Consider the following 57,671-nt stretch of genomic DNA (forward strand, 5'->3'; position numbering starts at 1 on the left):
CTGTCCTCCGGCGGACGGCAGAAAGGCACCTTCGGGATGTCCTCGTCGGAGACCGGGATGTTGAAGCGGTCGCGGAATTCCTTCAGCGCCTCGTCATCCAGCTTTTTCTGCTGGTGTGCCGGGTTCGCGCTCTCGCCGCCGGACTCGCCCATGCCGTAGCCCTTCACGGTCTTGGCCAGAATGACCGTGGGACGTCCCTTACTGCGCACGGCCTTGTCGTAGGCTGCGTAGACCTTGATGGGATCGTGGCCGCCGCGGTTGAGACGCCAGACCTCCTCGTCGGACATGTTGGCCACCATCTCCTTCAGCTCGGGGTACTTGCCGAAGAAGTGCTCGCGGGTATAGGCGCCGCCCTTGTTCTTGTAGGCCTGGTATTCGCCGTCGACCGTCTCGTCCATGACCCGGCGGAGCAGACCGTCGGTATCCTTTGCCAGCAGAGGATCCCAGCGCGAACCCCAGATCACCTTGATGACGTCCCAGCCGGCGCCGCCGAACGCCGCCTCCAGTTCCTGGATGATCTTGCCGTTGCCGCGCACCGGACCGTCGAGGCGCTGCAGGTTGCAGTTGATGACGAATATGAGGTTGTCCAGCCCCTCGCGCACGGCCATCGTGATGGCACCCATGGCCTCCGGCTCGTCCATCTCGCCGTCGCCGAGGAAGCACCACACCTTGCGGTCGCTCTCCGGGATCAGGCCGCGGTGCTCGAGATAACGCATGAAGCGGGCCTGATACAGCGCCATCATCGGGCCGAGGCCCATGGACACCGTGGGGAACTGCCAGAACTCCGGCATGAGCCAGGGGTGCGGATACGACGACAGGCCGCCGCCGCCCACCTCCATGCGGAAGCGCTGCAGCTGCGCACCGGTGAGACGCCCCTCGAGATAGGCACGCGAGTAGATGCCCGGCGCCGAATGGCCCTGGATGAACACCAGGTCGCCGCCGTTCTGCTCGGAGGGCGCACGCCAGAAGTGATTGAAGCCCACCTCGTAGAGCGTGGCGGAGGACGCGTAGGAGGCAATGTGCCCGCCGTATTCGCTGCTGGCCCGGTTCGCGAGCACGACCATCGCCATCGCGTTCCAGCGGATGTACGCCTCGATGCGCCGCTCGAGGGAGCGGTCGCCGGGGTACTCCGGCTGCTGACCCGGCGAGATGGAATTCAGGTAGGCGGTGTTCGGGCTGTACGGCAGATAGGCACCCGACCGGCGTGCGAAGTCGATCATCCGGTTCAACAGGAAATGGGCTCGCTCGGGGCCGTGGACCTTCAGAACCGAGTCGATGGACTCGAGCCATTCCCGGGTCTCTGTCGGGTCGGTATCGTCGAAAGGACTTTTTGCACTCATGCCTGATGCCGTCTCTTGCCTGATGCCGTTTATCTGCCGCCGCCGCGGCCGTGATGAATTGGCGGAGGTCACCTGCTAGGATGGCGCTTCTTCTTCGCCCCGCTCCGCCCGCCAGAGGTTGGGAGCGTATGTTCGACCTTTGCCGGAGACAGGTCAAGGCGCCCCGGAGGAACCTCGAATGGCCACAGTGCTGCCGCCGGACTCGTCGATACGCGTCATCCAGTCGACGAAGAAGCCGCTGCTGAAGGACTACGAGAATCTCGACCAGCTGCTGGTGCTGCTGCCGAGCGGTGCGGACGAGAGCGCCTGGTCCGCCGTGCCGAGAGGCGCACGGCTGAGCCGCATCGCCCGCCGCCGCGATGCGTCCGACGACGTGCCGCTGGTCACGAGCCGCCTGGACAACAAGGCGCAGACCACCGTTCTGGTGGCCATGGTGGCGTCCGAGGCAAACGCGTTCGAACGAGGCACCGCGGCGCGGCGACTCGCGGCCGCGGCACTGGCAGAGGATCCCTCCCGGATCGCTGTGCTCGCGACCGGCTTCCCCGAAGAGGCGACGGCTGCGATGGCGCGTGATCAACTGCTCGCGCTGCTGCTCGCCGCCTTCCGGCTGCCGGTATTCCGGCAGAAGGCGCCGAAGCCGCGGCGACTCTCCACCATCCGACTGGTGGGCCTGCGCGAGCGGATCGACGCCGACCGGGTTCAGGCCGAAGCCGCCGGCAACAACCTGGCCCGCTGGCTGACCGCGCTGCCGCCGAACGTGGGTGACGCCAGGGCTCTGCGGGTCGCCGCCGCGGAGCTCGCCGAGCGGCACGGCTGGCATTACGAATTCCTCGACACAACGCAACTGGAGGACCGCGGCGCCGGCGCGTTCCTGGCCGTCGCCCGCGGCAACGACAACGATGACGCGGGCATCGTCCGGCTGTCCTGGCGCCCGGAGAGCGCCGGCGAAGCCCCCGCCGTCGCCCTGGTGGGCAAGGGCATCGTCTTCGATACGGGCGGCACGAATCTCAAACCCGCCGCCGGCATGCTGGACATGCACGGGGACATGCAGGGTGCCGCCGTCGCCCTCGGCAGCCTGCTCGCGCTGACGCTGCTGCAGGCGCCGTTCGCCGTCGACTGCTGGCTCGCACTGACCGAAAACCGGACCGGTCCCCTGGCCTACAAGCAACAGGACGTGGTCACTGCCGTCAACGGCAAGACGATACAGGTGATCCACACGGACGCCGAGGGCAGGATGGTACTCGCCGATACGCTGGCGCTCGCCGGCGAGTCCGGGCCCGGGACCATCATCGATTACGCGACGCTCACCGGGACCTGCATCAGCGCCCTCACCAGCCGCTACAGCGGCGTATTCACGAACCGCCCGTCGCTGCATCCCCTGCTCGAGCGCGCCGGCGAGGCGAGCGGCGAGCGAGTCTGGCCGTTCCCGGTCACCGACGAGTTCCGGGACGAACTGAAGAGCGAGGTCGCGGACCTGAGACAATGCCTGCCGGCCGGCGCCGGCGACCACATCATGGCTGCGGCGCTGCTGCGTGAGTTCGTGCCGCAACAGAGCACCTGGATCCATATCGACCTCAGTGCCTCCAGCCACGAGGGCGGGCTGGCCCATGCGCCCACGAAGGTCACCGGCTTCGGGGTCCGCTACACCCTCGGCCTGCTGCTGGATCTGGCCGAGACGCCCGGCCGCCCCGGCGCCTGAACCGCATGGGGAAAACGAACGAACAGAGCGAGCCGGCGCCGGTCGCCAACCGCTTCCGCGGCTTCCTGCCCGTCGTGGTCGACGTCGAGACAGGCGGTTTCAATGCGGACACCGACGCGCTGCTCGAGATCGCCGCCGTGCTGCTGGAGATGGATGACGGCGGCCGCATGGGGCGCAGCGAGACTCACCGCTATCACGTGAAGCCCTTCGACGGCGCCAACCTGGAGGCGGCGTCGCTGGCGGTCAACGGCATCGACCCCTGGCATCCGCTGCGCCCGGCCATCGACGAGCGGGACGCCCTGCAGCGGGTCTTCCGGGAAGTGCGGCGGGCCATCCGCGAGACCGGCTGCACCCGGGCCGTGCTGGTGGGCCACAACGCCTTCTTCGACCTGAGTTTCCTGAATGCCGCAGTCCGGCGCGCGGGCGTGAAGCGCAACCCGTTCCACCCGTTCTCGAGCTTCGATACGGCGACGCTGGGCGGTGTCGTCTTCGGGCAGACGGTGCTGGCGCGGGCGGTGACGGCGGCGGGGCTGGACTGGGACGAGTCCCGGGCTCATTCCGCGGCCTACGACGCGGAACGGACGGCGGATCTCTTCTGCGAGATCGTCAACCGCGTGCAGGACGTCTATCGGGACGCGCTGGGCGGCGGCTGAGCGCCGCCGCCCTCAGGCGGCGACGTCGTCGAGCATCTGCTTCAGCTCACCGGAGTGATACATTTCCACGGCGATATCCGAGCCGCCGACGAGCTCACCGCGGACGTAGAGCTGGGGGTAGGTCGGCCAGTTCGAGTAGCTCTTCAGCGCCTCGCGCAGTTCCGGATCCTCCAGGATATTCACATAGGCGAATTCCTTGCCGCAGGCCTTCAGTGCCGCCACCGACTGGGCGGAGAAGCCGCACTGCGGGAAATCCGGCGTGCCTTTCATGTACAGCAGGATCGGATTCTCGTTGATCTGCTGCTTGATCCTCTCGATTACGTCCATTTTCCCCTCTACCTCCATTGCTGTCGTTAGCCTGCTATCGATACGTCATCGGCCGGCCTTCACGGCCAGCCGGTTGTCCACCCCGATGACCCCTGGCACGGCGGCGGCCAGCCGCCCCGCCCTGTCCCGCTCGGCGAAACTCGTGACGAAGCCGTTCAGCGTCACTCGTCCTCCGGCCGTCGTCACGTCGATGCCCGTCGACTCTACTGACGTGTCCGCCAGCAGTCTCGAACGCACCGCCTCGGTGACTCCGGCATCGCCGATCGATCGCGTGGTGCCGGTGCGCGCGGTACTCTCGCTCGCAGTGTCGCCCTGGCCACTCACCGGACCACTGCTGTGGCCATCGCCGATCAGCATGGCAGAGCAGCCGGCCAGGCCGAAACCGGCCAGCAGGAGCGGGAACAGGAGCGTGGCGGAGCGTGGGGTATTCATGGGATCTCAGGGGCCGGCCCTCCGCATTGCGGCGCGGCCGGGCAGCGCCGCCACGACGCGCCATTGTTCCTGCGGGCTGAGGGTCGACCAGGCGCCGATCTCGTCGAGGGTGCGCAGACAGCCCGTGCAGACGTCCCGTTCGTCCAGCGTGCAGATGTTCACGCAGGGCGAGGCCGGGCGTCTCGGCGGCGACTCTTTCATCACTCTCTGGTTCAATCCTTGCGACTACCGGTCACTGTGCATTTATAGTGGATTATACGTATGTTGGCGCTTGTGACCAGAGACCCCCTGGCGTATCGTCCGGGCGCGGCGCGGAGGCAGCGGAAATGCAGAAAGACAGGCTCTCGGCACACATCCGGGCGAGCGTGGACGCAGCCCTGGCGGAGGACGTCGGCAACGGCGACGTGACGGCGGCGCTGATCGACCCGGGGGCCCGCTCCCGCGCCACGGTGGTCTGCCGCGAAGCCGCGATACTGTGCGGCCGGGCCTGGTTCGACCGGGTCTTCGCCGTGCTGGACGAGACTGTCCGCATCGACTGGCAGGCCGACGACGGCGTCCGGCTGACGCCGGGCGAGACGGTCTGCGCCCTGGAGGGGCCTGCCCGGCCGATCCTGACCGGCGAGCGCACCGCGCTGAATTTCCTGCAGACGCTCTCCGGGACCGCCACGGCGGCCGCCCGCTACGCGGCCGCCGTCGCCCACACCGGCTGCCGCATACTGGATACCCGCAAGACGATCCCGGGCCTGCGCCTCGCCCAGAAGTATGCCGTGCGCTGCGGCGGTGCAGTGAACCACCGCATCGGGCTGTTCGACGCCGTGCTCGTCAAGGAGAACCACATCATCGCCTGCGGCGGCATCGCGGCAGCCGTCAGGCGTGCGCGCGCGGAGAACCCTTCGCTACCGATCGAAGTGGAAGTCGAGAACATCGACGAGCTGCGCGAGGCGCTAACCGCGGGAGCCGACCGCCTGCTGCTCGACAACTTCCCGCTGGATGCCCTGCGCGAGGCCGTGCGCATCACCCGCGACAGCGGCACGGGCGCCACGCTGGAGGCGTCCGGCGGACTCGAAATGGCCGATATGGCGGACGTCGCCGAAACCGGTGTGGACTTCATCTCGGTGGGCGCGCTGACCAAGCACCTGCGCGCCGTGGATTACTCGATGCGGTTCGGCGTCGAGACCGCCGACGGGCACTAGACGGCCTGTCGCGGTATAGCGGTATAGCGATTAAAGCGATTCGGCGGCGAAATTCTGCTGCACGCGCTTCGGCTCGGAGACGCCGTAGCCCTGGGCATAGTCGATGCCCATGCCGCGCAGCATGGTGATGATCTCCTCGTTCTCCGCGAACTCGGCGATGGTCTGCTTGCCGGTCAGGTGGCCGATCTCGTTGATCGAGCGGACCATCTCCCGGTCGATGGGGTCGTGCAGGATCTCCTTCACGAAGCTGCCGTCGATCTTCAGGAAATCCACCGGGAAGTGCTTCAGGTAGCCGAACGACGACAGACCGGTGCCGAAGTCGTCCAGGGCGAACTTGCAGCCCAGCTCCTTCAGCGCGTTGATGAATCGGTTGGCCTGTGAGTAGCTCGCGATGGCCGCCGTCTCGGTGATCTCGAAACATATCTTCGTCGCGTCGAGTCCGCTCACCTGGAACTGCTCGATGACGAAGGGCAGGAACTTCTCGTCGCCGAGGCTCTGGCCCGACAGGTTGATGGAGCAGAGATCCAGGCGCTCACGCTCGTCGGCCTCGGAGACCAGCCAGCGGAAGGCATTGGAGATCACCCAGCGGTCGATGTTCGGCGTGATGCCGTAGCGCTCTGCCGCGTTGATGAACAGCTCCGGCGAGACCATGGCGCCGGCCTCGTCGCGCATGCGCAGCAGCAGTTCGTAATGGGCGCCCCGATCCTCGCCCTGCAGCGGCAGGATGGTCTGGCGGAAGAGTTCGAAGCGTGACTCTTCCAGCGCGTTGTTGATGCGCGCGGCCCATTGCATCTCGCGCCGTCGGCGCATCAGGTCGATGTCGTTCTCGTGATAGCTGTGGATGCGGTTGCGACCCGCCTCCTTCGCCGCCGCGCAGGCGCTGTCTGCAGCCGACAGGAGCGCCGCCACGTCGTCGTTGTCGGCGGTGATGGGCACCACACCGATACTCGCGCCCAGCCGGAAGCTGCGCTCGTCCCAGACGAACTTGTAGTCGGCCACCGTCTCGCGCAATTCCTCGGCGGTGCGCATGGCCTCGTCGAGGTTGCAGCTCTCCAGCAGCACGCCGAACTCGTCGCCGCCGAGGCGCGCCAGGGTATCCCGCCAGCGTATCTTCGACTTCAGCAGCGCACCGAGCTGGGCCAGCAGGGCGTCGCCGGCGCTGTGGCCGCAGCTGTCATTGACAATCTTGAACTGGTCGAGGTCCATGTAGCAGAGCGCGTAGGAGGTCTCCCGCGCTCTCGCGCTCTTCAGCGCGCGCTCCAGCCGGCTCTCGAACTCGCGCCGGTTCACCAGCTGGGTGAGCATGTCGTGGCTGGCGTGGTAGGCGAGCTTGCGGTTCAGCTCCCGGGCCTCGCTCACGTCGTGGAAGATCAGAACGCCGCCGGTCACGTTGCCCGAGCCGTCCCGGATCGGCGAGGCCGTCGACTCCACGTACAGCTCGTTGCCGTCCCGCGTGATCAACAGCGTCGGGCGCACCGATTTGATGGAGCGGTTGCGGCGGATGGCCACCGCTACCGGATTCTCGAGCGGCTCGCAGGTCTCCTCGTGGTAGGCGCGGAAGATCTCGTCCACCGCGCGGCCCGTGGCGCTGTCCACTTTCCAGCCGGTGAGCTCCTCGGCCACCGGATTGACGTATTCCACGTTGCAGTCGGCATCCGTCGTGACCACGCCGTCGCCGATGGACTGCAGGGTGATCTGGGCGCTCTCCTTCTCGCGGAACAGCGCCTCCTCATAGAGCTTGCGCTCGGTGATGTCCACCTCGACACCCACCAGGCGGCGCAGCCGGCCGTTGTCGTCCTGCAGCGCCTTCGCCCGGCTGATCATCCAGCGCCAGTCGCCGCTGGAGTGGCGCATGCGGTGGACGCTCTCGAAGTAGTCCGCCCTGCCCTCCAGATGCTCGCGCATCTTGGACTGGACCCGGGTCATGTCGTCGGGGTGCACGAGGCGGTACCAGTCGGGGGAGATATCCTCCTCGTCCTCGTCGTAGCCGAGCATGGTCTTCCAGCGGCGGGAGAACCACACGGCCTTGGCGCGGCCGTCGAAATCCCAGATGCCGTCGTTGGCGGTCTCGGACAGCAGTTCGTCGCGCTCGCGGATGTGGGCCAGCTCGGCGCGGGTGCGTAGGCGTTCGACGCCGGCGCCGAAGCTCGAGCCGAGCAGTTTCAGAAGCAGTTTGAGATTGGCGTCCCAGCCCTCCACCGGGGCCTCGTTGGCCAGCGCGATGAATCCGGCCGGGCCTTCGGCGGTGCCGACGCCGATCAGCAGGCAGGCACCGAGGCCGATCTCTGTGAGGCGCGCCGCCTCCGCCTCCGCACCCGTTGGCGGCTGGCCACAGTCGCCGATCTCCAGCAGACGCTGTCCGCTCATGCCCCGGGCCAGCCAGCGCCAGTCGGCGAGGTCCTGGTGCTGGAGAACCTGGGGCCGGCATATGCTGTAGGGAGACGTCGCCGCAATCACCGTCTCGATGCTGGCCGCGCGCTCGTCGGCGAGGCAGACGAAAGCGACGTCGACGCCCGCCGCGTCACGGAGATCCTCGACCACGGATTCGATCACCGCGCCGGCCGTGGCCTTCTCCAGGGTAAGGAGATTGATCGCCAGCTTGGTATAGACGGCATCCACGGCGATCGCGGGGTATTGCCCGGAACCGCGCCGTGAGGCGAGTGTGTCGCCGGCGATGCCGGCCCGCAGATCCTTCTCGCTGATCATCTCGAGGCTTTGCACCCGTCGGCAGTCAGTCGGGACATTCTAGGGAGCCCCCGCGGACCGTTGGATTGACAGCGTTCTCACTTCCAGTATCCCCGCGCACGCCGTGTTAGGGAGGCATTCTGACACGATATTCTAAGAATACAAGCTAAGTAACCGGAATGACTTGGGTTATGCATCGCCGGCGGATCGATTACCGATCGCCAGGCCCGGCGTGGCTTCGCGGCGGCGACCGGCACGGCATCATGCGACCGGGCAAAGTCGCAGATCAGAAAGGAGGACGGGGGAATCGGGTACCGGGGCTGGTGCCGAAGGTCAGACTCGAACTGACGACCTACGCATTACGAATGCGTTGCTCTACCGACTGAGCTACTTCGGCCCCGGGTGGGCGGCGAGTATAGATAATGCGGAATAGGCAGGCAATCCACCGCCCGCCGTGGTGCCTCAGCGCTTGCCCCGCACCCGTATGATGAGCTCGACGCTCTCCTGCTCGGTGCCGGCGGGCAGATCGGGCACGTCCATGATGGCCACCTGTCCGGACGGGATGTCCGACAGCTCACCCGTGTCCACATTGTAGAAGTGGTGGTGCGGGTGCGTGGTCGAATCGTAGAACAGCCGGCTGGGATCCACGTTGACTTCCCGGGCGAGCCCCTTGTCGCTGAACAGCTTCAGCGTGTTGTAGATGGTGGCCTTCGACACCCGGCTGCCTCGCTCGCGCAGACGTTCCAGTATCTGTTCGGCGGACAGATGCTGGGGACGCTCCAGCAGGATGCTGGCCACGTCGACGCGCTGGGGCGTGGGCATGACGCCGTGGGACTCGAGGCGCTTTTCGACTTCCTGTCTGTTCAAGGGATACCGACCGCTTCAGGTTTAGACCAAGTACAGGCTTGGTCCGAGTCCAATGTTCATCGAAAGATGATAGTGATTCTCAAAATGGCACACAAGCCCGATTTCCGGGCGGCTCGGCCGGGAATAGCGCTCGCTCGACAGGCGCTCGCTGCCGACAATGCCCCCTGCGGTCAACGGCACCGGAGGGAACTGGGCAATGTCCCGACACCGCGGCTATTCGCTGTACGAGCTGCTGGTCACGCTGAGCGTGGCGACCATCCTGATCGTGATCGGCGCGCCGCCCCTCGGCAGCCTGATCGCGCGCAATCAACTGACGGCCGAGATCAACGCCCTGCACCACGCGCTGCACTTCGGCCGTCAGGAGGCCATCAAGCGCCGGCTCAACCTGGTTCTGTGCCAGTCTGCAGACGGCAGCCGCTGCACCGGCGCTGCCGACTGGGGCGGCGGCTGGATGCTGTTCGCCGACGACGATGACGACGGCCGAGCGGACCTCGGCGAGGCGGTGCTTCGCCGCCACCGGCCCGCCGATGCAGTGAACATAATCACGAACCGGCATCGCTACACCCTGCGCGGCGTGCGCAAACGCAATACCAACGGCACCTTCCTGGTCTGCGACGGCGCCGGCCGCGTCCCTGCCCGGGCGCTGATCGTGAGCTACACCGGCCGCCCGCGGAGTGCGCCGGGGGACGACGCCCCGGCAAGCCTGACCTGTGCTGGCGCGTGAACGCCCGGCCGGGACATACCGCTCGTCCGGCCTGAGCGACCGCTCGTCGGGAATATTTCCCCTGCAGGATCACGCGGGATAGTGTCCGCCCCATGGAAAGAACCGCACAACACGGCTTTACGCTGTACGAGCTGCTGGTCACGGTCGTGATCATGGGCATCATCCTGTCCCTGGGCGTGCCCAACTTCCTCGAGTTCACGCGCAACAACCGCATGGCCGCCACCTCTAACGACCTGCTTTCGGCCTTCACGCTGGCCCGCAGCGAGGCCGTCAAGCGCAAGGCACCGGTCACGGTCTGCTCCAGCCTGAACGCCGAGGCAGCCAACCCGGCCTGCGGCGGCACTTTCGCCGACGGCTGGGTGGTATTCGCGGACGACTCGGGCCCGACCCCGAACGTGCAGATAGACGCCGGCGAAGAAATCATCCGCAGCATTGGGCCAGTCCCGGACGGCATCACGCTGCAGACCAACGGCGGCTCCAACTACTTCTCCTATGCCGCCACCGGCTTCGGGTTCGGCAACGTCGGCGGCGCCGGGCCCGCCCTGCGAGGCGCCCTCATGTGCGACAGCCGGGGCAACGTGCCCGCCGCCGGCGGACTGTCCGCGGCTCGCGCGCTGCGCATGGACGGCCCCGGCCGGCCCCAGGTCGTGCGGGAAGTGGCCCTCGTGCAGAACGTCGCCGACATACTGGTCGGCGCGGGCTGTCCCTGAAGCAGGGCCGGGAAGCGCGGAAAGAACAGATGAGCGAGAAGATGAACGCGAACCTGATGCAGAGAATACGGGGTTTCACGCTGATCGAGGCGCTGATCGCCATGGTCGTGATGTCGGTGGGCATGCTCGGTATCGCGGGCCTCTACCTGCAGACGCTGCAGGCCGGTCGCACCTCCCAGTTCCGCACCCAGGCGGTGACGCTGGCGGGCGACGTCGCCGACCGGATCCGGGCCAATCGCACCGCCGGCATCGCTTACGCGGGCGCCGGCGCCGACAACGACTGCGATACGGGCCTCGTGGACTGCGACGCCGACCAGATGGCACAGCACGACATTTTTCTGTGGAGCCAGCAGGCCCAGCAGACGCTGCCCGGCGGCGACGTCGAGGTCGCGCTCGATCAGTTGACCGTGCCCTGGACGTACACGGTCACCGTCAACTGGGACGAGGCGGGTCAGCCTGAAGCGCCCTCTTACACCATCCAGGTACAGGCGATGAACTGATGGATGCGATGAACACAAATCACAGTCGTAGCTTGCGTGGTGGTTGGCCGAATCCGGCTGGCCGTCAGGCGGGCGTCACGCTGATCGAACTGATGGTCGCGCTGGTGATCGGCTCGTTCCTGATCATCGGTGCCGTGCAGGTCTATACCCAGAGCCGCAGTGCCTACATCGTCAACGAGAACATCGCCCGCGTGCAGGAGAACGGAGAGTTCGCCTTCGACGTCATCGAACCCGACCTGCGCATGGCGAGCTACTGGGGCCTGCTGAGCCGGCCGGACCTGGTCGAGGGACGGGCCGCCACGGGCGACCCGGATCCGCTGAACATCAATCCTCCGGCCGGCTGCGGCGCCGACTTCGTAACGGATCTGCTGCGGCCGATCGAGGGCGCGAACAATACGACCGACTGGCCCTGCGTGGGTGCCGGCAATTTCATGCCGAACTCGGACAGTTTCGTGGTCCGCCACGCACGTATCACGCCGAGCGCGCCCACCGCGGGCGTCATCCAGCTGGAGACGACCCGGCTGCAGGGCCAGCTCTATTCCAACGGCGTGGCTCCCGGCGGCTTCGTGGGCGGCGGCACCCAGACCAACAATCTGGTGGTCAACGGGTATTACGTCTCGCCGAGCTCGGACATCTTCCCGACCGTGCCATCGCTGCGGCGGCGCTCGCTGGCAACGGTCGGCGGCGCACCCGTGATCCGCGACGAGGAGGTGGTGCCCGGCGTCGAGAACATGCAGGTCCAGTTCGGCCTCGACATGGACGGGAACGCCACGGTCGACCGCTACGTGAATCCGGACAGCCCGATCATCGATCCGGCCTCCGGCGCATTCGACCCCGAGGTCCGCGTCATCGCCGTGCGGCTCTGGCTCCTGGTCCGTTCGGTGGAGCGGGAGCCCGGCATCGCCGACAACACGGACTACCAGCTCGCCGACGTCGATCTGGGGACGTTCAACGACGACTTCCGCCGCATGGTCAAGACCAAAACGATACTGCTGAGGAACGTGCGCACATGAGGCAGACGAGCGAAAACTTCAACGGAACGCGGCAGCGCCAGCGCGGTGCTGCGCTGGTGGTGGGGCTGGTCCTGCTGATGGTCCTGACGCTGCTGGCCATCTCCGGCATGAATACGGCGACGACCGGACTCACCATGGCCGGTAACAACCAGTTCCTGGAGAGCGCCTTCCAGGCCGCCGAATCCGGCGTGGACGAGGCACTGGCTCAGGGTACGTTCCAGACGGCGGCGCCGAACATCATCGCGCCGCACGCGATCAACGTTACCGACACGGTCGAGTCGACCACCACCTATCAGTGCAACACGCTGGTGCCGGACGCCGCCTTCAGCATCGGCGCGGGCAAGGGCATCGCGGCATTCCATTTCCAGACGATCGCGACCGCGGAATCGACCCGCGGCGCGACCGCCGAGCACACCCAGAACTTCTACATCGTCGGGCCGAAGGGCATTACCGACGTCTGCCCCTGAGGCGGAAGGATCACCGAGGGAGACAGCGACATGAGATTACGGATGACACTGACAGTACTGGCGCTCGCCGGCCTGGCGCAGGTGGCGGCGGCAGCGCCGCCGGCGGTCGAGGAGGCCTACGAGGTATGGGTCAGGCATCTGACACTCCCCGCCAACGAGTTCGGCAGCGTGATCCTGCGGGAATGCGACGACTGCGACCGCGTGACGCTGCGGGTAGAAGGCGACACGAGTTACGTCTTCGACGGTCAGGCGATGACGCTGAGGGCCTTCCGCGAATCAGTCCTTAACATGGACGACCGCGACGAGGCGGTGGGTACGGTCGTCTACCGGCTCAAGGACAACCGGGTGCGGCAGATCAACGTGAGCACGCCGCCGGAGACCTCCGGCGAGCGGTCGTTCGAGACACGAGGATAGGGATATGACTCGGAACACGCACAATATTCGAGCGCTGGCGGCGGGCGCACTGCTCTCGCTGGCAGCGGGCGGCGGCGCCCTCGCGGACGACACCGAACTGCTGGTGCTGAACCCGACGACGCTACCCGAGGACCGGCCGAACATCCTGTTCATCATGGACTCCTCCGGCAGTATGCAGACCCAGGAACTGGTGCAGGAAGACTACGATCCGGACCGGGACTACAGCGGCTCGTGCGACAACTCCAAGCTGTACTGGACCACGAATACGTCCGCCACTCCGGACTGTTCCGTCTCTCTCGCCCAGATCGACAAGGACTCGTTCTTCTGCGATCGGGCGACCGCGGAGCTGCGCGCGACGGGCGCGTACACGGACAAGTTCGTCCAGTACCGGGAATATCCGGACGAGGACGACACGGATCAGTGGGCGCGGCTGGACCCGAGTGATAACTCGAGTCCGGTCGAGTGCGCGCGGGACTCCGGTCTGCACGGCGAGACCGACTCCAGCACGGCCGTATTCGCCCAGCGGGGCCTGGACAACCTGCCCTGGACCTCGGACCCGGACCAGTCACTGGTCTGGGGCGCCGACCTTGCCGATACCACATACAAAGTCGTGGACGGCAACTACATGAACTGGGCTGCCAATCCGCCGACGGTGTTCAAGCGCCGCACCGATATCCTGAAGGAGGTGGCCAAGAACGTGCTCGGCTCCGTCAACGACGTCAACGTCGGCATGATGCGCTTCAACTTCGACGACGGCGGTCAGGTCATCAAGGCCATGGAACGCATCGAGGACAGCCGGGCGGAACTGTTTAACGCGATCGACAACCTCCCCGCCAGCGGCGTAACGCCGCTCGCCGAGACTATGTGGGAGGCGGCGCGCTACTACCGCGGCATGAGCCCGGAATACCACTACTGGAACTGGCGCACCGACCAGGACCTGGCCGCAGTGGACACCTCGACGAGCCCCGACACCTACGTGAGCCCGGTCAGCTACTCCTGCTCGCGTAACTTCATCGTCCTGCTCACGGACGGTCTGCCGGTCAGCGATTGGGACGTGCAGAATTACAACCTGACCAGCTGGCTGCCGGACTACTCCGTGGTGACCGGCCGCAATGGCTGCACCGGCTCCGGCGGCGGCGCCTGCCTGGACGACATCGCCGAATACCTGTTCAAGGGCGACCTCAACGGCGACGAACTGGGTACGCCCCATGTCAACACCTACACCATCGGTTTCCGCACGGACTTCCCGCTGCTGAAAGAGACGGCCGAGGTCGGCGGCGGCCAGTACTACACGGCCGACAACACCCAGGGCCTGACCGACGCGCTGACCCAGATTCTGAACACGATCAGCCAGCAGGAAGTGACTTTCACGGCGCCGGCGGTGCCGGTGAACGCCTTCAACCGCGCGCAGAACCTGAACGAGCTGTATGTGACGGTATTCCGGGCCGACCGCAAGCTGCGCTGGCCGGGCAACCTGAAGAAATATAAGCTGGTCGGCGGCAAGATCGTTGACGCGAACGGCATCGAGGCTGTCGACCCGGCAACGGGCTTCTTCAAGCAGGCTGACCCGAATACCGGGCAGACCGAGACGGCCCGCAGCTTCTGGTCCGACGTCGACGACGGCCGGGTGGTTCAGCTGGGCGGTGCCGCCAACGAGCTGCCGTCCCCGTCTTCCCGCAACCTGTACACCAACCTGACCGGCAACAGCGGCGTGGATCTCACGGCTCCGGCCAATGCGGTCTCGCTGGCCAACGCGGGCAACTTCGCGCTGTCCGATCTGGGCCTGACCGGCGCCTCCACCGAGCCGTCGAAGTCCGACCTCATCGCCTGGGCGCTGGGCGAGGACATCCAGGACGAAGATGGCGACCCGCTGACCACCCAGCGTGACCAGATGGGCGACCCTCTCCATTCGCGCCCCGCGGTCGTGGTCTACGGCACCACCGAGGCCAACGTCCGCAGCGTCGTTTTCGTGGGCACCAACGAAGGCTACGTGCACGCCATCGACGCAGAAGACGGTAGTGAACTCTGGGCCTTCTTGCCGCGGGAGAAACTCTCCGATCTGGCGCGCCTGTTCGAGAACCCGAAGTCCGCAAACAAGCACTACGGGGTCGACGGCAACATGCAGGCCGTCATCATCGACAAGAACAACAACGGCCTGATCGATACCGGCATCGACAACGTCTACCTGGTGTTCGGCATGCGCCGTGGCGGTGGCAGCTATTATGCCATCGACATCACCGACCCCGAGGCTCCGGAGCTGGCGTGGAAGTTCTCGAATCCGACGATCGGGCAGAGCTGGTCGACGCCGGTCGCTGCGAGGGTCGCGGTCGACGGCGCCAATCAGGCGGACCACAAGACCGTGCTGATCTTCGCCGGCGGCTATGACGTGGCCCACGACGAGCCGGGCGCGTTCTCGAGCACCGAGGACTCTTTCGGCAACGCCATCTTCATGGTGGACGTCGACGACGGCGAGCTCCTCTGGTCCGCCGGCAACGACTCGTCCCACGACCTGGTACTGCCGAAGATGAAACGCGCCATCCCGTCCGACGTGACGGTGGCCGACATGAACGGCAACGGCCGCGCCGACCGCATGTACGTGGGCGACATGGGCGGCCAGCTGTGGCGCTTCGACATCTTCGACGGCCAGCCGCCGTCAGATCTCGTGGCCGGCGGCGTCATCGGCACCTTCGGCATCGAGAGCGGTCTGACGGGCGCGGCCAACGAGCGCCGCTTCTTCGTAGCACCGGACATCGCGATTTTCCGTGATCCTGTCCAGGACAAGCGCTACCTCTCCATCAGCATCGGCACAGGCTATCGGTCGCATCCGCTGGATACCGATACGGACGAGCGTTTCTACTCGATCCGCGACCCGTACATCTTCCAGCAGCAGCCCCAGGCCTGGTACGACGGCCTGGGCGCCGGGCAGATCGTCACCGAAGCCACACTGGTGGACGTCACGAACGAGCCGAGCGGCACGGTGCTCGACCCGAGCGACGACGGCTGGATGCTGACGCTGCGCGACGGCGAGAAGATCCTCTCCGAATCGCGTACGTTCAACGATACGGTCTTCGTGGTGAGCTTCCAGCCCAAGATCGCCGATCTGGCCGCCTGTAATCCGGGCGGCGGCACCAACCGTCTCTACGAGATCAGCGTGGTCAATGGTGATCCGCCGCCGCCGGAAGACGGTGAGATATCGGACCCCGACCCGCGCTCGGAGGAACTCAAGCAGGAAGGCATCGCGCCGGAGACGGTATTCCTGTTCCCGAGCCCCGACGATCCGCAGAACTGCGTGGGCAAGGAATGCTCGCCGGATCCCGTCGGCTGCGTCGGTGTCGAGTGCTTCGACCCGGGCTTCGAGAACGTGCCCGTGAGGACCTTCTGGACGGAGGACGGCGTCGAGTAATCGGCGCCTGTCCCGCCCGTCCCGCACGAGAGAGAAATCATGCGCAAGACCATGCAAGGCATCACGCTGCTGGAACTGATGATCGTCGTCGTCATCATCGGCACGCTGGCGGTACTGGCCTACCCCAACTACCGGGAGTACTCCTCACGGGCGCAAAGGACCGAAGCGCGTTCCATGCTGCTGCGCATCGCCGCGGACCAGGAGAAGTTCTACCTGCAGAACTCCACCTACGCCAACACGATGACCGCCTTCGGCTATGGCAGCAACGCGGTGCCGACCGATACGGGCAAGTACGAGATCTCCATCACCGCCGGCGACGCAGCAGACTTCACGGTCCGTGCGGACTACCAGAACGCCGATGCCGAGGCCGGCAAATGCAGCTGGTTCGAGCTGGACGCCCGCGGCACCCGCACCTCGGGCCCGATGGCTCCCGACGAGTGCTGGGCCCGGTAACCACCGCGATGATCGACACCTGACGGGCCGCCCGGTTCTGTGCCGGGCAGTCCGTCAGGTCTCTTGCCCGTCGCCCTTGTCCCCGGCATCGTCACGGCCGGAGAAGAACAGCGCGTCGATGATCAGGCAGGCAGCACCCACCGTGATGGCCGAATCGGCGAGATTGAAGGCCGGGAAGTAGGCATCCTCGTAGTGGACGTGGATGAAGTCGATCACGTACCCATAGTGGACGCGGTCGATCACGTTGCCGAGCGCGCCGCCCATCACCAGTGACAGACCGACGGCGAGCCAGGACTGCCCCCGCGCCGGCAACCGCCGCAGCCAGAACAGGATGACGATGCTGACGACGATGCCGAGGCCGATGAACAGCCAGCGCTGCCAGCCGCCGGCATCGGCCAGGAAGCTGAACGCGGCGCCGGTGTTGTGCAGCAGCGTCAGGTCCAGATACGGGTTCACCGCCACCGATTCGAACAGTTCGAACTGCCGGGTCACCACCCACTTGGTCGCCTGGTCGGCCGCCAGCACGGCCAGCGAGAGCCAAAGCCAGTAGACGGCCGTGCCACCGCCGGCCGGGCCGGCGCCCTCCTTCGCCCCGTTACTGGGGGATTCACTCACTCCGGCTTCCTCCGTCATGCTGCCAGTATCTCCCGTGCCTGGGCCGCGTCCACGTGCATCTGCTCGGTCAGGGCGCCGAGGTCCGCGAACCGGGCCTCGTCGCGCAGCTTCGCGATGAACTCCACGCTGATGTAACGGCCGTAGATCTCGTCGTCAAAATCGAACAGATGGACCTCGAGCAGCGGCTTCGTCCCGTTGACTGTCGGCCGCGTCCCCACGCTGGCGACGCCGTCCCGCAACGTGTCACCGATACCGGCGACGCGCACGGCGAAGATGCCCATCACCGGACTCTGGCGCCGGCAGAGATTCACGTTGGCGGTGGGATAGCCCAGCGAACGGCCCAGCCGCTGGCCGCGGATCACACGGCCGCACATGCGGTAATAGCGGCCCAGGAAACGCCGGGCCTGTTCCATGTCGCCGGCGGCCAGCGCCTCGCGTACCGCACTGCTGCTCACGCGGATGCCGTCCACCACCACGCTCGGCATCTGCTCGACGTTGAAGCCGGCCCGTTCGCCGGCCCGGATCAGGTCCTCGACGCCGCCGCTGCGATGCCTGGCGAAGCGGAAGTCGTCGCCGACCACCAGGTGGCGGACACGCAGGCCCTCGACGAGCAGCGCATCCACGAATTCCTTCACACCGATGTCGGCCATGCGATGATCGAAGCGGGGACAGAAGAAACCCCGGATGCCGTAGTCACGAAATGCCCGGAACTTCTCGCGGAAGCGCATGAGACGCGCCGGCGGCCGCTCCTCGGAGAAGAATTCCTTGGGCGTGGGTTCGAAGCTCATCACGACCGGGTTGGCGCCCAGGGCGCGTGCTTCTTCGAGGACGCGGTCGAGTATGCGACGGTGGCCGAGGTGCAGCCCGTCGTAGGCGCCGATCGTCAGCACGCTGCCGGCGGGGCCCGCGAGACGCGGCAAAGAATCTCTCGTCCTGCTGAGCTTCATGGAAACCTCTGGTCCGGACACCGCGGCCCTCACCGCGCCGGTGCAGGCGGAAGGGTAGCACGATGGCGCGCGGATCGCGGCGGTGGCCGCCGCTCAGACGCGGCCCCCGCCGCTCGCGCCGAGGCGCAGGTGGCGCGGCCGCAGTCCGGTCGCCGCCAGCATGAGTGCATAGGCACCGAGGCCGCTGCCAACCAGCACTGCGAGCCAGCCCACGCGGGCGCCGACTCCGGCTGCCAGCCACCAGTCGGCAGGACGGTCCAGCCAGACGAGCGCCGCCGTCATCACGGCACAGGCGGCGGCGATACGCGCCAGTAGTACCGGCCAGCCGGGACCGTGGCTCACGATGCCCCGCACCCGCAGCCCGCGGTAGAGCAGCCCCGCGTTCACGAATGCGGCAATCGAGGTGGCCAGCGCCAGACCGGCATGCGTACCCTCCGCGCCGACCCGCACGAGAGTCAGCACGAAGATCAGATTCAGCACCAGGTTGCACAGTAGCGCCACCACCGCGATACGCACCGGGGTCTTCGTGTCCTGGCGGGAGAAATAGGCCGGCGCCAGCACCTTCACGAGGATGAATCCCAACAATCCGAACGAGAAGGCAATCAGGCTCAGGCGGGCCATGCGCACGTCGAACGCGGTGAATTCGCCACCGAAGAAGATGGTGACGATCAGCGGACCCGCCAGCACGGCCAGCGCCAGCGCGGCGGGCAGTCCGATGAGCAGTACCAGCCTGAGCGCCCAGTCCACCGTCGCGGAGAAGGCCCCGGTCTCGCTGCGCGCATGGTTGGCCGACAGCCCCGGCAGGATCACCGTGGCCAGCGCGATGCCGAACACACCCAGGGGGAACTCCATCAGCCGGTCCGAGTAGTACAGCCAGCTGATCCTGCCCGGGCCGAGGAAAGAGGCGATCTGGTTGTCGATGAGGATGTTGATCTGCGCCACCGACGAGCCGAACAGTGCCGGCAGCATGAGGCGGCCGACCCGGAGTACTCCCTCGTCGCGTCTGCCCCAGCGGGGCCGCGGCAGCGCGCGGATACGGGTGAGGAACGGCAGCTGGAAGACGAGCTGCACCAGTCCGGCCACGAACACGCCGGCGGCGAGCGCCATGCCGGGCTCTGCCACCCGGGGCGCGACGAACACCGCAAAGCCGATCAGCACGACGTTCAGCAGCACCGGCGTGAAGGCCGGCACGCCGAAGCGCCCGAAGGTATTGAGGATGCCGCCGGCCAGCGCCGTGAGCGAGATGAACAGCAGATAGGGAAAGGTCAGCCGGAGCATGGCCGCGGTGAGGTCGAAACGCCCGTCGTCGCCGATGAACCCGGGCGCGAAGACCAGCACGAGCACGGGTGAAGCGACGACGCCGACGGCCGTGATAACGAACAGGAGAGCGCCCAGCGTGCCCGCGACCCGGTCCACCAGTGCCTGCACCTCCTCGTGGCTGCGGGTGGAGCGGTACTCCGAGATCACCGGCACGAACGCCTGCGAGAAGGCACCCTCGGCGAAGAAACGGCGGAGCATGTTGGGGATCTTGTTGGCGACGAAGAAGGCGTCCATCGTCACTCCGGCGCCGAAGAATCGGGCGAAGACGATGTCGCGTACCAGCCCGAGGATGCGCGAGAGCAGGGTCATCGCGCTGACCGTGGACGTGGAGCGGAGCAGCTTCCCCGCGCCGCCCTGCCCTGCGCCCCCGTCGCCGGCTGACTCCGTATTACGCTGCTCGCCCAAGATTCCTCCGTCTGCCGGGCAATGGCCGCCAATGGCGGACATTGGCGAAGTGTAGCCGGAAGCCACGCCGGTTTCCGCGGCCGCCGTCATCGGCGCACCAAGCCGCTGTCGCGCTTGACAATACCGCCGCGCATGCCAAAATACCCGGCTTTCCTGCACACTCCGCAAAGAGAATTCGAGTGGCCAATATCAAATCAGCACAGAAACGGGCCCGGCAGGGCGAAGAGCGCCGCAAGCACAACATGGCGCTCCGTTCCCGCCTGCGCACGCGCATCAAGAAAGTGATCAAGGCGATCGAGTCCGGTGACAAGGAAGCGGCCCAGGTGAGCTATCGGGAAGCCGTGCCGGTGATCGACTCGATGATCAACAAGGGCATCATCCACCGCAACAAGGCGGCGCGCCACAAGAGCCGTCTGAACAAGCGGATCAACGCCCTCGGCTGATACCGGACCGCATCCGCAGAAAAAACCGGCCGTCTGCCGGTTTTTTTATGCCTCTCTTATGCCTGGCGCTCGCGCTCCAGATGCGCCATCACGGCACGGGCGAGCGCATCGATACCGGCCCCCGTGGCGGCACTGACCGCGAACACCGGCCCGCTCCAGTCGATCTCCGCGAGCAGATCCGAACGCAGTTCCTCCAGCGCGGCATCCTCCAGCAGGTCGATCTTGTTCAGCACCAGCCAGCGGGGACGCTGCACGAGCCCCGCGCCGAACTTCTGCACCTCGCCCTCGATGGCGGCGAACGCCGCCGCCACGTCGTGGTCGTCGACGGGAGCCACGTCGACAACGTGCAACAGCAGCCGGGTCCGCTCGAGATGCTTCAGGAAGCGGATGCCGAGGCCGGCACCTTCGGCCGCACCCTCGATCAGTCCCGGGATATCCGCCATCACGAAGCTCTGCGCCGGACCCACCCGCACGACGCCGAGATTCGGATGCAGCGTCGTAAACGGATAGTCGGCGACCTTGGGCCTGGCCGCACTCATGGCGCTGATCAGCGTGGACTTGCCCGCATTGGGCAGGCCGAGCAGGCCGACGTCGGCCAGCAACTTCAGTTCCAGCTTCAGATGCCGCGCCTCGCCCGGCGTCCCGTTGGTGGTCCTGCGCGGCGCACGGTTGGTGGAACTCTTGAAGCGGGTGTTGCCGAGGCCGCCGCGGCCGCCTTCGGCCACCTTCAGCCGCGCCCCGTCGTCGGCGAGATCGCCCAGTACCTCGCCGGTATCCACGTCGGCGACGATGGTGCCCACCGGCACGCGCACGGTCAGGTCGTCGCCGGAGCGGCCGGTCTTGTTCCGGCCCGCGCCACCCTCGCCGCTCTCCGCCCGAAACTTGCGCTGCACCCGGAAGTCGGCGAGCGTGTTGATGCCCTGGTCGGCATGCAGCCAGACGCTGCCGCCGTGGCCGCCATCCCCGCCGTCCGGTCCGCCCCGCGGGATGTACTTCTCGCGGCGGAAACTCAGGCAGCCGTGGCCGCCGTTGCCGGCCTGCACTCGGATGGTCGCTTCGTCGACGAATTTCATGGGAATTTCAGCTGCAGACAAAAAAACCCCGCCGCAGCGGGGTTTTCTCAGCGGAACGCAGTACCGCCATCGGCCACCGGGCCACGGCTCCGGTTCCGGCTTCGTCGATCAGGCGTCGACGATGCTCACGTACTTGCGGCCCTGCGGTCCCTTCTTCTCGAACAGGACCTTCCCGTCCGCCTTGGCGAACAGGGTGTGGTCCCGGCCGACGCCCACGTTGGTGCCGGCATGGAAGCGGGTGCCCCGCTGGCGCACGAGGATGTTGCCTGCCACCACGGACTGGCCGCCGAAGAGCTTCACGCCCAGTCGTTTGGATTCTGAATCGCGGCCGTTCTTACTGCTGCCGCCTGCTTTCTTGTGTGCCATTGTCGTCTACCTGCTCGTCCGGTGGCGCCGCGCGGCGGCGCAAATCATTACTGGTCACTCGTCGCTGCCGGCTGCCTTCTTTGCCGCCGTCTTCTTGGCGGTCTTCTTCTTCGCCGCCTTCTTTTTCGTCGCAGTCTTATTGGCGGCCTTCTTCTTTGCCGCCTTCTTCTTCGGCGCGGCCTCGGCCTTCTCCGCCGGTCCCGCCGTCATGCCGGCACCACTGATGCCGGTGATCTCCACCTCGGTAAAGGCCTGGCGATGGCCGCCCAGGCGCTTGTAGTTCTGGCGCCGCTTGAACTTCACCACGTCGATCTTGCGGCCCTTGCCCTGCGCCAGCACCTTCGCCTCGACCTTGCCGCCATCGATCAGTGGCTTGCCGACACTGAGCTCGCCGCCGGCACCGATAAGCAATACCTCGTCGAACTCGACGGAAGCCCCTTCCTCGACAGGGAGACGCTCCAGACGGAGCTTGTCGCCCGTGCTGGCCCGATACTGCTTGCCGCCACTACGAAAAACCGCGTACATCTCGAACTCCGGAAGCGGGCTCCGGCCAGCGTGGCCGCCCCTTCGCCTGTCTGTCATTACCCGTTGAGAACGGAGAGAACGGACCCGCGCGGGGCCGGTACGGCCGGCGGGTCCCCAAAAGACCGGGCATTGTACGGCCTGCGTGCCGGCCGGTCAACGGGGCAGGCCCGCGAATAACCCCCGGATTCAGGGGCTTGGACAGCCTCTGACAAAGGCCGCCGGCTCGCCAAGCGACGCCGTTTCAGGCATTATCGATCGCCGATATGTATGCCGCAGAAGACACCCGCCGTGTCGCGACGCTGGATGCGCTGCGACGCCTGACGCGTTCCGACATGGACCGCGTGGATGCGCTCATCCGCGAGTCGCTGCAGAGCGACGTGCTGCTCGTCTCCCAGGTGGCGGAGTACATCATCGGCAGCGGCGGCAAGCGCCTGCGCCCCCTGCTCGTGCTGCTCGGCGCCCGTGCGCTTGCGTACGACGGTGACGAACATATCCGGGCCGCGGCCATCATCGAGTTCATCCACACGGCCACGCTGCTGCACGACGACGTCGTCGACGCCTCGGACCGCCGGCGCGGCCGCCATACCGCCAACCACGTGTTCGGCAACCAGGCGAGCGTGCTGGTGGGCGACTTCCTGTACTCCCGCTCCTTCCAGATGATGGTGCGCATCGGCGACATGCAGGTCATGGATATCCTCGCCGACGCCACCAACACCATCGCCGCGGGCGAGGTCATGCAGCTGATGAACGTGCACGACCCGGACACGACGGAAGAGCGCTACCTCGAGGTGATCTACCGCAAGACGGCCAAGCTGTTCGAGGCCGGCGCGGCCATCGCCGCCGTACTGGCCGGCCAGCCGCCGGACGTCCGCGAACGCATGGCGGAATACGGCCGCAGCCTCGGTGCCGCCTTCCAGCTGGTGGACGACGCACTGGACTACAAGGCGTCGCCCGACGAGCTGGGCAAGGACCTGGGCGACGACCTCGCCGAGGGCAAGCCGACCCTGCCGCTCATCCACGCGATGAGCAAGGGCACGCCGGAGCAGCGCAGGCTGATCCGCGCAGCGATCGAGAACGGCGGACTGGACAACCTGGCGCCGGTACAGGCGGCCATCGAGTCGACCGGCGCCCTCGAATACACCGCCGAGCGGGCACAGCGCGCCGCCGACGATGCCATCGCGGCGCTGGCGGACCTGCCGCCGTCGGATTACAAGGACGCGCTGATCGCCGTCGCCGAATTCGCTGTCAACCGTCGCTCCTGACGTCGCTTGGCGGAGATGATCCCCTTCTTCGAGCCCCGCGGGGCACAGCGCGCCGGAATTGCCGCAACGACTGCAGGCGCCGCGATGTTCATGTGCCTGCTGTCGTGGGCGGCACCGGCGGCCGCCGAAGGCCCGCCCGTCACCGTGAGCGAGGCACGCATCCAGCCGGTGGTACGCATCCTGCCGGTGAGCGGCACGGTGACCTCCCCCCGCTCTGCGCTGCTCTCCCCGTCCGTCGGCGGCCTCATCGATGACTTCGCCGTGGACGCCGGCGATACCGTGGCGGCGGGGGACCTCCTGGTCAGCCTGGATGCCGAACTCGAGGGACTCGCGCTCGAGCGTGCCCGGGCAACCCTCGCGGAGGCGGAGGCCGGACTGGCCGATGCCCGGCGACGGCTGGCCGAGGCGGAGCGGCTCGGCAGCGAACGGGGCATACCGGAGACCGAGATCGAATCGCGCCGGGCAGAGGTGGCCCGCGACGAGGCGGCACTGCAGGCGGCGAGCGCGGCCTTCCGCCAGCAGCAGGCGGTGGTACGGCGCCACGAGATCCGGGCGCCGTTCGCGGGCGCCGTCGCTCGCCGGCTGGCGGAGGTCGGCGAGTGGGTCAATCCCGGCGACGGCCTGCTGGAGCTGGTGGCCACTGAAGGGCTGCGCTATGACTTCCGGGTGCCGCAGAACTACTACCCCGACATTTCCGCAGACACTCTCATCGACATCAGTCCTGATGCCGCGCCGGAAGAGTCCATCCCGGGCGACATCATCGCCATCGTGCCGGTGAACGACCCGGCCGCGCGCACCTTCCTGCTGCGCGCCGTGGCCGCCGCCGGGCACAGCCTGCCGGTGACACCGGGCATGTCCGCACGTGGCGCGCTGCATCTGGACACCGGCCGCGAGGCCGTGGTGGTGCCCCGCGACGCCCTCATCCGCTATCCCGACGGCCGCATTACCGTCTGGGAGCTGCAGGCCGAAGGCGATACGGCGACGGTGGCCGAGCAGCGGGTCGAGACCGGTCTGCAGTTCGACGGTCTGGTCGAGGTCGTGAGCGGCATCGCGGCGGGCACGCGCGTAGTCACCCGGGGCAACGAGGCGCTGCAGAACGGACAGACCGTCACCGTGACCAGGGACTAGGGCCGTGTTCGAGGCCATCGTCCGCAACGGCATCCTGACCACCGTCGCCGCGCTCATCATAACGGTCATCGGGCTGGTGGCCGCGTTGCGCATCCCGGTGCAGATGATCCCGGACCTGGAGGTGCGGACCATCTCCGTGCGCACCTCCTGGCCGGGCGCGACCCCGCAGGATATCGAGAAGGAAATCCTGATCGAGCAGGAGGAGTATCTCCGCAATATCCCGAACCTTCAGCGACTCGAGGCCACCGCTTCGAGCGGCCAGGCCCGCATCGAGCTCGACTTCCCCTTCGGCGTGGACATCACCCAGACGTTGATCCGGGTCAACAACGCACTGACCCAGGTGCCCTCCTACCCCCTGAACGTAGACGAGCCGCGGGTGGACGCCACCAGCTTCTCCTCGAACGCCTTCATGTTCTTCCGCGTCTCGCCGCTGTCGGGCAACCCCCGCTCGCTCGACATGGACATGATGCGGGACTTCATCGAGGACAACGTGCGCCCGCGCATGTCCAGCGTGCCGGGCGTGGCCCAGGTGGGCGTCGGCGGCGGCGCCGAACGCCAGATCCGCATTCTGCTGGACCCCTCCCGATTGGCGGATCGGGGGCTTTCCATCAGCGACGTCCGCGACGCCGTGCGCAGCCGCAACCAGGACATCTCCGCCGGCGAAGTGGAGAGCGGCAAGCGCCGTTATCTTCTGCGCACCGTCGGACGCTTCGGCGACGTCGCCGACCTCGAGGGGCTGATCATCGAGCGGCGCGGCGACACGATCATCCGGCTGGAAGACGTGGCCCGGGTGGAGCTCGATCATTTCGAGATCCGCGATCTCTCGTTCGTGGACGGCGACCCGGTGATCAGCCTGTTCGTGCGCCGGGAGACCGGCTCCAACGTCATCGACATCAAGTACGCCATGCTGGATGCGGTGGAGGACATCAACGCCGACCTCCTGAACCCGGCCGGCATGGAACTCGAGCTAACCGCCGAGGACGCCGGCTACGTGGAGGCCTCGGTGGCCAACGTCTGGTTGAACCTCGGCCTCGGCGCGCTGTTCGCCACGCTGGTGATGTATCTGTTCCTGCGCTCCGGCCGCGCCACCCTGGTGGGCGTCATCGGCATCCCCATCTGCACCATCGCCGCGTTCATCGGCCTCCTCGTAACGGGACGCACCATCAACGTCATCTCGCTGGCCGGCGTCGCCTTCGCCATCGGCATGACGCTGGACAACAGCATCGTCGTCATCGAGAGCATCGAACTGGAGCGCCGCCGCGGGCTGGACCGGTTCAAGGCGGCTATCGCGGGCGTGCGCAACGTCTGGCCGGCGGTACTCGCCTCCACGCTGACCACCATCCTGGTGTTTACGCCCATCGTGTTCATCGAGGAGGAAGCCGGCCAGCTCTACTCCGACATCGCCATCGCCATCGCCGCCTCCATCCTGGCCTCCATGCTGGTGGCCATCACCCTGATCCCCACTGCCAGCGCGCGGCTGGAGTTCGGGACGAGCAAGCGGCAGCCGGCGGGAGAACACCTGCGGGAGCGGCTGCTGGCCGGAGTTGAGAGCCTCATCGCGACCCGCGCCCGGCGGCTCGGCACCATCGGCGCCACGGTCGCCGCCAGCCTCGCCGTCATTTTCATACTCACCCCGCCGGCGGAGTATCTGCCCGAGGGCGAGGAGCCCAAGATATTCGCCCGCATGAGCGCGCCGCCGGGCTACAACCTGGAGACCATGGCGGACATCGGCCTGGAGATACAGGACTACTTCCTCGACTTCGTCGGCGACGACCCCGACCGTTTCGACACCGGCGAGGCGCCGGTGCCCGCGCTGCGCTACCTCAACCTCGGCATCGAGGCGGATGGCATGCGCATCATTACCGAGCCGGTCGACCCGGACCACATCGATGCATTGATGGAGGTGCTCACCGACAAGTACGAGAGCTACCCCGGCATGCGGGCGTTCGCCTCCCGGGGCTCCATCATCACCAGCAACGACGGCGGCACCCGCTCCATCAACCTGGACATCTCCGGTCCGAACCTGACGGTGATCTACGAGGCGGCACTGGCGGCCTACCGGCGCTCGCAGGACGTGTTCGGCAACCCGCGCATCCAGTCCAACCCCTCCTCCCTCGCGCTGTCGCAGCCGCTGGTTGAGGTGCGGCCCGACTGGGACCGTGCCTCGGAACTGGGAATGAGTGCCGCCGACGTGGGCCTGACGGTGGCGGCACTCACCGACGGCGCCTTCGTTGACGAGTTCTTCCAGAACGACGACAAGATCGACATCTACCTCTTCGGCCGACGCGGCACCGAGGCCAGGCTCGACGACATCGGCGACCTGCCGGTGTGGACGCCTCGCGGCACGGTGCTGCCGCTGTCGGCGCTGGTCGCCATCGAGGAGACCGTGGACACCAGCACCGTCAGGCGCGTGAACGGCCAGAGGACGGTGACGCTGAACGTCATCCCGCCGGAGAGCATCGCGCTGGAGACGGGCGTCGAGATGATGCGCTCGGAGGTCATCGGCCAGCTGCGCGAGACCGGCGGGCTGCCCGCCGGCGTCAACGTGGATATCTCCGGCGCCAGCGACCAGCTGGCTGCCACCCAGGCCGCCCTGGCGGAGAACTACCCTGTCGCCCTGGTTATCGTCTTCCTGCTGCTGGTGGCGATCTTCCGTCACTGGGGCTATCCATTGCTGATCATGACCACCATCCCGCTCGGCATCGCCGGCGGCATCGTCGGCCTGGTGCTGCTGAACCTGGTAGGGTCCGCCCTGCCGCTCGTCGGCCTGAACCCGATACGCCAGCCCTTCGACATGATCTCCATGCTCGGCTTCCTGATCCTGATGGGTACCGTCGTGAACAACCCCATCCTGATCGTCGACCGGGCCATGCGGCAGATCCGGGAGACCTCCGTCTCGGCGCTGGAGGCCGTGCGCGAGGCGGTGCGCGTGCGGCTGCGGCCCATCGCCATGTCCACGCTGACCACCATCTGCGGCCTGTCGCCGCTGGTGTTCATGCCCGGCGAGGGCACGGAGCTCTACCGGGGCGTCGGCGCCATCGTTTTGTTCGGCATCCTGGGCGCCGCCGTGGTATCACTGACCATGTTGCCCGCGCTCACAGTCACGGCGCTGGAGTGGCGTCGCCCCGAGAAGGAGTAGAACGACCGAGCCGTTGATCGATGCCGACACTATAACCGGGACACCCTGGCACTCGCTGCCGGCGGACGAGGCGCTCGACCGGCTGGAGAGCGACGGGCAGGGTCTGGGCGAGGACGCGGTCGGTAAACGGCAGGCGGAGTTCGGCCCCAACGAACTCCCCAGGGAAGGCCACGCAGGACTGCTGCTGGTCGTGCTGCGCCAGTTCCGCGATCCCCTGATCTACATCCTGCTGATCGCCGGCAGCGTCTCGCTGGCCATCGGCAGCATCAACAACGCACTCTTCATCTTCGCCGTCCTGGCGCTGAACGCCGGCATCGGTGCCTGGCAGGAATACCGGGCGGAGACCAGCGCCGCCGCCCTGCGCGAGGTACTCGCCATCCGCGTGCGCGTGCGGCGGGAAGGACGGGAGAGAGAAGTGCCCAGTGGCGAGCTGGTACCCGGCGACGTGGTGCTGCTGGAGGCCGGCGATTCCGTGCCCGCCGACATCCGCCTGCTGCGCGGCGACAACCTGCATGCGGACGAGTCCATGCTCACCGGCGAGTCGCTGGCCGTACCGAAGGACGCCGACGCCTCGCTGGACGAGGACACGCCGCTGGGCGAGCGCGAGACCCTCGTCCACGCCGGCAGCGCCGTCGTCGACGGCAAGGGCGAGGGCGTGGTCTGCCGCACGGGCGCCGCCAGCGAGGTGGGCCGTATCGCCGAGTCGCTCAGTGAAGAAGACCAGGCGCCGCCGCTGGTGCTGAGGCTGCGCCGCTTCACCCGTCGCATCGCCATTCTCGTCCTCGCCGCGGTGGCGCTACTGTCAGCGGTCCAGTTCTGGCGCGGCGCAGAGCTCCTGCAGATCTTCTATCTGGGCGTCGCGCTGGCCGTCTCCGCCATCCCGGCCGGGCTGCCGGTGGCCATCACCGTCGCGCTCTCCATCGCCTCCACGCGCATGGCACGGCGCCACGTCATCGTTCGCCAGTTGCAGGCGGTCGAGGGCCTGGGCGCCTGCACACTGGTGGCCAGCGATAAGACCGGCACCCTTACCGCCAACGTGCTCACGGCCAAGCGCATCGTGCTGCCGGGCGGCACGGAACTGGAAGTCGAGGGCGAAGGCTACCGCCCCGAAGGCACCATTACGGACAGCGACGGCAACGAGGCGGACGAAGACGACCGGGAGGCGCTGCTCCGCCTCGCCACGGCCGGCGTCCTGTGCAACGAGGGCGAGCTGCGAGCCGGCGAGAGCGGGGACGACGAGCCGGAGGTGGCAGGCGACAGCGTCGACATCGCCTTCCTGGTGCTCGGCGCGAAACTGGATCTCGATCGCCAGGAGCTGCTCGAGGATCGACGGCAGACCGGCGATATCCCGTTCGAGTCCAGCCGCCGCTACGCCGCCAGCTTCCACGAGGGAGATGACGGCACACGCCTGTACGTGAAAGGAGCTGCCGAGGTGGTCTCCGGGATGTGCAGCGGCATCGACGCGGAGGAAATCGCCGAACGGGAAACCGGCCTGGCCGAGCGAGGCTTCCGGGTGCTGGCCGTGGCCGCCGGGCATACCGACAGTGACGACCCCGGCGACGACGATCTGACCGGCCTGGACTTCCTGGGTCTCGTAGCCCTCATCGACCCCGTGCGTCCGGAGGTACCGGAGGCCATCGGGCACTGCCACTCGGCTGGCGTCGAGGTGCGCATGATCACCGGCGATCATCCCCGCACCGGCCTCGCCATCGCGCGGGAACTGGGTATCGCGGGTGAGGACGACGAGGCGGTGACGGGACGGGAACTGCAAGACCTGCAAGACGACGACCCGGAGGAATACGACCGGCGCATCGCCCGGGCCAGGGTCTTCGCGCGAGTCGAGCCGACGCAGAAGACGGATATCGTGGCGCGGCTGCAGCAAGCCGGCCACTTCGTCGCCGTCACCGGTGACGGCGTCAACGACGCGCCCGCGTTGAAAGGCGCCCACATCGGCGTGGCCATGGGCGAAGGCGGCACCGACGTGGCGCGGGGCGCGGCAGCGCTGATCCTGACCGACGACAACTTCGCCTCCATCGTGCACGGCATCGAGGAAGGCCGCGGCGCCTACGACAACGTGCGCAAGGTCACCTGGCTGCTGCTCGCAACCGGCGCCGGCGAGGTGCTGCTGTTCTTCCTCGCCATCTTCGCCGGCCTGCCACTGCCGCTGAATCCCGTCCAGCTGCTGTGGCTGAACCTGGTCACCAACGGCATCCAGGACGTGGCACTCGCGTTCGAGAAGACCGAACCCGGTGTCCTGAAACGCAATCCGCGCTCCCCGGACCAGCCCATCTTCGACCGGCTGATGATCCGCCACACCCTGACTTCCGGACTGTACATCGGCGGCGTCGCCTTCGCCGTGTACTACTATCTGCTCCAGGCCGGCTACGGCGAGCACGAGGCGCGCAACCTGCTGCTGCTGCTGATGGTACTCTTCGAGAACGTGCACGCGTTCAGCTGCCGCTCGGAGCGGCGCTCGGCGTTCCGGGTGCCGCTCACGGCGAACCTGCTGCTGGTGGCGGCGGTGGTCGCGGCGCACGGCGTCCACATCGGCGCCATGTTCGTGCCCGGTCTGAGCGATGTCCTCGGCATCGGGCCCGTCTCCGCCGGTGCGTGGCTGACCCTGCTGCCGATCGCCGTCTCCCTGCTGTTCGTCGACGAGATCGCCAAGCTGATCCATCGCCGGGCGGAGCCCGGCAGGGAGACCGGATGAACGAGTCGCTGACACTGTCGTCACTGTTCGAGGAGCTTGGCGGCCATGGCGAGCATCCCGCGGTGGTCGAGGCGGACGGCGGCGACAACCCCGTCCTGACCTACCGGGAACTCGCGGACCGAATCCCCGCCGTCGCCATCGGCGCCGATGCGGACGGCTACGACCGGGTCGCGCTGTTCGCCACGCCGGACGCGGACTGGATCAGCGTCTTCCTCGGCCTGCTCCGGGCCGGCATCACGGCCGTGCCGATCGACACCCAGATGGAGCGGGAACAACTCGGCAGCATCTTCGCGGATACCGACATCCCCTGCGTGGTCGCGGACGAGGAACGCGCCTCGATCCTGCAGGAGATCGACTACGACGGCACCGTGCTCCGGCTCGACCGCGACGGCGGCGCCCGTAGCTGGCAGCGCTGGCTGAACATCGACGGCGACGCGCCGGACCTGCCCGGCGCAGAGGATACCGCCCTGCTGCTGTTCACGAGCGGGACGACCGGCCCGCCGAAGGGTGTGCCCCTGAAACACCGCAATCTGGCCTTCCAGGTGCGCACGGTGGAGGAAACGGGCCTCGTCGCCGCCGACGACTGCATGCTCCAGCCGCTCCCGCTGCACCACGTCTACCCCCTGGTCATCGGCACGCTGGCGCCCCTGTCCCTCGGCATCCCCATCGTCATCCCGGCCAGCCTGACCGGTCCGGACATCATCCGGGCCATACGGAGCCACGACGTCACCATTATCCTGGGCGTGCCGCGTCTCTACGCCGCCCTGCTCGCCGGCGTGGATGCCCGCATCGACGGCCTGCCGGCGCCGGTCAGGCTATTGATGGACGGACTCATCCGCGGCTGCACCGCGGTGCGCCGCGCCACGGGCGTGAATGCGGGCCGCTACCTGCTGCGGCCCCTGCATCGCCAGCTCGGCCCGACATTGCGCATGCTCGCCTCGGGGGGCTCGCCGCTGGACGCCGCCACCGCCCACCGGCTGGAGGGTATCGGCTGGGACGTGGCCATCGGCTACGGCCTCACGGAGACGGCGCCGCTGCTTACCATCAAGATGCCGGGCCGTGGCCACCTCGATACCGTGGGCCGGGTCGTCGACGGCATCGAGCTCTCCATCGACCGATCGGTGCAGACGGCCAGCGACGCCGACGCCGGCGAGATCCTCGTCCGCGGCCCCGGCGTCTTCGAGGGCTATCTGGACCGGGAGGACGAGACTCGAGAATCCTTCACCGACGGCTGGTTTCGAACCGGCGACCTCGGCCGCATCGACGACGACGGCTACCTGCAGGTGCTCGGCCGCAAGAGCACCATGCTCGTCACCGCCTCCGGCGAGAACATCCGTACCGAGGCCCTGGAGGAGGCGTACGCCGAACACCCGCTGATCGCCGAGATCGGCATACTTAAGGACGGCGAGCAGCTGGCCGCCGTCATCTTCCCGGACCTCGAGGCGCTGCGTCGGGAATCACGCTCCGCCGAAGACGCCATCGGCGCGGCCGTGCGTGAACGCTCGCGCTCCTTCCCCTCCTATCAGCGCCTCGACCGCTACCGCGTCACCCATGAGCCTCTCGACCGCACGCGGCTGGACAAGATACGGCGGAACAAACTCGAGGAGCGCTACGAGTCCCTGGCCGACGGCGAGGATGCGGAAGGCGGCGAGCCCATGGCCATCGACGACATGGCCGCCGAGGACCGGGAGCTGTTGCGCAACGAGCGCGCCCGCAAGGCCTGGGAACTGCTGGCGGAGCGCTACCGTCGGATGCGCCTGACGCCGGACACCAGCTTCCAGCTCGAGCTCGGCGTCGACTCCCTCGGTTGGCTCGACCTCAGCATGGACATCGCGCGGCGCACCGGCGCCGAGCTGCGCGAAGACGACATTGCGGGCATCGAGACCGTACGGGATATGCTCGCCGCCGTCGCAGAAAAGGAGGAATCCGTCGAGGAACTGCATACGCCGCTCGAACAGCCGGACTCGGTACTCACCGACGAGCAGAAGGAATGGCTCGAACCGCGCTCCCGGGCCAGCGCCATCACCGCACGGGCCGCCTATGCCGTCAACACCGGCCTGATGCGAGCGGCGTTCCGGGTGAGTGCCTCCGGCGAGCCGCCGCCGGAGTCCGGGCCGCTGCTGATCGCCCCCAATCACGCGAGCTTCCTGGATCCCTTCGTGCTGGCGGCCACGCTCCCGCCCGACCTGCGTGTGGACACATTCTGGGGCGGCTGGACCGGCTGGGCCTACAGCAACGCCGTCTTCCGCGGCTTCAGCCGGCTGGGCCGCGTCATCCCGATCGACCCGCGCCGCACGGTGGTCTCCAGCCTGGCCTTTGCCAAGTCCGCGCTGGACCGCAACCGCGTCCTGGTCTGGTTCCCCGAGGGCGAGCGCTCTCGGGACGGCGAGCTGCAGCCGCTGCGCCCCGGCATCGGCGTGCTGCTGGAACATGCACCGGAAGTCACGGTGCTGCCCGTCTCCATCGAAGGCGCGTTCGAAGCCTGGCCGAGGGGACAGCGTCTGCCGCGCCCGTCACGCATCGTGGTCCGCTACGGCAGGGGGATCAGTGTGCAGGACCTCCACGACCGCGGCGCCGGCGAGAACGATCGCGACCGCATCCTGGACGGCCTTCGCTGGGCCATCCGGGACCTGCAGGACCACGATTGAAAGGCGCTCGCGCCGATTGAGTCGGCGGGGCCGCTCAAGTACACTACCCGCCCTCTGCGGCAGCTGTCCGCCGGTATGGAGACCGGAAAGTCTCTTCCCGAACCGGTACTTACGGGCGCTCCGCACGGCACCGTCGGCCTTCCGCGGCCGACGATCCAAACGGAATCGGGGTGTAGCTCAGCCTGGTAGAGCACTGTCTTCGGGAGGCAGGGGCCGGAGGTTCAAATCCTCTCACCCCGACCAGTCATAATGGCTGGTCGGCCAAGGTTGGGGTTCCCAGCATCCTTAGCCGAGCGTGAAGCGCTCCCGCAGAAAACGCGCAATGCCCTCTTCATCATGGTGGCCGATCACGGACGTGGCAGCAGACCTGATCCTTTCGTTCGCATTTGCCGGGGCGTAACACTCGTCCGCCGCCTCGAACATGCTGAGGTCGTTGTCGCTGTCACCGAAGCAGATGACCCGCTCCAGGCCAAGGAGGTCTTTCAGCGTCCGGATGGCGCCACCCTTGCTGGCATGGCTGTGATGAATATCCAGCCAGCGCCACTGATCGCCTTCCAGCGCGACCCCGGAGTAAGCCACGAGGGCCGGCTCGTCCTCGATGCTCGCGACGACGGCGGCGATGGCATTCGCCTCGCCGATAGCGTTCACGTGGGTCACGACTGCATCCGGCGGCAGTTCGTTCAGTCCGCGTACGGAAAGCTGCGCTTCCATACCCACGTGGGCGATGAGTTCGCGCTCGATCGGCGTCAGGGTCGGCGGATGGTACACGGCGCCCTCGTTGCCCTCTGCCAGCGTGAAGATGAAAGGGGTCAGGCCCTGCGTCATGCTGGCGCTCGTGACATGCTCCAGCTCGGCAGGCGTCAGGGTGGCGACGCTCGACAGGCGCCGGGTGTCAGGATGCCAGATGACCACGCCATTCTTGTAGGCCTGGGGCAGCCTGAAACTGTGTCCGTCGAGCACCGCCCGCGCGCCGTGCAACGTGCGCCCCGTTGCGACCGTGTATGCGATCTCCCGATCGGCCAGGAGCTTCAGCGTCTCACTGGTGAAGTCTGAGATCGCGGACGCCCTGTTTAGCAGCGTACCGTCGAGGTCGAAAACAACGAGTTCCATCTTTAGATAATCTGCCCGGTCGGTTCGAGTGCGTTGCGAGTCGTCCTACCCGCCCCGGGCACATTCTAATCTAACGTCCGTTACAGTGCGGCGTCCGGGCATTGCTGACAGGACCGAAGCCTAGTTGAAAAGGCCGGTAGCGGCCTAGCTAAAATGGTCGCTTCCTGGCGAGAAGCAGCCTATCGTCACGTCGTACCCGGATGACGGCGCCAGCGCCGCACTGGTGCTAAAGTCCCCCGCGAACCAGGCAGAGAGACTGACGGCAACCCTATGAGCGAAGAGATCGAGGCGGAAGGCCTGCCGCCGGACCGCCAGGCCGGCGTCTGCCTGCACATCACCTCCCTGCCGGGCCGCTTCGGTATCGGCGAGATCGGCCGCGAGGCGCTGGCCTTCGTCGACCACTTGCGGCGCATGGAGCTCGGCGTCTGGCAGTTCCTGCCCACCGGCCCCACGGCCTACGGCGACTCTCCCTACCAGCCGCTGTCAACGTTCGCCGGCAACGAGATGATGATCGCCACCGGCGACCTGCTGGAGGCGGGATTGCTGCGCCCGGCCGAGGTCGCACCACTCCGGTCGTTGCCCCGCGACTCCGTCGATTACGGGGCGCTGATCCCGCTTAAGACGGCGCTGCTGCAAACGGCTGCAGGCCGCTTCGACCGGGTCGCGGACAGCGCACTGAAATCGGCGCGGGATGATTTCTGCGAGCGGCACGATGCGGCGTGGCTGCGCGACTACGCGCGCTATCGCATCCTGAAGTCGCGGCACGGCGAACGGCCGTGGCCGGAGTGGGAGCCGCGTTACGTGCATCGCGAGACCGCGGCGCTCGCGCGGTTCGAGGCGGACGCCGGCGCCGCCATCGATGCGATCAGGACGATCCAGTTCCTGTTCCATCACCAGTGGCATCGCCTCCGCCGCTATGCCAGCGAGCAGGGTGTGCGGCTGTTCGGCGACATGCCGATCTACATCGCACTGGACAGCGCCGACGCCTGGGCGAACCGGGACATCCTGCAGATCAGCCAGGACGGACGGCCGGAATTCGTCGCCGGCGTCCCGCCCGACTACTTCAGCGCAGACGGCCAGCTGTGGGGCAATCCGCTCTACGACTGGGAGAAGCACGCCGCCTCGGGCTACCGCTGGTGGGTCGAGCGCCTGCGGGCGGCCGCCGCCCTCGCCGACCTGGTGCGCATCGACCACTTCCGCGGTTTCGAGGCCTACTGGTCGGTGCCGGCCGGTGCGGACACCGCCCGGGACGGCACCTGGCTTCCCGGCCCCGGCGACGCACTCTTCGAGGCCATCCGGCGGGAACTCGGCGAGCTGCCGATCGTCGCGGAGAACCTCGGCGTCATCACGCCGGAGGTGGAGGCGCTGCGCGCGCGTCACAATCTTCCGGGTATGATCGTGCTGCAGTTCGCCGTCGCGGACCCGGACTTCGCGCTGGACGAGGTGCCGGCGGACTGCGTCTGCTACACCGGCACCCACGACAACGACACGACGCGCGGCTGGTTCGCCGGCAGCCCCGACGACCTGCGCTCGCCGGAGGAAATAGAGCGGGCCCGGCAGGCCGCACTGGAGATCACGGGCGGCACGCCGGAGACGATCCACGAGGACCTGATCCGGGCCGCGTTCGCCACGCGGGCGGGACTGGCGATGGCACCGATGCAGGACTATCTCGGCCTCGGATCCGGGGCGAGGATCAACACACCGGGCACCTCGGCCGGCAACTGGCGCTGGCGGCTGGACCCGGCGGCCGTGACGGAGCCTTTCCTGGACCACGTGGCGGCCCTGGTGGATGCCACGGAGCGCACCCCGCCCCGCCACCATCCCTGATTGCGACGACCGTCCCGAAATTGTCCGGCCGATCTGGCAAACTAGCGGCTGGATTCGACACCCGAAGAGGCCCGCACCGTGGCCGACATGCAGATCTATGATGACGCGCGTTTCGTCAGCCGCCTGACGCGGGAGACGCTTGCGCTGGTCCTGGCCGGAGGCCAGGGCTCCCGGCTGCACGAGCTGACCACCTGGCGGGCGAAGCCGGCGCTGCACTTCGGCGGCAAGTACCGCATCATCGACTTCCCGCTGTCGAACTGCCTGAACTCCGGCATCCGCCGCATCGGCGTGCTGACCCAGTACAAGGCCCACTCCCTGATCAGCCACCTGGTGCAGGGCTGGTCGTGGATGAATGCCGGCGCAGCCAGTCAGGAATTCGTGGAGATCCTGCCCGCCTCCCAGCGCGTGGGCGGCGAGTGGTACAAGGGCACGGCCGATGCCGTGTACCAGAATCTGGACATCATCCGCACGCACGAGCCCCGCTACGTCCTGATCCTGGCGGGCGACCACATCTACAAGATGGACTACGGCAGCTTCCTCGCCGCGCATGCGGAGTTCGGTGCCGACATGACCATCTGCTGCCTGGAGGTACCCATCGAGGAGGCGGCGGGGCAGTTCGGCGTGATGACGGTGGACGAGACCGGGCGCATCATCGCGTTCGACGAGAAGCCGGAGAAACCCAACTCCATCCCCGGCAAGCCCGGTCTGTGCCTCGCTTCGATGGGGAACTACGTCTTCAACACCAGTTTCCTTTACGAGCAGGTCATCAAGGATGCCGATACCGCGACCTCCGCCCACGATTTCGGGCGCAACATCATCCCGTCGGTGATCAGGGACTACCGGATCTATGCCTATGCCTTTCGTGACGCGGAGACCGGCGAACAGGCCTACTGGCGCGACGTCGGGACCCTGCAGGCTTTCTGGGAGGCGAACATGGAGCTGGTCTCCGTCTCCCCGCAGCTCAATCTCTACGACGAGACCTGGTCTGTGCTGACGCACCAGGCCCAGTTGCCGCCGGCCAAGTCCGTGTTCGACGATGCTACCCGCCGCGGCGAGGCCATCAATTCCATGGTCTCCGGTGGCTGTATCATCTCCGGCGCCCACGTGGGCAACTCACTGCTGTTCTCCCGCGTCACGGTCAATTCCTACAGCAGCGTTACCGACTCGGTCGTATTGCCCGACGTCGAGATCGGCGAGAACTGCCGCATTCACCGCGCCATCATCGACCGCGGCGCGAAGATCCCGGACGGCACGATCGTCGGCGAGGATCCGGAAGCAGATCGCGCCCGCGGCTTACGCGTGACCCGGACCGGCTTGACCCTCGTCACGCCGGACATGCTGGGACAGTACCTGCACTTCACGCGCTAGCAGCAGCAGGATCTCCGGCATCGGCACGAAGCACGTCATTTTTCTCGCGGCCGAGAACGGCGCCCTGCCGGGCGGCAAGGTCGGCGGCGTGGGCGACGTCGTCCGCGACCTGCCGGCGGCGCTCGCGAAACTCGGCTGGCAGGCGACCGTTCTCACCCCGTCGTACGGGGTCTTCTCGTCCCTGCCGGGAGCGCGACGCATCGGCTTGCTGGACGTCGACTTCGCGGCTCGCAGCGAGACGGTGGAGGTCCACGAAGCTGTCCCGCCCGAAGGCGGTGTACGCCAGCTGGTATTCGAACATCCGCGCTTCAGCGCCGGCGGCATCGGCAGGATCTACTCCGATGACGGGGAGGACGGCCCCTTCGCGACGGATGCGACCCGGTTCGCCTTCCTGGGCGCCACCGCGGCGCGCTGGATCCGCGACCTCGAGGCGGCGCCGGACGTGCTGCATCTGCACGACTGGCATGCCGCCTTCTATTGTCTGTTCCGGAGTTTCGCGCCCGATTACGAATCCCTCGCCGCGATCCGCACCGTCTTCACCATCCATAACCTCTCCTACCAGGGTACCCGGCCGCTGGACGGCCACGCCTCGTCGCTCGCCGCCTGGTTTCCCGATCTCGAGGTGGACCCGGCCCTCGTCGGCGACCCGCACAGCCCCGACTGCATCAACCCGATGGCGCTCGCCATCCGCACCTGCGACCGCGTGAGCACCGTATCGCCGACCTATGCCCGCGAGATCCTCGAGCCGAGCGACCCGGCGCGCGGCTTCATCGGTGGCGAGGGGCTGGAGCGCCAGCTGGGAAACGCGGCACGGGGAGGACGGCTGGTCGGCATCCTGAACGGCTGTGACTACCGCGGCGCGCCGGGACGCCGTCCCGACTGGCACGACCTGACCGGCCTGGCGGCCTGGCAGGTGAACGTCTGGCGCGACGACGCACCGGAGGACCCGGCTCACCGGGCCGCGCGCGATCGACTGCTGGCGCTGCCGAAGCACAGGCCCGAGCACGTCCTCGTCAGCATCGGCCGGCTCGTCGGGCAGAAGGTCAGCCTCTTTCTCGAAGAACTCGAGGACGGCCGGACGGCGCTGGAACACGTGCTGGATGCGCTGGGATCCCGCGGTATGCTCATCATGCTCGGGAGCGGCGAAGCCACTTACGAAAGGCGTGTGACCGCGATCGCACAACGCCGCCAGCAGCTGCTGTTCCTGCGCGGCTACTCGGAGATGCTCTCGGAGGCCCTTTACCTCGGCGGCGACCTGTTCCTGATGCCCTCGAGTTTCGAACCCTGCGGGATCAGCCAGATGCTGGCCATGCGCGCCGCGCAACCGGTGGTGGCGCACGCGACGGGCGGTCTCTGCGATACGATCGAGGACGGGCGCACCGGCTTTCTTTTCTCCGGTACGACCTCCCGCGCCCAGGCGGCCGCTTTCGTCGCCAGGGTGGAACAGGCGCTCGAGCTGAAATCGAGCGACAAGACGGAATGGGAGAACCTGCGCATCCGCGCGGCTTCGAGGAAATTCGACTGGGCAAGCACTGCACGTGACACCATCGCCAGGCTCTATGAACCGCAGGACTGAAACAGACCGGCTGCTGGCCGGCATGGCGGCGGTAGCCGATGGACGCTACCACGACCCGTTTTCGTTACTCGGCGTGCACCGGGTCGGCAACCTGCGCGTAGTCAGGACGCTTCAGCCCCAGGCGCGGGAAGTCGAACTGATCGACGCCGAAGGCGGCCATCTCGCGACGATGGAACGCGTCCACCCGTCCGGACTCTTCACCGCGCCGCTGCCGGCCCGCAAACGCCGCTACCGGCTGCGGATCACGACCCACGAGAGCGAGAGCTACGAGATCGAGGATCCTTATCGGTTCCCGACGACCCTGGGGGAGATGGACCTGTACCTGCTCGGTGAAGGCTCCGACCGGAAGATCTACGAGAAACTCGGCGCGCAGCTCCGCGAGATCGACGGTGCCGCCGGCACGCGTTTCGCCGTCTGGGCGCCGAATGCGTCCCGCGTGAGCGTGGTCGGCGACTTCAACGGCTGGGACGGGCGCCGGCACATGATGCGGCTGCATCCGGCCAACGGCATCTGGGAGGTGTTCGTGCCCGGCGTCGGACAGGGGACACGTTACAAGTACGAACTGCTCGACCGGGACGGCCGCCTGCTGCCGCTCAAAACGGACCCCTTCGCCCGCTATCACGAGCCGCCGCCGGGCAACGCCGGCATCGTCTACCGGAGCGGCTACGACTGGCAGGACGACGCCTGGATGGGCACCCGCTCCATGACGCCCGACCTGGCGGCGCCGCTCGCCATCTACGAGGTACACCTGGGCTCCTGGCGCCGCCGGGCCGACGGCAGCTATCTCGGCTACCGGGAACTCGCGGACGAGCTGATCCGCTACGTCACCGACATGGGCTTCACCCACATCGAGTTCCTGCCGGTCACCGAACACCCGTTCGACGGCTCCTGGGGCTACCAGCCCATCGGGCTGTTCGCACCCACCCAGCGCTTCGGCGAACCCGACGACTTCCGTTATCTGGTCGACCGCTGCCACGCCGCCGGCATCGGCGTCATCGTCGACTGGGTGCCTGCGCATTTCCCGAAGGACGAGCACGGGCTGCGCCGCTTCGACGGCACGGCGCTGTACGAGCACGAGGATCCCCGCAAGGGCGAGCATGCCGACTGGGGGACGCTGATCTTCAACTTCGGCCGGCGCGAGGTCGTGAACTATCTCATCGGCAGCGCGCTGTACTGGGTCGACGAATTCCATATCGACGGTATCCGGGTGGACGCCGTCGCCTCCATGCTCTATCTCGATTATTCGCGCGAGGACGGCGAGTGGGTGCCGAACGAACTCGGCGGCAACGAGAACCTGGAGGCCGTGGACTTCCTGCGCCGGTTCAACACGGAGATCCACGCACACGGCGCCGTATCGTTCGCCGAGGAGTCGACGGCGTGGCCGGGGGTCTCGCGGCCCGTCGAGGCCGGCGGCCTCGGTTTCACCTACAAATGGAACATGGGCTGGATGAACGACACCCTGGCATACATGTCCGAAGACCCGGTGCATCGCCGCCATCATCACGACAAGATGACATTCGGCCTAGTCTACGCCTTCAACGAGAATTTCGTGCTGCCGCTCTCCCACGACGAGGTGGTGCACGGCAAGCGCTCCATCCTCGGGCGCATGCCGGGCGACGAGTGGCAGCGCTTCGCCAACCTGCGTGCCTACTACGCCACCCTATACGCGCACCCGGGCAAGAAGCTGCTCTTCATGGGCAACGAAATCGCCCAGTATGCCGAGTGGAACCACGACCGCTCGCTGGACTGGCACCTGCTCGAGTACCCGGTGCACCAGGGCGTCCAGCGCCTGCTGCGCGACCTGAACGTGCTGTACGGGCGCACGCCCGCGCTGCACGAGATCGACTTCGAGCCCGCGGGCTTCGAGTGGATCGCCTGGGACGATCGGGACAACAGCATCTTCTCCTGGATCCGGCGCGACCGTTCGGACGGCTTCGTGATCTGCGTCGCCAACATGACGCCGGTCGTGCGCCAGGACTATCGTATAGGGGTGCCCGAACCCGGGCGCTACGAGGAACTCCTCAATACCGACGCCACGGGCTACGGCGGCTCGGGTTTGCATAATCCCCCGCGGGACGCCGAGGCCGTGGTCAGTCACGGCCGCGATCAGAGCCTCTGCCTGACGCTACCGGCGCTGGCAACGCTTATACTCGGGCCTTCCACCCGAAATTCCTGACGGAGATTCACTATGTCTGCACGTTCCGACGAAACGGTCGGCATCGGCGAGATCGAGCTGCTGCAGACGCCCGAGCTGCCGATGACGGCGGATGGGATCCTGCGGGATTTCACCCACTACTTCGGCCGCACACTCGGCCGGCGCACCATCCGCACGCAGGCGCCGTATCTGTATCAGGCGGTGGTCTATGCCACGCGCGACCGGCTGATGGAACGCTGGGGCCGCACCCGCATGGCGATGGAACGCGATCACGTGCGCCGCTGCAGCTACCTCTCTCTGGAGTTTCTGATGGGGCGGCTGTTGCGCAATGCGCTGCTGAATCTCGGCATCGAGGAAGAGACGGCTGAGGCGCTGAACCGCATCGGACTCGACCTGGAGGACGTGTACGAGCGCGAACTCGACGCGGGCCTCGGCAACGGCGGTCTCGGACGGCTGGCGGCGTGCTTCATGGACAGCTGCGCGACGCTGGAGCTGCCGGTGGTCGGTTACGGCATCCGCTACCAGTACGGCATGTTCCACCAGCAGATCGAGAACGGCTTCCAGGTGGAGGAGCCGGACCCGTGGCTGCGGCAGGGTTTTCCCTGGGAGGTCGAGCGTTTCGAGTTCGCCCAGACCGTGCGCTTCGGCGGCCGCACCGAAAGCCATACCGATGCGGCCGGGCGCACGCGCTACCGCTGGGTGGACACACACGACGTACTCGCCATCCCATTCGACGTGCCGGTACCCGGCTACCGCAACGACGTCGTGAACACGCTGCGGCTGTGGTCCGCCGCGGCCACCGACGAGTTCGACCTCGAGGAATTCAACGCCGGCAGCTACACCCGCGCCGTCGCGACCAAGAACCAGGCCGAGAACATCACGATGGTGCTCTACCCGAACGCCGAGTCGGAGAACGGCCAGGAACTCAGGCTGCGCCAGCAGTACCTGCTCGCCTCCGCGAGCCTGCAGGACATGCTGCGCTATCACACCTATCACCACGGCAACGACGTGAGCGAGTTCGCGGACAGGAACTGCGTGCAGCTGAACGACACCCACCCGGCCATCGCCGTCGCCGAGCTGATGCGGATCCTGCTCGACGAGTTCGATCTCGACTGGGACGAGGCCTGGGCCATCACCCGCAAGACGATGGCCTATACCAATCACACCCTGCTGCCCGAGGCCCTCGAGATGTGGCCGGTGTCCATGTTCCGCCGGCTGCTGCCGCGGCTGCTGGACATCATCTACGAGATCAACGCCCGGTTCATCGGCGAGATCAGCCGGCGCTGGCCGGGCGACAACGATCGCATCGCCCGGATGTCGCTGATCCAGGAAGGCAGCGACCCGATGGTACGCATGGCCTACCTCGCGATCGTCGGCAGTTACTCGGTGAACGGCGTTGCGGAGCTGCATTCCCAGCTCCTGACCGACGGTCTGTTCCGCGACTTCGCCGAACTCTGGCCGTCACGCTTCAACAACAAGACCAACGGCGTCACCCAGCGCCGCTGGCTGGCCGCCTGTAACCCGGACCTGGCGGAACTCATCAGCGCCCGCATCGGTTCCGGCTGGGTCACCGACCTCGGCCAGCTCGCAAAGCTGCGCGAGTTCGCCGACGACGCCGGATTCCAGGCGGAGTGGCGGCGTGTGAAGCTCGGCAACAAGCTGCGCCTGGCCAACGACATCGCGGCGAAGACCGCGCTCACGCTGGGCACGGAGATGCTGTTCGACGTCCAGGTCAAGCGCATCCACGAGTACAAGCGCCAGCTACTGAACGTGCTGCACGCCGTGCACCTCTACGACCGCATCCGCCGCGGCGACGCCGGCGACCTGGTGCCGCGGGCGATCATCATCGGTGGCAAGGCGGCGCCCGGCTACGTGATGGCGAAGAACATCATCAAGTGCATCAACAACGTAGCCCAGGTCATCAACAGCGATCCGGACGTGGCGGACCGTCTGCGGCTGGTGTTCTACCCGGATTACAACGTCTCGGCGATGGAGCTCATCTGCCCGGCCGCGGAGCTTTCCGAGCAGATCTCGACCGCCGGCAAGGAGGCCTCGGGCACCGGCAACATGAAGTTCATGATGAACGGCGCCATCACCATCGGCACGCTCGACGGCGCGAACGTCGAGATCCGCGAAGCCGTGGGGGAAGAGAACTTCTTCCTGTTCGGTCACACCGTGGACGAGATCCGCGAGCTGCGGCAACACTATGATCCCCGGGCCATCATCGACGCCGACGAGGACTTCCGGCGCGTCATGCACCTGTTCGACAGCGGGCACTTCAGCCGCTTCGAGCCGGGTGTGCTCGACGCCGTGATCGCGTCCCTGCGCGAGCCCTCCGACCCCTGGTTCACGGCGGCGGATTTCCGCAGTTTCGTCGACACCCAGGCGGCAGCGGAAGCCGCCTATCGGGATACGGCCGGATGGACCCGCATGTCCATCCTCAATACCGCGAGCTCCGGGCGCTTCTCCACGGACCGGACCATGCGCGATTACAACGACGAGATCTGGAAGCTCGACCCGGTGCGGCTCGACCCTCAATGATCCGTCCCGGCAGTGCCGATGCGCTCGGCGCGAGCGCCGACGCGGACGGCGTCAACTTTGCCCTGTTCAGCTCGGTGGCCGCCGCCGTCGAGCTCTGCCTGCTCGATGCCAGCGGGCGGACGACGGCCTCGCACTATCTCCCTGCGTGCGAGGGCGACGTCTGGCACGGCTACCTCCCGGGAGTACGGCCCGGTCAGCGCTACGCCTATCGGGTCCACGGCGACTGGGAGCCGACGCAAGGCCTGCGCTGCAACCCGCACAAGCTGCTGTTGGATCCCTATGCCCGCGAAGTCGCCGGCCGGCTCGAATGGCACCCTTCGGTGTTCGACTACGTGCCCGGGCATCCGGAGAGGATGAGCGTCGCCGACAGCGCGGGCCGGGTGCCGGTCGGGGTGGTTCGCGGCGGCATCGAGCCGCCGGCCGCGGGGCCGGCCGTCCCCTGGGCGAAGACGATCTTCTACGAGGTTAACGTCCGCGGCTACACGATGCGCCACCCGGCGCTGGATGAGACCGTGCGCGGCCGCTTCGGCGGGCTGCGCCATGGCGAGGTGCTCGCCTATCTCCGCGCGCTCGGCGTCACCTCGATCGAGCTGATGCCCGTGCACGCCTTCGTCGACGAGGCGCATCTCGCCGAGCGCGGCCTCAGGAACTTCTGGGGCTACAACCCGGTGGCCTTCTTCGCACCCGAGCGCCGTTACGCCCGCCATGACCCCGTGACCGAGTTCCGGGACATGGTGGACGCCCTGCACGAGGCGGGCTTCGAAGTCATCCTCGACGTCGTCTACAACCACACCGGCGAGGGTGATGGGCAGGGGCCGACGCTGGGCTTCCGCGGCATCGACAATCTGGCCTACTACAGCACCGAGCCGGACGATCCGTCCGCCTACATCAACGATACCGGCTGCGGCAACACACTGAACGCCGACCACCCGGCGACCTGCAGGCTCGTGATCGACAGCCTCCGCTACTGGCACCGCACGATGGGCGTCGACGGCTTCCGCTTCGACCTCGCACCGGTGCTCGGTCGGCACGATCATGGTTTCTCGTCCGGGCACCCCCTGCTCACGGAGATCGGCGAGCATCCCGACCTGGCCGGCGCGAAACTCGTCGCCGAGCCCTGGGATCCCGGCCCGGGCGGTTACCAGCTGGGCGCCTTTCCGCCGCGCTGGGCGGAATGGAACGATCAGTACCGCGACGCCGTCCGCCGCTTCTGGCGCGGCGACCATGGCGCCAGCGCAGATCTGGCCCGGGGCCTGCGCGGCTCGGCCGAGATATTCGAGGCCTCGGGACGCAAACCGGTGGCCAGCGTCAACCTCGTGACCAGCCACGACGGGTTCACCCTGGCCGACGTCGTGGCCTACGACCGGCGTCACAACGAGGCCAACGGCGAGGACAACCGGGACGGCCATGCGCATAATTTCAGCCACAATCACGGCGTGGAGGGTCCGACGGACGACCCGGCCATCGTCGCCGTCCGGCGGCGACAGCGTCTGAACCTGCTCGCCACCCTGCTGTTCTCCCAGGGTACGCCGCTGATACTGGCAGGCGACGAATTCGGCAACTCACAGCAGGGCAACAACAACGCCTATGCCCAGGACAACCCGACCGGCTGGCTCGACTGGTCCGGCCTGGACGAGGACCCCGCCTTCCACGCCGCCGTCCGCCAGCTGATCGGGCTGAGGAAGGCGACCCCCCTCCTGCACCTGCCCGAGTACGTACACGGCCACCTCACGATCGACGGCCGCGACGTCCGCATCGAGTGGCAGCAGCCCTCGGGGAAGCCGATGACCAGTGACGACTGGCACCGCCTGCATGCGTTCTCCCTGTGGATTCGGGAGACGAGCGAGGGAACGGATATTGCCGTCGCGGGCGCCGCGGCGTTGCTGGTGAATGGCACGGATACCGCGACGGACTTCGAACTGCCGGCTCCCGTCGCGGTGCCCGGTGGCATCGAGGTCGTCTTCTCGAGCGCCGGGGAGCTGCTGTGCGAAGGCCATACGCTGAGAGTTCCCGCGCGGAGTTCGGCCTGGCTGCGAACAACGGCGCGCACAGACCGGTAAATGCCGCCGACAAACAGGGAGACACCATGAAGGATGCTTTCCGGCCGCTGACGTTCGCCAGCGGCGCGCGGATGAAGAACCGCTTCGCCCTGGCGCCGCTGACCAACCTGCAGAGCCACGAAGACGGGCGCCTGTCCGACGACGAGTACCGCTGGCTGACGCTGCGGGCCGCCGGCGGCTTCGGCCTCACCATGACCTGCGCCGCTCACGTTCAGGCAATCGGTAAGGGCTTCCCGGGCCAGCTCGGTTGCTTCTCCGACGACCATCTGGAAGGACTCTCCAGACTGGCGGACGGCATCCGGGTGCACGACAGCCTGGCGGTGGTGCAGCTGCATCATGCCGGCATGCGCTCCCCGGCGGAACTCATCCGCACGCAGCCGGTGTGCCCGTCCGAAGACGAGGAGACCGGCGCACGGGCCCTGACCACGGGCGAGGTCGAACGGCTGGCGGAGGACTTCGTCGCCGCGGCCGAGCGCGCCGAGAAGGCCGGTTTCGACGGCGTGGAACTCCACGGCGCGCACGGCTACGTCCTGTGCCAGTTCCTCTCCCCCACCATCAATCGCCGCACGGACCGTTACGGCGGATCGCCGGAGAACCGCGCCCGCATCGTCCTGGATATCATCCACGGCATCCGCGACCGCTGCCGGCCGGATTTTCTGCTCGGTATCCGCCTCTCGCCCGAAAGATTCGACCTCCGGCTCGCGGAAATTCGGAAGCTCGCGGCGCTGCTGATGCGCGAAGGGCGAGTGGACTTCATCGACCTGTCGCTCTGGGACGTGGCCAAGGAGCCGGCGGAGGAGGAGTTCCGTGGCCGCTCCCTGCTCTCGGTCTTCACCGACCTCGAGCGGGGCGAGGTGCGTCTGGGCGCCGCCGGCAAACTCCGCACGCCTGCCGACGTGCGGGCCTGCCTCGATGCCGGCACGGACTTCGTGCTGCTCGGGCGGGCAGCCATACTGCAGCACGACTTCCCGGCACGCATGCGGGCGGATCCCGGTTTCGAGCCGGTGCACACGCCGGTCAGCGAGGAGTACCTGCGGTCCGAGGGGCTCGGCGAGGCGTTCATCGAGTACATGTCGCGCTGGCAGGGCTTCGTCGGGTAACCTCTAGCCCTATTCTGTCGCCGTAGCTTGCGGGGGAGGCAGCATGCGACGCCTGAGTCTGACCGATACCGGCTTCCTCATCGCGGAGAACCGGCAGGTGCCGATGCACGTCGCGGGACTGCACCTGTTCACGCTGCCGGACGATGCGGACGAGTATCGGTTCCTGCATTCCCTGGCCGAGAATCTGCGGGCGACCGGGGAGTTGCAGCCGCCCTTCGGCGAGCGGCTGAAGTTCGGCCCGCTGGGTCCCTTCGGACCGGTCTACTGGGAAGCGGACGACGGCCTCGACATCGACTTCCACATACGCCATTCGGCCCTGCCGGAGCCGGGACGTTACCGGGAGCTGTTCGCGCTCGTCTCCCGCCTGCACAGCGTCTTGCTGGACCGGAACCGTCCGCTGTGGGAGATCCACCTGATCGAGGGCCTGCAGAACCGGCAGTTCGCCGCCTACTGGAAATTCCACCATGCCGCCGTCGACGGGGTCCGTGGCATCCAGCTCACGCAGAGCATGTACTCGCCGGACCCGGATGCGCGGATGCCCTACTCGCCCCTTTCCGTCGAAGCCGCCGAAACCTACCAGAAGGGGCTCGGCGTCAGCCCGCTGCAGGCAGAGCCGCCGACGCCCCTCGAACTCCGGAACGCGGCCGAATTCCTGAAGGCCGGGCTGGGCAGCAGCGGCCACATCCTGGGTGCGCTGCGTCGCGTGGCGGGCGCCTGGGCCGACCCGGACAGCCCGCTGATGGTGCCCTGGCGCCGCGTGCCCCACTCGCCCATCAACACGAGGATCGGGGGTGCGCGCCGTTTCGTCGCCCAGTCCTGGCCGTTCGCCCGCATCCGGGCGGTGGGCAAGGCGCTGGACGGCACCTTCAACGATGCCGTGCTGGCCATGTGCTCCGGCGCGCTGAGGCGCTACCTCATGGGCGCAGGGGAGCTGCCCGGGGAGTCGCTGAAGGCCATGGTGCCGATATCGCTGCGCCGTCCGGACGATCTCGACTCCTCCAACGCGGTCGGTGCCATCAGCGCCGATCTGGCGACGAACGTCGCCGACCCGGTGCAACGATTCGGCGCAATCCAGGCCTCAATGATCGCCGGCAAGCGGATGTTCCAGGAACTCTCGGCCAGCGAGGCCCAGATCGTCATGCAGATGCTGCAGATGCCGCTGCTGTTCCTCGACCGGCTCGGCCTCACGGCGAAGTTCCCGCCCTACAGTACGGTGATCTCCAACGTGCCGGGGCCCCGTCAGCAGTTGTACTGGAGCGGCGCGCGGCTGGAAGGCATCTATCCGGCCTCCATCGTGCTGGACGGCTTCGCCCTGAATATCACCCTCGTCACCCTGGCCGACCACGTGGACTTTGGCATCACCGCCTGCCACCGCACGCTGCCCCAGGTGCAACGCTTCATCGATCATCTCGAGGATGCGCTGGCGGAACTGGAAGAGGCCACCGGCCTGCGTCCGGCAACGCTGCCTGCGGCGCCGCGGAAGAGACAGCGTACGAAGAAACGGAGCAAAAAGAAGCGGTCGACAGGAAAGAAGAAGACCGCCGCCAAGAAATCCGGGACGACCGTGGCGGCTGACAAGACCGACTAACCCCGCCGTCTTTTGCGCAGCCACGACCTTCGATATCAATCACTCGAGATCGGCCCGCGGCAGACAGCATCCGACGGTCGCATCAACAGAGGTTTTCTGCATGAAGAAGCTTGTTTTTCTTTCCGTACTGTGTACGCCTGCCCTGGCGCTCGCACAGGACCCCGGTCGCGACGACCTGAGCTACACCTACGCGGAACTGCGCTACGTGGACGTCGACGAGAACGGCGGCGACGGGCTGCGCTTCAACGGCAGCTACGATCTCGGCAACAACTGGATCATCGTCGGCGGCATCACGAGTCTGGAGTTCAATCAGAACGTCGACTACACGACGATCGAGCTCGGCGGCGGCTACGTCTATCCCTACAACGACGATTTCGACCTGGTGGCGACCGCACGCTTCATCGATGCCGAAATCGACACGCCGGTGGGTGACGCCGACGACAGCGGGCTCGGCCTGTCGGCCGGATTGCGCGGGCTGATTGCGCCGCAGTTCGAAGTGCGCGGTTCCGTAAATTACGTGAACATCGACGAGAGCGACACCTACCTCGAACTGGCGGGCGACTACTACTTCACGCCGCGGTTCGCGGCGGGCCTCAGTCTCGAGTTCGCGGGCGACAGCGACCTGCTGACACTGGGCGGTCGCTGGTTCTTCCGGTAACCGGACCGGGGAGCGCCCGCCGGCCGGCGGGCGCTCCATTCTCTTCTATCGGGACACTGCGGCTCAGCGCGGCGCCGTGCCGATATCCTGATAGAACATCAACGCGTTGTCGTCCGGGTCGTAGAAAGTCAGCAGCCGCACCATCTCCTCGATAGTGACGATCTCGCCGTCGATGCGGATCCCCTGCTGCTCCAGAAAACGCTTCGCCGCCTCGATGTCCTGCACACCGAATGTCGGCGTCGCACCGCCGGGCTTGGGCTTCTCGACGACGCCGAGCCCGACGTTGACCTTCTGCACCGGCGAAGCCATCTCGCACCAGCCCATGTCGTCCATCCGGTAGAGCAGCTCCATGCCGAGGTTCTCTGCATACCAGCGGATGGAGGCATCGAGATCCCGCACGGGCATCGAGAGTGTCAGGCCGCCGTCGAAGTCTATTCTTGTTGTCATGTCATGCTCCTGCGGTGTTTTGTAGTTCAATTTTTATACTTGATATATAATTAGTCAAGTCATGACGGATGCGAACGAAAACCCGGGGAACGGGCCGGCCATCGAACCCCTGCTGCACCTGGTGGCGCGGCGCTGGAGCATCCCGGTACTCGCCCGTCTTCATGGCGCCGGCGGCGGCGCGAGATTCGTCATGCTGGCACGCGCTCTCGGGGTGAGCCGGGCGTCCCTGAGTGCGACGCTGAATCACCTGATCGCCCTCGGCCTGGTCCGCCGCAACACCGGACACGGCCATCCGATGCGACCGGAATACCTGCTTACGGATGCGGGCACGGCGCTCGCGCGCCACTGTGCCGCGCTGGACCACACGGTGGCACGCAACGGCGGTCCAGACCTGGCCTATCGGAAATGGACGCTGCCCCTGGTGACGGCGATCGGCGACGAGCACGTACGCTTCCGGGATCTCCGCGCCAGGCTGGCCGAGGCGACACCACGCGCAATCACTATCGGCCTGAAGCAGATGGTGGAAGAACGCTGGGTGGACCGCTCTCTGATCGATGACTACCCGCCGGCCGCCGGCTATCACCTGCTGCCCCGCGGCGAGCGGGTCTGGTCACGCCTGCAACCGTTCTGCTGACGCTCTCAACCATTCTGCCCTGTCTGCAGGACCGACGCGCCGGCGCGCCGTGACGGCCGCCGGACCCGGCGGCCGCGCAGGAACAACAGGGCGCCGCTGGCCCCGATGTAGAGCAGGCTGAGTGAGAGCACCGTCAGCAGGAACCGGTAGCCCGGCCAGCCCGTCTTGCCGGCATGCAGTGGGTACAGGGCGTCGAATACGGCGGGTCCCGGCCCTCGCCCGGTCGCGTCGATGACCTCGAGAATCTCGCCGGACGCGGGATGCAGCACCAGATAGCTGCGGCCGTTCGGATGCAGCTCGCCCTCGTTGCGCAGACGGACCAGTACCGGAGCATCGGACTGCCGCGGCGGTGAGACGAATCGCACGGTCCCGGCCGGGAAAGCCTCGCCGGCCGCATCGAGCACCTGCTGCCAGTCGGTCCGCCCGGCATCTCCCTCCACCGTCGCCACGGACGGCGCGAGCGGAGGCTGCGCGCCGAGTACTGCGTTCAGCGACGACTGGAACGGCCCGGGGAACACCATCGCCACGCCGGTGACGACCAGTCCGGCGAACAGCAGGCCGAGTGTCGCGCCCTGGGCCGCATGGCCGCGCAGGAGGTAGCGGGACTCGGTGTTACGGGGCCAGAAATAGCGCAGCCGGAAGATATTGCGCCGGCGCACCCAGAGCCATACGCCGGAGACCAGGCTGACGAGTACGAGACAGCCGAGAACCCCGACGAGTGTGTGCCCCGTATCTCCCGCCAGCAGATACGCATGCAGCTCGAACAGAAAGGCGGGCAGGCTGTCGCTCCAGCCCCACTCAGCGACCAGCGCGCCGGTCTCCGGGTGATAGAGCCTCTCGCCGCCATCGGTCAGGTAGGCATGATAGGCGGGACGCGCCGGCCGCGGCATGGCGAGCGCCGAGAGCCGCCCTTCCGTGGCGGCGGCGATGCGGGCGATGACTTCGGCGTCCGGCGTCTCCGCCGGCAGCGTCTCCGGCAGCTGCGGATAGCGCCAGTCGACGTATTCGTCGGCCCAGAGCAGCGCGAGCCCGCTCAGGGTCGCCACCGCCAGCCAGGCGGCGATGACGACCCCGAGCCAGCGGTGCAGCCGGCGGATCATCCGCTCAGAATGCCCGTTGCCACCCGAAGGTCAGGGTGCGGCCGTTGCCGGCGAAATAGGTATCGGACCGCTGGAAGGGCTCGGTCTGCGCGAAGTAGGTGAAGTAGTCCTCGTTCAGCAGGTTCTCGATGGCCACGGAGAAGACGCCGTAGTCCGACTGCCAGCTCACGAAGGCATCGGCCAGCGTATAGCCGTCGAAGTCGGCGGCGTCCGCGGGCGCGCCCGGGCCGTCGAAGCTGCGGTCTTCCAGCCGCGCCGCCTGCAGCCGCCAGCGGATGTCCTCGCGGAAACGGCCTTCGGCGTAGACGTTCAGGCGGTCCGGCCCGATGTTCAGGCCGTCCAGGTCGCTGTCCACGGAGCCGTCGCCGTCGGAATCGAAGCGGCCGTCGATGCGGCTGTAGTTCGCCCCGACGCTGAGCCTGTCGCTGACCGCGTAGTCGAGGGCGAACTCGATACCCTCGATCTCGGTGCGCTGGCGCTGAACCTCGAAGATACCGGCCTCGTTGCTGAGCAGCCGCGAGCCGTTGTCGGCCGTCGATTCGTAGTAGGTGGCGCGGGCCGTCAGCCGGCCGTCGCCGTATTCCACGCCCACCTCGGTGTTGTCGGTGACGATCGGCTCCACCGCGAGCAGGCCGTCCACGTCCAGACCGGGCGTCGAGACGCCGCGCAGTACCCGGCCGACGTCGGGCATGGTGAAGGCTTCGGCGGCGGCCGCATACAGCGTCCAGCTGTCGGTCAGGCGCCAGATCGCGCCCGCGTTGAACAGGGTCTCGTCGAACTCGGGCTCGCCGCCTGCCACGAAGGTGCTGCCGGCCGAGGCGATGGTGGTGTAGTCGTCCACCTCCAGACTCGCGTTCTCCTGCCGCGCGCCGCCGGAGAGCGTAAAGACCTCGTTGATGGTCCAGCCCAGCTGCAGGAACGGCGAGACGGTCTCGAACCGGGTCTCCGGCACCCACTCGCGGCCACTGCGCGCCAGTTCCTGGGCCGAGTCGTCGCGGAACCAGTCCACGCCCGCAGTGAAGTTGAGGTCCGGGTCAACGAACGCGCGGTTCCAGGTGGTCTTCAGACCGTTCTTGTCCGAGACGATCTCCGACTGGTCGAGAAACGGCCCGCCGTCCGGCGTGAGGCGGAAGAAGTCGCCGAAGGTGCCGCCCTCGAACAGCGCGGAGTAACTCTGGTCGTAGACCTGGGCTTCGAGGCTGCCACCCAGCACGCCGTCCTGGCGCCAGGTCAGGGAGACGGTCGTCACCTCGTTGCTGGCCGGATCACCCACCTCTGCGGAGGGATCTCCCTCTTCGGTGCCGGTCGGAATACCCGCCGCCCGGTCGCCGGGCACGCTGCGGAAATCGCCGTTGCGCTCCAGGTCGAAGTCGCTGACCAGCAGGGTCAGCGTGGCGTCGTCGGTCACCCGCCATTCACCCTTGCCGAACAGGCCGAGGGAGGTCGAGTCCATGATGTCGCCCTGGGTGGGATAAAGGCCCACCGGGTCCCCGTCCGCGTCGAGAAACAGTCCCCGGTCGTGGTAAGCGAAGCCGACGATGAAGTCGAACGCGTCGGTGCCACGACCGGTGGTGGCCGCGATCTTGTAGCCGTAGGCGTCGGAATCCAGGTCGTCGGCCGTCGTGAGGCGAGCCCGCAGGTCGGTCTGCCAGGCATCGCCGGACACCGGCGCGCGGGTCACGGTGTTCACGACACCTCCGGTGGCGCCGACGCCCTGGATGGCATTCGAGCCGTTGATCACCTCGATACGCTCGAGGAACGCCAGGTCGATGGTATGGCCGTCGCGCTGGCCGTCCCGCAGGGCGTTGTGCTGAGGCACGCCGTCGATCAGGTATAACGGGTTGCGGCCGCGCAGGGTCTCGCTGCGCCCTGTGAGCTTCTGGGAGCTGGGCGCGAAACCCGGCACCGCATTGGACAACACACTGGCGAGATCGTCGCTGATGGCCGACTGGAGTTCGATGGTCTCCGCATCCAGGATGGTCAGCGTGCCGGGAATGGCGGTCGCAGGCTGCTGGACCCGGCTGGCGCTGACCACGATCTCCTCGATCACGCCCTCCCCGGCGTCGGTCCCTGACTGTGCGGCTGCAGAGTCGGGGGTTCCTGCTCCTGCCGCCAGGACCAGGCATGCCAGTAGCCCGGGTCGGTTCATGGATAAAGTCATCGTCGTTCCTCGCATTGTGTTGCCGGATGCCAATGCGAATACTTCTTATTTCGCTAGTTGTTGTCAACTGCGGCTTCTACGGACCCATCGCCACGGCTCCGCAACGAGATGGCAACACGGTTGCTGGTAGCATTCCGCCATGAAATACACGCGGAATTACCGGGAACCGCACAAGCTCGACGACGGCACCCCCATCGAGTTCCGTGCGGTGCAGCCGTGGCACAAGGCGATGCTGGCGGAGGGCTTCACCCGCCTCTCGCCCGAATCCCGCCGCCGGCGCTTTTTCACGGGCAAGACCGGCCTGAGCGACGAGGAACTGCGCTACCTCACCGAGTTCGACGGCACGGACCACTACGCGCTGGGCGCCATGCTCCCCGCGAGCGGGCCGGGTGGCGACGACGAACCGCAGGGCATCGGCGTCGCCCGCTTCGTCCGCAGCGCCTCGGCGCCGGAGACGGCCGAGATCTCCATCGTCGTGGTGGACGACTGGCAGCACCGTGGCGTCGGCAAAGGTCTGCTGGAACGCATCGCCGGCGCCGCGGCCGAGCGGGGCATTCGCCGCATCCGCTCGGTGGCGCTAGCCGACAACCCGGCCGTGCGCGAGCTTCTGGAGCGGCATACCGAGGGCCTGGAAGTGCGACGGTCGGAGCCGGGAGTGGTCGAGTTCAGCTTCCCGCTGACGATGCCGGTGAGCGAAGACATCTTCGATGCTCTTTTCTCGACCTTGCGCCTTGTCGCGCTGGGATCGTTCATCGTGCCGATCTGGTTCGGCGAGCAGACCGTGCGACGCCTGCTGTCCCTGGGCCGGAACCGGCAACGCGATGCCGACGATACGCCGAACGACTCCTGAGCCGTTCGGCCCTCCCGGGCCGATTGACGCCGATTGACGCTGAGCGAGGTCGATCTAGGCCGCGGATCGCGCCGGCGCGCCTCGCAGGCCCGGCTGCTCTCCGGGGCCTAACCCAGCGAGGCGGCCGCGTCCTTGATGGCGCGGCGGATGCGCACGTAGGTGGCGCAGCGGCAGAGGTTGCCGTCCATGGCCTCGTCGATGTCCTTGTCGCTCGGCTTCGGATTCTTCTTCAGCAGATCGACGGCGGACATGATCTGGCCGGACTGGCAGTAGCCGCACTGGGGCACGTCTATCGCCTGCCAGGCCGCGCGGATGGCATCGGCCTCGGGGCCCTCGACGCCCTCGATGGTCGTGACGCTAGAATCGGCGACGCTGCCCACCGGGGTCACGCAGGCGCGCCGCGCCTTGCCGTCCACGTAGACGACACAGGCGCCGCACTGGGAGATGCCGCAGCCGTACTTCGTGCCGGTCAGCTGCAGCCGGTCACGCAGTGCCCACAGCAGCGGCATCTCGCTCGGGACGTCGAGTTCGACGGATTCACCGTTGACGTTCAGTTTTGTGCTCATGACTGTTCACTCCCGCTGCTGAGGCTGTCCAGGCTGTCCGCATTCGGCCCGAAGACGGGCAGGCGGCGGATGCGCTTGCCGGTGGCGGCATAGATGGCATTGGTCAGCGCCGGGGCGGCCGGTGGCGTCGGCGGCTCGCCCACGCCGCACGGCGGGGCGTCGGACTCCATGATCTTCACCTCGAAGTTCCGCGGCGCCTCGCTCATCTTCATGATGCGCCAGGAGGGGAAGTTCTCCTGCTGGATGACGCCGTTCTTCGCGGTGATTTCCCCGTAAAGCGCATTGGAGAGCCCGTACAGGCAGCCGCCTTCCATCTGCGCCTCGACGTGGCGGGTATTCACCACGGTACCGGCGTCGATGGCCGACCAGACGCCCGGTATGGTGAGCCGGCCCTCGTCGTCCACTTTCACCTCGATGACGGTCGCCACATAGGCCAGGAACGAGCGATGCGCGGCGATGCCCAGTCCACGGCCGCTGCCCATCGTGCGGCCCCAGCCGGCCATCTCGGCAGCCATCTTGGTCACGTTGGCCAGCCGGCCGGTATCGATGGGATATTCCTCGAACGAATCGCCGTAGTTGTCGTACTCGGCACCCTCCTCGCGCGGATCCACGATCCGGGGCGGTCCGATCAGCTCCAGCAGGAAGTCCTTCTGGTCGCGGCCGGCGGCCGCGGCGAGTTCCGCGGCGAAGCTCTGGATGGCGAAGGCATGATAGACGTTGGCCACCGAGCGCAGCCAGCCGATGCGCACCTTCGCCTCGGCCGGTCCGGTCTCGAGCTGCAGGTTCGGCACGACGAAGGGGTTGTCGGAGGCGCCCAGGCGCAGCTCGCCCCAGGAAGGCTCCGTGACGCCCTTCTGGAACGTCGACGGGATGGGCGGGAACACGGTTCGGTGCAGAAACGCCGTGCAGCGGCCGTCTGCGTCCAGTCCGCCCTCCATGTGCTGGCCGCTCACCGAGTGGAGGTAGCCGTGCTTGAGGTCGTCTTCGCGGCTCCACGTGACCTTCACCGGTTTACCGATCTCCCGCGCGAGCAACGCGGCCTCCACGGCGAAGTCCGGCTTGGACTTGCGGCCGAACGCGCCGCCGAGCCAGGTGGGCGTCACGATCACTTTCTCCGGATCGACGTCCAGCGCGCCCGCCACCGCCGACCGGGTGGCCTGGGGCGCCTGCACGCAGGCCCAGACCTCGCACTTGTCGCCGTCCCAGCGCGCGGTGGCCGCCGGCGGCTCCATGGGTGCCTGGGACAGGTGCGGCACGTAGTAGTCGGCGGAGATCCGCTTCGCCGCGGCATCCAGTGCCTTCTGCACGTCGCCGCGGCTGCGCCGCAGCTTGCCGGGCTTGCGGGCCGTCTCCAGGAGCTGTTCGCGGAAGGCATCGGAGTCGTAGTCGCCGTTCGGGCCCGCCTCCCACTCGATCTCCAGCGCCTCGCGGCCCTGCAGGGCGGACCAGGTGTTGTCGGCGATTACCGCAACGCCGCCAAGGGGCTTGAAGCCGGCTGGCGGCTCGGGTGCATCGAGCCGCACGGTACGGAGCACGCCGGGCACCTCGAGCGCTTTCTTGTCGTTCACGCTCTTCACGCTGCCGAAGACCACCGGCGGGCGGGCGATGACCGCGTAGACCATGTCGGGCACCTGCACGTCGATGCCGAAGGTGCCCTTGCCGACCACGATGTCGGGGACCGTGAGGGAAGCGACGTCCTTGCCGATGTAGCGCCAGTCGCTGCGGTCCTTCAGCCGGACGGCGTCCTTGCCGGGAATGTCGAGGCCGGCGGCATCCACGGCCAGCTCGCCGTAGCCGAGTGTGCGCCCGCTGGGCCCGTGCACCACCTGGTGCAGCTCGGCCCTGCACTCATCGGCCGGCACGCCCCAGCGGTTCGCCGCCGCGGTCTCCAGCATGTGGCGCATGCCGGCGCCTGCGTAGCGCAGACGGGTGAGGTTGCGGCGTACGGAGCGCGAGCCGTCGGTGTTCTGGTCGCCGTATTTCGGATGACCGATCGCCTGCACCACCTCGATGCGGCTCCAGTCGGCCTCGAGTTCGTCGGCCATGATCTGGGCCATCGCGGTCCAGGTCTGCTGACCCATCTCGGAGCGATGGCAGGTCAGCTTGACGCTGCCGTCTTTCTCGATGCTGATGAAGAGACCGGGCGTGGCGTCTCCGCCCCGCACGTCGCTGAGACCGCCCGCCGTCTGGTCGGCTTTCGCGCAGCCCGTCAGCGACAGCGCGAATGCGAAGCCCGTGCCCGCCGCGAGCCCGGCGAGAACATCCCGCCGGGTAACCCGTGCAAGAGGGATCTCCGTCAGTGGTCCGTTGTCGTCCTGCCGCCAGCTGAGCGGCCCCGCTTCCATGTTCGATCCAATATCCGTCGCCATGGCAGACTCCCTGTGTCGCGGTGCATCAAAACGCCTCGGCGCTTCGCCACAACATAACATGCCGTCGCCGTCCGGATCAGATGCTCAGCGGCGACGCTCT

46 protein-coding genes, 2 tRNA genes and 1 pseudogene (2 of these 49 only partly in view) are annotated in these 57,671 nt (G+C 67.3%); 29 read left to right on the forward strand and 20 right to left on the reverse strand.

All coding sequences use genetic code 11. The features are described 5' to 3' along the window. A protein-coding gene (aceE, locus tag ACJMKX_RS06205) for a pyruvate dehydrogenase (acetyl-transferring), homodimeric type (protein WP_405222566.1) crosses the window boundary here: on the reverse strand, positions 1-1,340 show its 5' portion. The gene continues 1,327 nt to the left of window position 1, outside the view; the window shows 1,340 of its 2,667 coding nt (coding positions 1-1,340); the start codon lies at positions 1,338-1,340; the stop codon falls past the left edge of the window. A 178-nt stretch (positions 1,341-1,518) separates the two neighbouring features. On the opposite strand from aceE, the gene ACJMKX_RS06210 reads away from it, so the two are divergent. Both ACJMKX_RS06210 and rnt read left to right on the forward strand, forming a co-directional pair. Continuing rightward, the gene (locus ACJMKX_RS06210) at positions 1,519-3,039 is read left to right on the forward strand and encodes a M17 family metallopeptidase (protein ID WP_405222567.1); all 1,521 of its coding nucleotides are present in this window, start codon (positions 1,519-1,521) and stop codon (positions 3,037-3,039) included. A 5-nt stretch (positions 3,040-3,044) separates the two neighbouring features. Further along, complete coding sequence (gene rnt, locus ACJMKX_RS06215) at positions 3,045-3,692, forward strand: ribonuclease T (protein ID WP_405222569.1); 648 nt, start codon at positions 3,045-3,047, stop codon at positions 3,690-3,692. 12 nt (positions 3,693-3,704) lie between these two features. Here the strand turns inward: rnt and grxD are convergent, their stop codons facing one another. The 3 genes from grxD to ACJMKX_RS06230 are packed head-to-tail and all read right to left on the reverse strand — an operon-like array spanning position 3,705 to position 4,652. Continuing rightward, positions 3,705-4,019, reverse strand: coding sequence for a Grx4 family monothiol glutaredoxin (grxD, locus tag ACJMKX_RS06220; RefSeq protein WP_405222571.1), 315 nt, complete (start codon positions 4,017-4,019; stop codon positions 3,705-3,707). Positions 4,020-4,064: 45 nt separating this feature from the next. Beyond that, the gene (locus ACJMKX_RS06225; RefSeq protein ID WP_405222574.1) at positions 4,065-4,451 is read right to left on the reverse strand and encodes a BON domain-containing protein; all 387 of its coding nucleotides are present in this window, start codon (positions 4,449-4,451) and stop codon (positions 4,065-4,067) included. Between the two features lie 6 nt (positions 4,452-4,457). Further along, a complete protein-coding gene (locus tag ACJMKX_RS06230) occupies positions 4,458-4,652 on the reverse strand; it encodes a DUF1289 domain-containing protein (protein ID WP_405222577.1) in 195 nt (64 codons plus the stop codon). Positions 4,653-4,777: 125 nt separating this feature from the next. Between ACJMKX_RS06230 and nadC the strand changes: the two genes are divergently transcribed. Beyond that, on the forward strand, positions 4,778-5,644 hold the full coding sequence (gene nadC, locus ACJMKX_RS06235; RefSeq protein WP_405222579.1) for a carboxylating nicotinate-nucleotide diphosphorylase: 867 nt from the start codon (positions 4,778-4,780) through the stop codon (positions 5,642-5,644). Positions 5,645-5,674: 30 nt separating this feature from the next. On the opposite strand, the gene ACJMKX_RS06240 is transcribed toward nadC, so the two are convergent. The 3 genes from ACJMKX_RS06240 to ACJMKX_RS06250 form a co-directional block, all read right to left on the reverse strand. Then, entirely contained in the window at positions 5,675-8,350 is a 2,676-nt protein-coding gene (locus ACJMKX_RS06240; protein ID WP_405222581.1) for an EAL domain-containing protein, read from the reverse strand. Positions 8,351-8,650: 300 nt separating this feature from the next. Beyond that, positions 8,651-8,726: transfer RNA gene (locus tag ACJMKX_RS06245), tRNA-Thr, on the reverse strand. 65 nt (positions 8,727-8,791) lie between these two features. Beyond that, positions 8,792-9,151: a Fur family transcriptional regulator gene (locus ACJMKX_RS06250; RefSeq protein WP_405223782.1), complete on the reverse strand. Its 360-nt coding sequence runs from the start codon at positions 9,149-9,151 to the stop codon at positions 8,792-8,794. Between the two features lie 241 nt (positions 9,152-9,392). Here ACJMKX_RS06250 and ACJMKX_RS06255 point away from each other — a divergent pair, with 241 nt between their 5' ends. From ACJMKX_RS06255 to ACJMKX_RS06290, 8 genes are all read left to right on the forward strand, one after another. After that, complete coding sequence (locus ACJMKX_RS06255) at positions 9,393-9,920, forward strand: GspH/FimT family pseudopilin (RefSeq protein WP_405222583.1); 528 nt, start codon at positions 9,393-9,395, stop codon at positions 9,918-9,920. Positions 9,921-10,012: 92 nt separating this feature from the next. Beyond that, positions 10,013-10,630, forward strand: a complete 618-nt coding sequence (locus ACJMKX_RS06260) for a GspH/FimT family pseudopilin (RefSeq protein ID WP_405222586.1) — start codon at positions 10,013-10,015, stop codon at positions 10,628-10,630. Positions 10,631-10,659: 29 nt separating this feature from the next. Beyond that, positions 10,660-11,130, forward strand: a complete 471-nt coding sequence (pilV, locus tag ACJMKX_RS06265) for a type IV pilus modification protein PilV (RefSeq protein WP_405222589.1) — start codon at positions 10,660-10,662, stop codon at positions 11,128-11,130. 8 nt (positions 11,131-11,138) lie between these two features. After that, entirely contained in the window at positions 11,139-12,143 is a 1,005-nt protein-coding gene (locus ACJMKX_RS06270; RefSeq protein WP_405222592.1) for a PilW family protein, read from the forward strand. Next, positions 12,140-12,610, forward strand: a complete 471-nt coding sequence (locus ACJMKX_RS06275) for a PilX N-terminal domain-containing pilus assembly protein (RefSeq protein ID WP_405222595.1) — start codon at positions 12,140-12,142, stop codon at positions 12,608-12,610. Before ACJMKX_RS06270 ends, ACJMKX_RS06275 begins: the two co-directional genes overlap by 4 nt. Positions 12,611-12,652: 42 nt before the next feature. Continuing rightward, positions 12,653-13,024 (forward strand): hypothetical protein, encoded by a 372-nt coding sequence (locus tag ACJMKX_RS06280; RefSeq protein ID WP_405222598.1) that lies wholly within the window; start codon positions 12,653-12,655, stop codon positions 13,022-13,024. A gap of 4 nt (positions 13,025-13,028) precedes the next feature. Beyond that, the gene (locus tag ACJMKX_RS06285) at positions 13,029-16,427 is read left to right on the forward strand and encodes a pilus assembly protein (RefSeq protein WP_405222600.1); all 3,399 of its coding nucleotides are present in this window, start codon (positions 13,029-13,031) and stop codon (positions 16,425-16,427) included. A gap of 39 nt (positions 16,428-16,466) precedes the next feature. Further along, positions 16,467-16,880 (forward strand): type IV pilin protein, encoded by a 414-nt coding sequence (locus tag ACJMKX_RS06290; protein ID WP_405222603.1) that lies wholly within the window; start codon positions 16,467-16,469, stop codon positions 16,878-16,880. Positions 16,881-16,934: 54 nt separating this feature from the next. On the opposite strand, the gene lspA is transcribed toward ACJMKX_RS06290, so the two are convergent. The 3 genes from lspA to murJ form a co-directional block, all read right to left on the reverse strand. Next, complete coding sequence (gene lspA / locus ACJMKX_RS06295) at positions 16,935-17,495, reverse strand: signal peptidase II (RefSeq protein ID WP_405222606.1); 561 nt, start codon at positions 17,493-17,495, stop codon at positions 16,935-16,937. A gap of 14 nt (positions 17,496-17,509) precedes the next feature. Beyond that, positions 17,510-18,442 carry a bifunctional riboflavin kinase/FAD synthetase gene (locus tag ACJMKX_RS06300; protein WP_405222609.1) on the reverse strand — a complete coding sequence of 311 codons (933 nt, stop codon included), beginning with the start codon at positions 18,440-18,442 and terminating at the stop codon, positions 17,510-17,512. A gap of 93 nt (positions 18,443-18,535) precedes the next feature. Next, the gene (gene murJ / locus ACJMKX_RS06305; protein ID WP_405222612.1) at positions 18,536-20,167 is read right to left on the reverse strand and encodes a murein biosynthesis integral membrane protein MurJ; all 1,632 of its coding nucleotides are present in this window, start codon (positions 20,165-20,167) and stop codon (positions 18,536-18,538) included. Positions 20,168-20,346: 179 nt separating this feature from the next. On the opposite strand from murJ, the gene rpsT reads away from it, so the two are divergent. Next, the gene (gene rpsT / locus ACJMKX_RS06310; protein WP_405222615.1) at positions 20,347-20,610 is read left to right on the forward strand and encodes a 30S ribosomal protein S20; all 264 of its coding nucleotides are present in this window, start codon (positions 20,347-20,349) and stop codon (positions 20,608-20,610) included. Between the two features lie 56 nt (positions 20,611-20,666). On the opposite strand, the gene cgtA is transcribed toward rpsT, so the two are convergent. From cgtA to rplU, 3 genes and pseudogenes are all read right to left on the reverse strand, one after another. After that, positions 20,667-21,683, reverse strand: coding sequence for an Obg family GTPase CgtA (gene cgtA, locus ACJMKX_RS06315; RefSeq protein WP_405222617.1), 1,017 nt, complete (start codon positions 21,681-21,683; stop codon positions 20,667-20,669). A 108-nt stretch (positions 21,684-21,791) separates the two neighbouring features. Continuing rightward, on the reverse strand, positions 21,792-22,049 hold the full coding sequence (gene rpmA / locus ACJMKX_RS06320; protein ID WP_405222620.1) for a 50S ribosomal protein L27: 258 nt from the start codon (positions 22,047-22,049) through the stop codon (positions 21,792-21,794). A gap of 219 nt (positions 22,050-22,268) precedes the next feature. Beyond that, positions 22,269-22,574 (reverse strand): annotated as a pseudogene (gene rplU, locus ACJMKX_RS06325) (50S ribosomal protein L21); the annotation flags it as partial. A 263-nt stretch (positions 22,575-22,837) separates the two neighbouring features. Between rplU and ispB the strand changes: the two are divergent. The 6 genes from ispB to ACJMKX_RS06355 all read left to right on the forward strand — a co-directional run bounded on the left by ispB (position 22,838) and on the right by ACJMKX_RS06355 (position 33,704). Then, on the forward strand, positions 22,838-23,836 hold the full coding sequence (gene ispB / locus ACJMKX_RS06330; protein WP_405222623.1) for an octaprenyl diphosphate synthase: 999 nt from the start codon (positions 22,838-22,840) through the stop codon (positions 23,834-23,836). 15 nt (positions 23,837-23,851) lie between these two features. After that, positions 23,852-24,964, forward strand: coding sequence for an efflux RND transporter periplasmic adaptor subunit (locus ACJMKX_RS06335; protein ID WP_405223784.1), 1,113 nt, complete (start codon positions 23,852-23,854; stop codon positions 24,962-24,964). Positions 24,965-24,968: 4 nt separating this feature from the next. Beyond that, the gene (locus ACJMKX_RS06340) at positions 24,969-28,103 is read left to right on the forward strand and encodes an efflux RND transporter permease subunit (protein WP_405222625.1); all 3,135 of its coding nucleotides are present in this window, start codon (positions 24,969-24,971) and stop codon (positions 28,101-28,103) included. 13 nt (positions 28,104-28,116) lie between these two features. Next, entirely contained in the window at positions 28,117-30,813 is a 2,697-nt protein-coding gene (locus tag ACJMKX_RS06345; protein ID WP_405222628.1) for a cation-translocating P-type ATPase, read from the forward strand. Next, a complete protein-coding gene (locus ACJMKX_RS06350; RefSeq protein WP_405222631.1) occupies positions 30,810-33,461 on the forward strand; it encodes an AMP-binding protein in 2,652 nt (883 codons plus the stop codon). Before ACJMKX_RS06345 ends, ACJMKX_RS06350 begins: the two co-directional genes overlap by 4 nt. A gap of 166 nt (positions 33,462-33,627) precedes the next feature. Next, positions 33,628-33,704, forward strand: a tRNA-Pro gene (locus ACJMKX_RS06355). A gap of 42 nt (positions 33,705-33,746) precedes the next feature. On the opposite strand, the gene ACJMKX_RS06360 is transcribed toward ACJMKX_RS06355, so the two are convergent. Further along, a complete protein-coding gene (locus ACJMKX_RS06360; protein WP_405222632.1) occupies positions 33,747-34,571 on the reverse strand; it encodes an HAD family hydrolase in 825 nt (274 codons plus the stop codon). A gap of 270 nt (positions 34,572-34,841) precedes the next feature. Between ACJMKX_RS06360 and malQ the strand changes: the two genes are divergently transcribed. From malQ to ACJMKX_RS06405, 9 genes are all read left to right on the forward strand, one after another. Further along, on the forward strand, positions 34,842-36,398 hold the full coding sequence (gene malQ, locus ACJMKX_RS06365; protein ID WP_405222635.1) for a 4-alpha-glucanotransferase: 1,557 nt from the start codon (positions 34,842-34,844) through the stop codon (positions 36,396-36,398). 87 nt (positions 36,399-36,485) lie between these two features. Further along, positions 36,486-37,766 carry a glucose-1-phosphate adenylyltransferase gene (glgC, locus tag ACJMKX_RS06370; RefSeq protein ID WP_405223786.1) on the forward strand — a complete coding sequence of 427 codons (1,281 nt, stop codon included), beginning with the start codon at positions 36,486-36,488 and terminating at the stop codon, positions 37,764-37,766. A 37-nt stretch (positions 37,767-37,803) separates the two neighbouring features. Next, on the forward strand, positions 37,804-39,342 hold the full coding sequence (locus ACJMKX_RS06375; RefSeq protein ID WP_405223788.1) for a glycogen synthase: 1,539 nt from the start codon (positions 37,804-37,806) through the stop codon (positions 39,340-39,342). Beyond that, positions 39,326-41,518: a 1,4-alpha-glucan branching protein GlgB gene (glgB, locus tag ACJMKX_RS06380; RefSeq protein WP_405222637.1), complete on the forward strand. Its 2,193-nt coding sequence runs from the start codon at positions 39,326-39,328 to the stop codon at positions 41,516-41,518. Before ACJMKX_RS06375 ends, glgB begins: the two co-directional genes overlap by 17 nt. A gap of 12 nt (positions 41,519-41,530) precedes the next feature. Then, entirely contained in the window at positions 41,531-44,038 is a 2,508-nt protein-coding gene (locus ACJMKX_RS06385) for a glycogen/starch/alpha-glucan phosphorylase (protein ID WP_405222639.1), read from the forward strand. Continuing rightward, entirely contained in the window at positions 44,035-46,098 is a 2,064-nt protein-coding gene (glgX, locus tag ACJMKX_RS06390) for a glycogen debranching protein GlgX (protein ID WP_405222642.1), read from the forward strand. The genes ACJMKX_RS06385 and glgX overlap by 4 nt, the downstream gene beginning before the upstream one ends. A gap of 26 nt (positions 46,099-46,124) precedes the next feature. Continuing rightward, entirely contained in the window at positions 46,125-47,198 is a 1,074-nt protein-coding gene (locus tag ACJMKX_RS06395) for an NADH:flavin oxidoreductase (RefSeq protein ID WP_405222645.1), read from the forward strand. Between the two features lie 43 nt (positions 47,199-47,241). Beyond that, positions 47,242-48,786, forward strand: a complete 1,545-nt coding sequence (locus ACJMKX_RS06400; protein WP_405222648.1) for a WS/DGAT/MGAT family O-acyltransferase — start codon at positions 47,242-47,244, stop codon at positions 48,784-48,786. 100 nt (positions 48,787-48,886) lie between these two features. Continuing rightward, the gene (locus ACJMKX_RS06405; RefSeq protein WP_405222651.1) at positions 48,887-49,444 is read left to right on the forward strand and encodes an outer membrane beta-barrel protein; all 558 of its coding nucleotides are present in this window, start codon (positions 48,887-48,889) and stop codon (positions 49,442-49,444) included. A gap of 63 nt (positions 49,445-49,507) precedes the next feature. Here ACJMKX_RS06405 and ACJMKX_RS06410 read toward each other — a convergent pair whose 3' ends face one another. Next, positions 49,508-49,891 (reverse strand): VOC family protein, encoded by a 384-nt coding sequence (locus tag ACJMKX_RS06410; protein ID WP_405222653.1) that lies wholly within the window; start codon positions 49,889-49,891, stop codon positions 49,508-49,510. 61 nt (positions 49,892-49,952) lie between these two features. On the opposite strand from ACJMKX_RS06410, the gene ACJMKX_RS06415 reads away from it, so the two are divergent. Beyond that, positions 49,953-50,525, forward strand: a complete 573-nt coding sequence (locus tag ACJMKX_RS06415; protein WP_405222656.1) for a winged helix-turn-helix transcriptional regulator — start codon at positions 49,953-49,955, stop codon at positions 50,523-50,525. A gap of 5 nt (positions 50,526-50,530) precedes the next feature. Here ACJMKX_RS06415 and ACJMKX_RS06420 read toward each other — a convergent pair whose 3' ends face one another. Next, the gene (locus ACJMKX_RS06420; protein WP_405222658.1) at positions 50,531-51,625 is read right to left on the reverse strand and encodes a PepSY-associated TM helix domain-containing protein; all 1,095 of its coding nucleotides are present in this window, start codon (positions 51,623-51,625) and stop codon (positions 50,531-50,533) included. Positions 51,626-51,629: 4 nt separating this feature from the next. Continuing rightward, positions 51,630-53,675 (reverse strand): TonB-dependent receptor, encoded by a 2,046-nt coding sequence (locus tag ACJMKX_RS06425; RefSeq protein WP_405222661.1) that lies wholly within the window; start codon positions 53,673-53,675, stop codon positions 51,630-51,632. A gap of 250 nt (positions 53,676-53,925) precedes the next feature. On the opposite strand from ACJMKX_RS06425, the gene ACJMKX_RS06430 reads away from it, so the two are divergent. After that, positions 53,926-54,636: a GNAT family N-acetyltransferase gene (locus tag ACJMKX_RS06430; RefSeq protein ID WP_405222663.1), complete on the forward strand. Its 711-nt coding sequence runs from the start codon at positions 53,926-53,928 to the stop codon at positions 54,634-54,636. 107 nt (positions 54,637-54,743) lie between these two features. Here ACJMKX_RS06430 and ACJMKX_RS06435 read toward each other — a convergent pair whose 3' ends face one another. The 3 genes from ACJMKX_RS06435 to ACJMKX_RS06445 all read right to left on the reverse strand — a co-directional run. Beyond that, complete coding sequence (locus ACJMKX_RS06435) at positions 54,744-55,202, reverse strand: (2Fe-2S)-binding protein (RefSeq protein WP_405222666.1); 459 nt, start codon at positions 55,200-55,202, stop codon at positions 54,744-54,746. Beyond that, positions 55,199-57,571 carry a xanthine dehydrogenase family protein molybdopterin-binding subunit gene (locus ACJMKX_RS06440; RefSeq protein WP_405222669.1) on the reverse strand — a complete coding sequence of 791 codons (2,373 nt, stop codon included), beginning with the start codon at positions 57,569-57,571 and terminating at the stop codon, positions 55,199-55,201. The genes ACJMKX_RS06435 and ACJMKX_RS06440 overlap by 4 nt, the downstream gene beginning before the upstream one ends. A 76-nt stretch (positions 57,572-57,647) precedes the next feature. Further along, a protein-coding gene (locus ACJMKX_RS06445; RefSeq protein ID WP_405222672.1) for an acyl-CoA dehydrogenase family protein crosses the window boundary here: on the reverse strand, positions 57,648-57,671 show its 3' portion. The gene runs 1,641 nt beyond the window's last position; 24 of the gene's 1,665 nt are visible here — the last part of the coding sequence; the start codon falls outside the window, past its right edge — the gene reads right to left on this strand; it ends in the stop codon at positions 57,648-57,650.

Source organism: Lentisalinibacter sediminis, from assembly GCF_040706615.1.
Classification (GTDB): Bacteria; Pseudomonadota; Gammaproteobacteria; order Steroidobacterales; family Woeseiaceae; genus Lentisalinibacter; species Lentisalinibacter sediminis.

Coding starts and splice junctions, on each gene's coding strand:
- ACJMKX_RS06210 (WP_405222567.1), top strand. CDS start 1,519: ATGGCCACAGTGCTGCCGCCGGACTCGTCGATACGCGTCATCCAGTCG.
- rnt (WP_405222569.1), top strand. CDS start 3,045: ATGGGGAAAACGAACGAACAGAGCGAGCCGGCGCCGGTCGCCAACCGC.
- grxD (WP_405222571.1), bottom strand. CDS start 4,019: ATGGACGTAATCGAGAGGATCAAGCAGCAGATCAACGAGAATCCGATC.
- ACJMKX_RS06225 (WP_405222574.1), bottom strand. CDS start 4,451: ATGAATACCCCACGCTCCGCCACGCTCCTGTTCCCGCTCCTGCTGGCC.
- ACJMKX_RS06230 (WP_405222577.1), bottom strand. CDS start 4,652: ATGAAAGAGTCGCCGCCGAGACGCCCGGCCTCGCCCTGCGTGAACATC.
- nadC (WP_405222579.1), top strand. CDS start 4,778: ATGCAGAAAGACAGGCTCTCGGCACACATCCGGGCGAGCGTGGACGCA.
- ACJMKX_RS06240 (WP_405222581.1), bottom strand. CDS start 8,350: ATGATCAGCGAGAAGGATCTGCGGGCCGGCATCGCCGGCGACACACTC.
- ACJMKX_RS06250 (WP_405223782.1), bottom strand. CDS start 9,151: ATGCCCACGCCCCAGCGCGTCGACGTGGCCAGCATCCTGCTGGAGCGT.
- ACJMKX_RS06255 (WP_405222583.1), top strand. CDS start 9,393: ATGTCCCGACACCGCGGCTATTCGCTGTACGAGCTGCTGGTCACGCTG.
- ACJMKX_RS06260 (WP_405222586.1), top strand. CDS start 10,013: ATGGAAAGAACCGCACAACACGGCTTTACGCTGTACGAGCTGCTGGTC.
- pilV (WP_405222589.1), top strand. CDS start 10,660: ATGAGCGAGAAGATGAACGCGAACCTGATGCAGAGAATACGGGGTTTC.
- ACJMKX_RS06270 (WP_405222592.1), top strand. CDS start 11,139: ATGAACACAAATCACAGTCGTAGCTTGCGTGGTGGTTGGCCGAATCCG.
- ACJMKX_RS06275 (WP_405222595.1), top strand. CDS start 12,140: ATGAGGCAGACGAGCGAAAACTTCAACGGAACGCGGCAGCGCCAGCGC.
- ACJMKX_RS06280 (WP_405222598.1), top strand. CDS start 12,653: ATGACACTGACAGTACTGGCGCTCGCCGGCCTGGCGCAGGTGGCGGCG.
- ACJMKX_RS06285 (WP_405222600.1), top strand. CDS start 13,029: ATGACTCGGAACACGCACAATATTCGAGCGCTGGCGGCGGGCGCACTG.
- ACJMKX_RS06290 (WP_405222603.1), top strand. CDS start 16,467: ATGCGCAAGACCATGCAAGGCATCACGCTGCTGGAACTGATGATCGTC.
- ACJMKX_RS06300 (WP_405222609.1), bottom strand. CDS start 18,442: ATGAAGCTCAGCAGGACGAGAGATTCTTTGCCGCGTCTCGCGGGCCCC.
- cgtA (WP_405222617.1), bottom strand. CDS start 21,683: ATGAAATTCGTCGACGAAGCGACCATCCGAGTGCAGGCCGGCAACGGC.
- rpmA (WP_405222620.1), bottom strand. CDS start 22,049: ATGGCACACAAGAAAGCAGGCGGCAGCAGTAAGAACGGCCGCGATTCA.
- ispB (WP_405222623.1), top strand. CDS start 22,838: ATGTATGCCGCAGAAGACACCCGCCGTGTCGCGACGCTGGATGCGCTG.
- ACJMKX_RS06335 (WP_405223784.1), top strand. CDS start 23,852: ATGATCCCCTTCTTCGAGCCCCGCGGGGCACAGCGCGCCGGAATTGCC.
- ACJMKX_RS06350 (WP_405222631.1), top strand. CDS start 30,810: ATGAACGAGTCGCTGACACTGTCGTCACTGTTCGAGGAGCTTGGCGGC.
- ACJMKX_RS06360 (WP_405222632.1), bottom strand. CDS start 34,571: ATGGAACTCGTTGTTTTCGACCTCGACGGTACGCTGCTAAACAGGGCG.
- malQ (WP_405222635.1), top strand. CDS start 34,842: ATGAGCGAAGAGATCGAGGCGGAAGGCCTGCCGCCGGACCGCCAGGCC.
- glgC (WP_405223786.1), top strand. CDS start 36,486: ATGCAGATCTATGATGACGCGCGTTTCGTCAGCCGCCTGACGCGGGAG.
- glgB (WP_405222637.1), top strand. CDS start 39,326: ATGAACCGCAGGACTGAAACAGACCGGCTGCTGGCCGGCATGGCGGCG.
- ACJMKX_RS06385 (WP_405222639.1), top strand. CDS start 41,531: ATGTCTGCACGTTCCGACGAAACGGTCGGCATCGGCGAGATCGAGCTG.
- glgX (WP_405222642.1), top strand. CDS start 44,035: ATGATCCGTCCCGGCAGTGCCGATGCGCTCGGCGCGAGCGCCGACGCG.
- ACJMKX_RS06395 (WP_405222645.1), top strand. CDS start 46,125: ATGAAGGATGCTTTCCGGCCGCTGACGTTCGCCAGCGGCGCGCGGATG.
- ACJMKX_RS06400 (WP_405222648.1), top strand. CDS start 47,242: ATGCGACGCCTGAGTCTGACCGATACCGGCTTCCTCATCGCGGAGAAC.
- ACJMKX_RS06405 (WP_405222651.1), top strand. CDS start 48,887: ATGAAGAAGCTTGTTTTTCTTTCCGTACTGTGTACGCCTGCCCTGGCG.
- ACJMKX_RS06410 (WP_405222653.1), bottom strand. CDS start 49,891: ATGACAACAAGAATAGACTTCGACGGCGGCCTGACACTCTCGATGCCC.
- ACJMKX_RS06415 (WP_405222656.1), top strand. CDS start 49,953: ATGACGGATGCGAACGAAAACCCGGGGAACGGGCCGGCCATCGAACCC.
- ACJMKX_RS06420 (WP_405222658.1), bottom strand. CDS start 51,625: ATGATCCGCCGGCTGCACCGCTGGCTCGGGGTCGTCATCGCCGCCTGG.
- ACJMKX_RS06430 (WP_405222663.1), top strand. CDS start 53,926: ATGAAATACACGCGGAATTACCGGGAACCGCACAAGCTCGACGACGGC.
- ACJMKX_RS06435 (WP_405222666.1), bottom strand. CDS start 55,202: ATGAGCACAAAACTGAACGTCAACGGTGAATCCGTCGAACTCGACGTC.
- ACJMKX_RS06440 (WP_405222669.1), bottom strand. CDS start 57,571: ATGGCGACGGATATTGGATCGAACATGGAAGCGGGGCCGCTCAGCTGG.